Annotated in this window: 48 protein-coding genes (1 of these 48 cut by a window edge); 31 read left to right on the top strand and 17 right to left on the bottom strand. The window is 66.2% G+C overall.

What is annotated here, in order from left to right:
* Nucleotides 1-312: 312 nt before the first annotated feature.
* The 3 genes from NO347_RS04255 to NO347_RS04245 all read right to left on the bottom strand — a co-directional run bounded on the left by NO347_RS04255 (nt 313) and on the right by NO347_RS04245 (nt 3628).
* Nucleotides 313-1155, bottom strand: coding sequence for a helical membrane plugin domain-containing protein (locus tag NO347_RS04255; RefSeq protein ID WP_256288403.1), 843 nt, complete (start codon nt 1153-1155; stop codon nt 313-315).
* Nucleotides 1156-1157: 2 nt separating this feature from the next.
* Nucleotides 1158-2336, bottom strand: coding sequence for an NAD(P)/FAD-dependent oxidoreductase (locus tag NO347_RS04250; RefSeq protein ID WP_121568411.1), 1179 nt, complete (start codon nt 2334-2336; stop codon nt 1158-1160).
* 296 nt (nt 2337-2632) lie between these two features.
* Entirely contained in the window at nt 2633-3628 is a 996-nt protein-coding gene (locus NO347_RS04245; protein WP_256288402.1) for a sulfurtransferase, read from the bottom strand.
* Nucleotides 3629-3937: 309 nt separating this feature from the next.
* On the opposite strand from NO347_RS04245, the gene NO347_RS04240 reads away from it, so the two are divergent.
* On the top strand, nt 3938-5113 hold the full coding sequence (locus tag NO347_RS04240) for an MBL fold metallo-hydrolase (protein WP_256288401.1): 1176 nt from the start codon (nt 3938-3940) through the stop codon (nt 5111-5113).
* Nucleotides 5114-5414: 301 nt separating this feature from the next.
* Nucleotides 5415-6329 carry a DUF7547 family protein gene (locus tag NO347_RS04235; RefSeq protein ID WP_256288400.1) on the top strand — a complete coding sequence of 305 codons (915 nt, stop codon included), beginning with the start codon at nt 5415-5417 and terminating at the stop codon, nt 6327-6329.
* 21 nt (nt 6330-6350) lie between these two features.
* Here NO347_RS04235 and NO347_RS04230 read toward each other — a convergent pair whose 3' ends face one another.
* Complete coding sequence (locus tag NO347_RS04230) at nt 6351-7787, bottom strand: PQQ-dependent sugar dehydrogenase (protein ID WP_256288399.1); 1437 nt, start codon at nt 7785-7787, stop codon at nt 6351-6353.
* 276 nt (nt 7788-8063) lie between these two features.
* Between NO347_RS04230 and NO347_RS04225 the strand changes: the two genes are divergently transcribed.
* The 3 genes from NO347_RS04225 to NO347_RS04215 all read left to right on the top strand — a co-directional run bounded on the left by NO347_RS04225 (nt 8064) and on the right by NO347_RS04215 (nt 10517).
* Nucleotides 8064-8972, top strand: coding sequence for an ABC transporter ATP-binding protein (locus NO347_RS04225; RefSeq protein ID WP_256288398.1), 909 nt, complete (start codon nt 8064-8066; stop codon nt 8970-8972).
* Nucleotides 8969-9730 carry an ABC transporter permease gene (locus NO347_RS04220; protein WP_256288397.1) on the top strand — a complete coding sequence of 254 codons (762 nt, stop codon included), beginning with the start codon at nt 8969-8971 and terminating at the stop codon, nt 9728-9730. Before NO347_RS04225 ends, NO347_RS04220 begins: the two co-directional genes overlap by 4 nt.
* Before the next feature lie 127 nt (nt 9731-9857).
* Nucleotides 9858-10517 carry a bifunctional 4-hydroxy-2-oxoglutarate aldolase/2-dehydro-3-deoxy-phosphogluconate aldolase gene (locus NO347_RS04215; RefSeq protein ID WP_256288396.1) on the top strand — a complete coding sequence of 220 codons (660 nt, stop codon included), beginning with the start codon at nt 9858-9860 and terminating at the stop codon, nt 10515-10517.
* A 61-nt stretch (nt 10518-10578) separates the two neighbouring features.
* Here the strand turns inward: NO347_RS04215 and NO347_RS04210 are convergent, their stop codons facing one another.
* The 5 genes from NO347_RS04210 to NO347_RS04190 form a co-directional block, all read right to left on the bottom strand.
* Nucleotides 10579-12207 (bottom strand): PH domain-containing protein, encoded by a 1629-nt coding sequence (locus tag NO347_RS04210; RefSeq protein ID WP_256288395.1) that lies wholly within the window; start codon nt 12205-12207, stop codon nt 10579-10581.
* Nucleotide 12208: 1 nt separating this feature from the next.
* Nucleotides 12209-12676 (bottom strand): PH domain-containing protein, encoded by a 468-nt coding sequence (locus NO347_RS04205; RefSeq protein ID WP_256288394.1) that lies wholly within the window; start codon nt 12674-12676, stop codon nt 12209-12211.
* Between the two features lie 8 nt (nt 12677-12684).
* Complete coding sequence (locus NO347_RS04200) at nt 12685-13143, bottom strand: CopD family protein (protein ID WP_256288393.1); 459 nt, start codon at nt 13141-13143, stop codon at nt 12685-12687.
* Between the two features lie 221 nt (nt 13144-13364).
* The gene (locus NO347_RS04195) at nt 13365-14045 is read right to left on the bottom strand and encodes a YqjF family protein (protein ID WP_256288392.1); all 681 of its coding nucleotides are present in this window, start codon (nt 14043-14045) and stop codon (nt 13365-13367) included.
* Nucleotides 14046-14115: 70 nt separating this feature from the next.
* Nucleotides 14116-14982, bottom strand: a complete 867-nt coding sequence (locus tag NO347_RS04190; RefSeq protein ID WP_256288391.1) for an inositol monophosphatase family protein — start codon at nt 14980-14982, stop codon at nt 14116-14118.
* Between the two features lie 154 nt (nt 14983-15136).
* On the opposite strand from NO347_RS04190, the gene NO347_RS04185 reads away from it, so the two are divergent.
* From NO347_RS04185 to NO347_RS04145, 9 genes are all read left to right on the top strand, one after another.
* Nucleotides 15137-15652 carry a macro domain-containing protein gene (locus tag NO347_RS04185; RefSeq protein ID WP_256288390.1) on the top strand — a complete coding sequence of 172 codons (516 nt, stop codon included), beginning with the start codon at nt 15137-15139 and terminating at the stop codon, nt 15650-15652.
* Nucleotides 15653-15663: 11 nt separating this feature from the next.
* Entirely contained in the window at nt 15664-15906 is a 243-nt protein-coding gene (locus NO347_RS04180) for a DUF8145 family protein (RefSeq protein WP_256288389.1), read from the top strand.
* Between the two features lie 193 nt (nt 15907-16099).
* On the top strand, nt 16100-17632 hold the full coding sequence (gene glpK / locus NO347_RS04175) for a glycerol kinase GlpK (protein WP_256288388.1): 1533 nt from the start codon (nt 16100-16102) through the stop codon (nt 17630-17632).
* 6 nt (nt 17633-17638) lie between these two features.
* Entirely contained in the window at nt 17639-18712 is a 1074-nt protein-coding gene (locus NO347_RS04170; protein ID WP_256288387.1) for a DUF7973 family transport facilitator, read from the top strand.
* 130 nt (nt 18713-18842) lie between these two features.
* Nucleotides 18843-19217, top strand: a complete 375-nt coding sequence (locus tag NO347_RS04165) for a helix-turn-helix domain-containing protein (RefSeq protein ID WP_121568394.1) — start codon at nt 18843-18845, stop codon at nt 19215-19217.
* A complete protein-coding gene (locus NO347_RS04160; RefSeq protein WP_256288386.1) occupies nt 19217-19510 on the top strand; it encodes a DUF7521 family protein in 294 nt (97 codons plus the stop codon). Before NO347_RS04165 ends, NO347_RS04160 begins: the two co-directional genes overlap by 1 nt.
* A gap of 81 nt (nt 19511-19591) precedes the next feature.
* Nucleotides 19592-20029 (top strand): thioredoxin, encoded by a 438-nt coding sequence (gene trxA, locus NO347_RS04155; protein WP_256288385.1) that lies wholly within the window; start codon nt 19592-19594, stop codon nt 20027-20029.
* 310 nt (nt 20030-20339) lie between these two features.
* Nucleotides 20340-21308: a ribose 1,5-bisphosphate isomerase gene (locus tag NO347_RS04150; RefSeq protein ID WP_256288384.1), complete on the top strand. Its 969-nt coding sequence runs from the start codon at nt 20340-20342 to the stop codon at nt 21306-21308.
* 61 nt (nt 21309-21369) lie between these two features.
* Nucleotides 21370-21963, top strand: coding sequence for a DUF2238 domain-containing protein (locus tag NO347_RS04145; RefSeq protein WP_256288383.1), 594 nt, complete (start codon nt 21370-21372; stop codon nt 21961-21963).
* Nucleotides 21964-21991: 28 nt separating this feature from the next.
* On the opposite strand, the gene rbcL is transcribed toward NO347_RS04145, so the two are convergent.
* From rbcL to ribH, 4 genes are all read right to left on the bottom strand, one after another.
* Entirely contained in the window at nt 21992-23251 is a 1260-nt protein-coding gene (rbcL, locus tag NO347_RS04140) for a type III ribulose-bisphosphate carboxylase (protein ID WP_256288382.1), read from the bottom strand.
* A 120-nt stretch (nt 23252-23371) separates the two neighbouring features.
* Entirely contained in the window at nt 23372-25414 is a 2043-nt protein-coding gene (locus tag NO347_RS04135; RefSeq protein WP_256288381.1) for a DEAD/DEAH box helicase, read from the bottom strand.
* Between the two features lie 103 nt (nt 25415-25517).
* A complete protein-coding gene (locus NO347_RS04130; RefSeq protein WP_121568387.1) occupies nt 25518-26666 on the bottom strand; it encodes a pyridoxal phosphate-dependent aminotransferase in 1149 nt (382 codons plus the stop codon).
* Nucleotides 26663-27067, bottom strand: coding sequence for a 6,7-dimethyl-8-ribityllumazine synthase (gene ribH / locus NO347_RS04125; RefSeq protein ID WP_256288380.1), 405 nt, complete (start codon nt 27065-27067; stop codon nt 26663-26665). Before ribH ends, NO347_RS04130 begins: the two co-directional genes overlap by 4 nt.
* Before the next feature lie 113 nt (nt 27068-27180).
* On the opposite strand from ribH, the gene NO347_RS04120 reads away from it, so the two are divergent.
* The 16 genes from NO347_RS04120 to NO347_RS04045 all read left to right on the top strand — a co-directional run bounded on the left by NO347_RS04120 (nt 27181) and on the right by NO347_RS04045 (nt 43941).
* The gene (locus NO347_RS04120) at nt 27181-29070 is read left to right on the top strand and encodes a flippase activity-associated protein Agl23 (RefSeq protein WP_256288379.1); all 1890 of its coding nucleotides are present in this window, start codon (nt 27181-27183) and stop codon (nt 29068-29070) included.
* A 68-nt stretch (nt 29071-29138) separates the two neighbouring features.
* A complete protein-coding gene (locus NO347_RS04115) occupies nt 29139-30308 on the top strand; it encodes a 5-(carboxyamino)imidazole ribonucleotide synthase (RefSeq protein ID WP_256288378.1) in 1170 nt (389 codons plus the stop codon).
* A 29-nt stretch (nt 30309-30337) separates the two neighbouring features.
* The gene (gene purE, locus NO347_RS04110) at nt 30338-30982 is read left to right on the top strand and encodes a 5-(carboxyamino)imidazole ribonucleotide mutase (protein WP_256288377.1); all 645 of its coding nucleotides are present in this window, start codon (nt 30338-30340) and stop codon (nt 30980-30982) included.
* 164 nt (nt 30983-31146) lie between these two features.
* Nucleotides 31147-31560 carry an NADH-quinone oxidoreductase subunit A gene (locus NO347_RS04105; protein ID WP_256288376.1) on the top strand — a complete coding sequence of 138 codons (414 nt, stop codon included), beginning with the start codon at nt 31147-31149 and terminating at the stop codon, nt 31558-31560.
* Entirely contained in the window at nt 31557-32267 is a 711-nt protein-coding gene (locus NO347_RS04100) for an NADH-quinone oxidoreductase subunit B (protein ID WP_121568381.1), read from the top strand. Before NO347_RS04105 ends, NO347_RS04100 begins: the two co-directional genes overlap by 4 nt.
* Nucleotides 32264-33934, top strand: a complete 1671-nt coding sequence (locus NO347_RS04095; protein WP_256288375.1) for an NADH-quinone oxidoreductase subunit D — start codon at nt 32264-32266, stop codon at nt 33932-33934. Before NO347_RS04100 ends, NO347_RS04095 begins: the two co-directional genes overlap by 4 nt.
* Complete coding sequence (locus NO347_RS04090) at nt 33934-34992, top strand: complex I subunit 1/NuoH family protein (protein ID WP_256288374.1); 1059 nt, start codon at nt 33934-33936, stop codon at nt 34990-34992. The genes NO347_RS04095 and NO347_RS04090 overlap by 1 nt, the downstream gene beginning before the upstream one ends.
* The gene (locus NO347_RS04085; protein WP_121568378.1) at nt 34989-35450 is read left to right on the top strand and encodes a NuoI/complex I 23 kDa subunit family protein; all 462 of its coding nucleotides are present in this window, start codon (nt 34989-34991) and stop codon (nt 35448-35450) included. Before NO347_RS04090 ends, NO347_RS04085 begins: the two co-directional genes overlap by 4 nt.
* Before the next feature lie 113 nt (nt 35451-35563).
* Nucleotides 35564-35824: an NADH-quinone oxidoreductase subunit J gene (locus tag NO347_RS04080; RefSeq protein ID WP_089768442.1), complete on the top strand. Its 261-nt coding sequence runs from the start codon at nt 35564-35566 to the stop codon at nt 35822-35824.
* Nucleotides 35821-36180, top strand: coding sequence for a proton-conducting membrane transporter (locus tag NO347_RS04075; RefSeq protein ID WP_256288373.1), 360 nt, complete (start codon nt 35821-35823; stop codon nt 36178-36180). The genes NO347_RS04080 and NO347_RS04075 overlap by 4 nt, the downstream gene beginning before the upstream one ends.
* A complete protein-coding gene (gene nuoK, locus NO347_RS04070; protein WP_121568376.1) occupies nt 36180-36482 on the top strand; it encodes an NADH-quinone oxidoreductase subunit NuoK in 303 nt (100 codons plus the stop codon). The genes NO347_RS04075 and nuoK overlap by 1 nt, the downstream gene beginning before the upstream one ends.
* Before the next feature lies 1 nt (nt 36483).
* Nucleotides 36484-38502 carry an NADH-quinone oxidoreductase subunit L gene (gene nuoL / locus NO347_RS04065; protein WP_256288372.1) on the top strand — a complete coding sequence of 673 codons (2019 nt, stop codon included), beginning with the start codon at nt 36484-36486 and terminating at the stop codon, nt 38500-38502.
* The gene (locus tag NO347_RS04060; protein ID WP_121568374.1) at nt 38499-40025 is read left to right on the top strand and encodes a complex I subunit 4 family protein; all 1527 of its coding nucleotides are present in this window, start codon (nt 38499-38501) and stop codon (nt 40023-40025) included. The genes nuoL and NO347_RS04060 overlap by 4 nt, the downstream gene beginning before the upstream one ends.
* A complete protein-coding gene (locus tag NO347_RS04055) occupies nt 40025-41536 on the top strand; it encodes an NADH-quinone oxidoreductase subunit N (protein ID WP_256288371.1) in 1512 nt (503 codons plus the stop codon). The genes NO347_RS04060 and NO347_RS04055 overlap by 1 nt, the downstream gene beginning before the upstream one ends.
* 102 nt (nt 41537-41638) lie before the next feature.
* Nucleotides 41639-43114 (top strand): DHH family phosphoesterase, encoded by a 1476-nt coding sequence (locus NO347_RS04050; RefSeq protein WP_256288370.1) that lies wholly within the window; start codon nt 41639-41641, stop codon nt 43112-43114.
* Nucleotides 43115-43155: 41 nt separating this feature from the next.
* Nucleotides 43156-43941 (top strand): CBS pair associated ParBc domain-containing protein, encoded by a 786-nt coding sequence (locus tag NO347_RS04045; RefSeq protein WP_256288369.1) that lies wholly within the window; start codon nt 43156-43158, stop codon nt 43939-43941.
* Nucleotides 43942-43965: 24 nt separating this feature from the next.
* Here NO347_RS04045 and NO347_RS04040 read toward each other — a convergent pair whose 3' ends face one another.
* Nucleotides 43966-44199, bottom strand: coding sequence for a DUF7543 family protein (locus NO347_RS04040; protein ID WP_256288368.1), 234 nt, complete (start codon nt 44197-44199; stop codon nt 43966-43968).
* 62 nt (nt 44200-44261) lie between these two features.
* Nucleotides 44262-44438 (bottom strand): hypothetical protein, encoded by a 177-nt coding sequence (locus NO347_RS04035; protein WP_199722988.1) that lies wholly within the window; start codon nt 44436-44438, stop codon nt 44262-44264.
* 128 nt (nt 44439-44566) lie between these two features.
* Here NO347_RS04035 and NO347_RS04030 point away from each other — a divergent pair, with 128 nt between their 5' ends.
* Nucleotides 44567-45676, top strand: coding sequence for a M24 family metallopeptidase (locus NO347_RS04030; protein WP_256288367.1), 1110 nt, complete (start codon nt 44567-44569; stop codon nt 45674-45676).
* A gap of 38 nt (nt 45677-45714) precedes the next feature.
* On the opposite strand, the gene NO347_RS04025 is transcribed toward NO347_RS04030, so the two are convergent.
* A complete protein-coding gene (locus tag NO347_RS04025; protein ID WP_256288366.1) occupies nt 45715-46875 on the bottom strand; it encodes a phosphotransacetylase family protein in 1161 nt (386 codons plus the stop codon).
* Between the two features lie 12 nt (nt 46876-46887).
* Nucleotides 46888-47985, bottom strand: partial view of an acetate--CoA ligase family protein gene (locus NO347_RS04020; RefSeq protein WP_256288365.1) — the 3' portion only. Its footprint extends 996 nt past the window's final position; the window shows 1098 of its 2094 coding nt (coding positions 997-2094); the start codon falls outside the window, past its right edge; its stop codon occupies nt 46888-46890.

The following is a 47985-nucleotide window of genomic DNA, read 5'->3' as shown; positions in this document are numbered from 1 at the left end:
TGAACAGGACGAGCCACTTGCCCTCGTAGTCGTCGGGGATGGTCAGTTCGCCGTGGCTCGTCTCCACGGTGAGCTGGGGGAACTGATCGCCGATTCCGGGGGCGCCGGCCGATTCGTCGGGGTCTGCCGTAGGCTCAGTCATTGCAGTTCGGCCTTAGGACGTTGTGTATTAAGCCGGCGCTATAGAACCTATTTTTTCGCTATCTGCTGGCGGATCTTCGAAGAATAGAACAAAACTTCCGCAGAAGCGAAATTCTGTTTTCGTAGTACCGAATTATAACGACCCAAGGAATAAAAACCGATCGGTTTCCGTTATTCGGAGTCGTCGAAGTCGACGCTCCCGAGACCCCGAGCTGCGGCGAGCAGCCGTCCGAGCGCACGTCGCACGTCGGCGTCGAACAGCGCGCCGATGAGCCCGAAGAACCCGACCGGCTTGGGATCGTCCTGTGCGAGCCCTTCTACTGTCTCGTCGAGCGCCTTGGTGACCTTCGGGTCGCCGAGCGTCTCGACGAGTGCGACCATATTGCCCGCGTTCCGCCCCAGCTCGTACATCTCGACGTCGCTTTCGGCGTGGGCGTCTGCGAACCCGGCGGCCGCCATCCGGAAGTCGCGGATGACGTCGCGGTTGTCCTGGGCGACGTCGCGAAGCTCCGGCGTGAGCTCCATCGCGAGGTCGTGGGTCGCATCGAGCAGATCGAGCATCTCGATCAGCGTGTCCGCGTTCTCGCCCAGGCGTTCGAGCAGGATAATCGTCTCTTCTTTCTCTAGAGAGAGCCGGAGCCGTTCGAGGACATCCCGGTTCTCTTGGACGACGATACGAAGCTCCGGAATGAGGTCGTCGGCGAGTCCCTTCGACGCCGCGAGGACGTCGAGGAGTTCCAAGAGCGTGTCCGATTCCTCACCGACCTTCGTCAGCAGCGTGAGGGTCTCCTCGCGCTCGAACGCCACGCGCAGCTCGCGGATCGGTTCGCGGTTCTCGCGAACCGTCTCGCGGAGTTCGGGGACGAGGTCCTCGGCGAGGTCCTCCGTCTGTGCGAGCATCCGGAGGAGCTCTGCGAGTTCGTCCGCGTTCTCGTCGATCGTCCGGAGTAGTTCTTCCCGGTTCTCGATCTCCATCTCGCTGTCGGCGTCGAGGGATCGATTTTCGCTCGCCATAGTCAGGGGAGTGGGTCGTACCCGTGGAGCCAGGCGTTCCAGTAGAAACTGGGTAGGATGTTGATGTCCATAATCCAGTTCATCCGGCTCTCGACGGGTGCGGAGATGCTTTCTTCGTAGTCGAACTCAGCGACCATCGCCTTACCCTTCTTCGTGAGGAGCGGACAGGCAGCGTAGCCCTTGTACTTGGCCGTCTGCGGGCGTCCCTCCATATGCGATTCGAGGTTGTCGACGACGACGTGTGCCTGCTTGCGGGCCGCGGCGGCCGTCTTGGCGTTCGGCGTGTTGCCGGCGTCGCCGAGCGCGAAGACGTCCTCGTACTCGGTGTGCTGGAGCGTGTGCTTGTCGACGGTGACGTACTCGCCGTCGTGCTCGTCGTCGCCCTCCGTCAACGGCGAGTTGTCGGTGAGCGCCGGCTGGCCGTACTGCGGCGGGACGGGCGCGTAGAAGTCGTACTCCTGGGTTTCGCCGTCCTCGGAGTGGATGACCTGTTCGTCGGGGTCGACTTCGCTGACGGTGAAGCCGCCGCGGAACTCGATGTCGCGGTCGCTCCAGATCTCTTCGAGTTTCTCGCGGTACGGCGAGACGCCGAAGACGGCGTCGCCGCCCTTCGTCATCACCACGTCGACGTCGTCGCGGATGCCCTGTCGCTGGAAGTAGTCTTCCGCGAGCATAGTCATCTTCAGCGGCGCGCCGCCGCACTTGATCGGCGTGTCGGGAACGGAGACGACGAACGTGCCGCCGTCGAAATCCTGGAGTGCCTCGCGCATCTCCATCGCCGCGTCGAAGTAGTAGAACGGGAACACCGAGTCGGTGTCTTCCCATCCTTCCATCATTCCGGGCGTCGCCTCGGCCGCGAGGCGGTGTCCCAGCGAGACGACGAGGTAGTCGTACGACAGTTCGTCGTCGGCGAGTTGGACTGTCTTGGCGTCCGGATCGACGCCTGTTACCTCACCTTGCAGGAACTCGACGCCGCTCTGCATTACCTCGCTGACGTCGCGGAACTGGTCTTCCGGCTCCATATAGCCGAACGGCAGCAGGTAGTACGATGGCTGATAGGCGTGTTGGGTACTCTTGTCGACGATAGTGATCTCCGCGTCACTACTATCCAGTCGACGCCGGAGCATATTGGCGGACATCGCGCCACCGACCCCAGCACCGAGAACTACTATCTGATCCATAGCCATCCGTTCTTAGTTTGAGATCCACCTGAATGGTGACATACACCACGTATTTTGCATAATCTATCCCACATTACGGAGTTTTTGGGAAATAATTGCTGCATTCCGGCGGCGGGTCGCAGCAATCTGTCTGGTGACAATCTATTCATACGTATACTAAATCATCGATTACTACAAACATCTAGTAGAATTATTGCAGATAGTACAGCGTGACAGGACACGGTGGGCAAAAAGAGGGAGAACACTGCTGATCGGTCAGTCGCCGACACACGAGACGGCGAAGGGGCTTGGGGGCGTTACTCTTCGTCCGGAGTTTCGACGGGTGCGTCGACGAGGTTGCCCCACTCGGACCACGAGCCGTCGTAGTTCGAGACGTCGGGGTAGCCGAGCAGTTCCGAGAGGGCGAACCACACGAGCGCCGAGCGTTCACCGATGTTGCAGTAGACGATGATGTCGTCTGTCGGATCGATGTCGGCCTCGGCGAAGGGTCGTTCGAGGGCCCGAGCGTGCTCGAAACGGCCGCACTCGCGGACGACGCTCGTCCACTCTATGTTGACGGTGTGCGGGATGTGGCCGCTCGCACGCGCCGGGTCGTCGGCTTCGCCGCGGTACTCCTCGGGCGAGCGGACGTCGACGATAGCGACGTCGTCCGAGAGCGCATCGCGGACGTCCCGGCGGTGGGCGCGGATCCGGTCGTTCGGGGGATACGCCTCGTACTCGACGGGCGTGACCGTCGGCTCCGACGTCGTCGTCGGGTAGTCGTTCTCCGTCCAGTAGCGTTTGCCGCCGTTGAGGAGACGGACGTCCCGGTGCTGGTAGTACTTGAGCGTCCAGTAGACGAACGCGGCGAACTCGTTGTAACCGTCGCTGTAGAGGACGACCGTCGAATCCGGTGTGATACCGCGCTCGCCCAGTACGCTTTCGAGGCGATCGGCGTCCGGGATGACGCGACGCCCCGACGCCGAGAAGTCGCGGCGGGGGTCGAGTTCGATCGCGCCGGGGATGTGCCCCTCGTCGTACTTCGTCGAGACCTCGACTAAGCGGAGATCCGGATCGTCTTCCTCGAAGTCCGGGATCTCTCGTGCAAGGAAGTCGGGTTTGACCAGTACCGACTCCGAGTAGCCGGTCCTGTCGTCCCCGATCGACCGCTGCTGAATGCTGTAGCAGGTCTGTCGACCGTCGTGGAGGGCGGGTGCCGACTGGATGAGGTCGGCGTCTTCCAGTTCGTTGAGCCCGTATCTGGCCGTCCGCGAGGACAGGAGCGTCTCTTCTGTGATCTGTTTCAACGTCATCGACCCTTCGTGTGAGAGGACGTGATAGATAAACTTCGAGCTGGGCGGCAGCTCTGACAGTGATTCCTCAGCCCCATTATATTGCATTTTCAGTACAATACGAATTTGGGAGTACGGATACAAGACGTTATTGGTGCTTCCCACGGTCTTAAACCACTATCTCGAACGTCCCGCGACGCACACGATGAAAATAATATACACAATAATTTCTGGTTCTTTGCCGCAATCGGCCCGCCTGAGCCGGTTTTGCACAAAATATTCTCCCTGCTGGAAATGGTTTAGGTACACGCCTACAATATCGCACCGACGATGGTCGAGACAATCACCGCCGAAGAACTGCGAGATATGATCGACGCCGACGAGGACTTCATCCTCTATGACTCGCGTGATCCGGAGTCCTTCGAGGACTGGCACATCGCCGAAGCCGAGAACGTCGAGTACTCCGGCTCGAACGACGAACTCGTCGGCGAGTTCGACGAGGACGACATCGGCGCCGGCGACACCGTCGTGACGATCTGTGCGACGGGGAACTCCGCCGAAAGCTTCGCGGAGTACCTCGAGCGCGAGGGCTACGCCCACGACGTCAAGACCGTCGAGGGCGGAATGGAGGCCTGGAGTATGGTCTACGACGTGGCACCGATCGCCACGTCCAACGACGACCTGGTCATCCTGCAGCTCCAGCGGCGCTCGAAGGGCTGTCTGGGCTACGTGGTCGGCTCGAAGTCCGCCGGTGAGGCGGCGCTCATCGACGTCACCCGCGCGAGCGACGAGTTCGTCGCAGCGGCCAACGAGCGCGGTCTGAAGGTCACGCACGTCTTCGACACGCACATCCACGCCGACCACATCTCCGGTGGTCGAAAGCTCGCGAACAAGCTCGACGTGCCGTACCACCTGGGTGCGCCCGCCGAGACGCGCGACCCGCAGTTCGAGTTCGACGCCATCGAGCCGAACGACGCCGTCGAACTCGGCGACGTAGAGATCAAGGCCGTCCACACGCCCGGGCACACGACCGGGATGACGTCGTACCTCGTCGACGACGAGGCCCTGATGACGGGCGACACGCTGTTCGTCGAGTCCATCGGCCGGACGGAGCTCCAGTTCGCCGACAAGGACGCCCGCGACGGCGCCCGCGTCCAGTACAACACGCTCCAGAACGTCATCATGACCGAGCCGAACGACGTGAAGATCCTGCCGGGTCACTTCTCGGTCACCAACGACGGCGAGTACGTCGACGTCACGCCCGGCCAGCCGATGTTCTCCACGGTCGGCTACATCTGGGAGAACAACACGCTCATCCGGCAGTCCGAAGACGAGTTCGTCGAGCATATGTTCGAGAACCTCCCGTCGAAGCCGCCGAACTACGAGCAGGTCATCGCGACGAACGCCGGCGAGTACGAGCCCGAAGACGAGAGCGAAGAGACCGAGCTCGAACTGGGCCCGAACCGCTGTGCGGCGACCGAGGAGAGCACCGTCGCCGACGACTAATCGGCGCGACCTTCCCGTAGTCCCCATTTAGCAGGTATCGTCTGCGAGTCTCCCGATCGGCCGCACGCCACGTGCGATCGACCAGGGGAAAGTCGCACTCGATGCCGCACCTCGACCACCTCTCTCCCTGGTGCGTCGAGCCGTCGTTCCACACGAGCGTCAGTCCCGGCTCGGAACGGCTGTCCTTTTGTGCGCTGCCCGTGCGGCAGTCAAGACCCGTCTACCCGTGAGCGCTCGTCTCCTCGTGAACTGATCCGCGAGCGGCGCACACGCTTTTCAGCGCCCGAGACGTAGATCGAATATGGCCTCAAGAGACCCCGCAGGCGAGGACCTTCCGGCGCTCCTCGACGATCTTGACCGGACGCTCGCAGCGCTTCGTGACGAACTTCGCGAGGCCGACGATCCCTCCCGACAGCGCGCCGAGACGGCCGACGACAGCCGCCTCGGAGGCGAGAGGGGGCGACGGAGAGGCACTCGTCCGCGCCCGCCGTCGCTCTCGGAACTGTTCCGGTTCACCGAGCAGTACACCCTCCCGACGCTCATCGCCACGCTGGAGACGGCGATCCAGTCGCTCGAACTGCTCCGCGGAATGCTCCGGCTCGCGGACCCCGAGCGGTCGGCGTTCGAGCGGAGCGACCGAGCGCGCGGGTCGTCGACGGTGCGCCTGAGCGACGGCGTCGCGGGCGTGGGCCGGGGCGCTGTCTCGGGCGTCGAGCGAGCGCTCTCGGAGCTTCAGACCGCGCTCTCGGAGTCCGACCTGCCGGAAGAGTCCTCGCGGGAACTGCTCGAAGACGCCCGTCGGCTCTCCGCGGAGGTGTCGACGCGCCTCGCAGAGACGTCCCGCAAGAGCGACGCCGAGCGGTATGGGTACCGCCGCGATGAGAGTCCACAGGAGAGAGATGACTCTCTCGATCAGGACATCTCCGAATCCGGAGGGGTCGAAATCGACGTTATAGACGAGTGTGACCGTCGCGAGCGCGGAAGTCACGAACGCGAAAGTGTAGCCGACGGCGAGGAAGAGGCCGGTAACGGAGAGCGGGCCGACGAGACGTCTGCTGACGCGCCCGAAGTCGACGTCGAAGCCGAACTCGCCTCGATCAAAGAGGACGTCGAACCGCGCGAGGAGCGATCGGAGGAGAGCGACGACGACACGCCGGCGACGTCGGATTCAGCGGAAACAGCGGGCGACGACGAAGACGAGGTCTCCGAGTCCTGAATCTGGCGGCAGCCGCCCACGCTATGGCGCGACGAGACGAGCGACGCGACCGCTGTCGCCCTCGCCGCCGGTTCGCCCGGTCGTGAGGACGTAGAGGTCGCCGTCCTGGTCGCGGCCGAACCCGAGCACGTACTGTCCGAGATCAGTATCGCCGACCACCGAGACGGGCGCGATATCCCACGGCGGCCGTGCACCCGTATCGACGGCAAAGAGTCGACCGCGCGCGAGGTAATCCGCGAAGACGTACGCGCCGCGCAGGTCGTGGAGCGTCTCGGTGTTCACGACGAAGCCGCCGATGATCGAGACGCCCGAAATTCCGCCCTCGTCGTGTGAATATTCGGCGACTGGGTCGACTAGGGGCGTGCCATCGGGCGTCGTCGTCGGGCAGGAGTCCCGGCGGAAGCAGTGTGCGCCCTCGCGCACGTTCCAGCCGTAGTTGCCGCCGCGTTCGACGAGGTTCAGTTCCTCCCAGGCGCCTTGGCCGACGTCGGCGACGTAGAGGTCCTCGCCGAAAAAGGAGAGCCGCCAGGGGTTCCGAAACCCCCAGGCGTACTGCTCGTCGAGTCCCTCGCGACCGACGAGCGGGTTGTCCGACGGGACCGCGTAGGGTTTGTCACCGTCGGCGCCGTCGACGCCGCCGCGCCCGTCGACGTCGATCCGGAGGACGCTCCCCAGCAGATTCTCCGTGACGTCCTGGCCGTTCCCGCCGTCGACCGCGTCGTACCAGTCTCCGACGTGACCCGTCCCGACGTCGTTGGCCGCGCCGCCGTCGCCGAACGGCACGTAGAGGTAGCCATCCGGGCCGAACGCGACCGCGCCGGCGTTGTGGTTGCCCTGGGGTTGGGGGACTTCGAGTACAGTGCGCTCTCGGTCGGCGGCGGCAGTGCGTGCGTCCGGGTCGACGGTGAACTCCGCCAGAACTGCTGTGTGGCTGTAGTTGCCGGGCGTTCCCGCTCGCGGCGCTGCGCTGTAGCGAACGTACAGCCGACCGTTGTCGGCGAAGTCCGGATGCGCGGCGACGCCGAGGAGGCCGCGTTCGCTCCCGAGCACGACGCGATCGGAGATGTCGAGAAACGGCGTCTCACGCCGCCCCTCGTCGGTGAGCTCCCAGATCCGGCCGTCGCGGTCGACGACGAATCGACGGTCGGTGCCCGCGGGCGCGACGAAATCCAGCGGCGCTGCGAAGCCCGACGCCACGGGGTCGAGCGCGACCCGCGCGTCGGCGAGTTCGGGTCGCGGCCCGTCCGTCTCCGTCGGTTTCGGGACTCGCGTCCCTGCCCCACCCGTCTCGTCGGTCGTCGACCCATCCATCGCCGTCCCGCCCTCGTCAGTTCCCGCGCCCGGCCCATCTGTCTCGGTTGCCTCGTCAGATCCGCTCGGAGCGCTACAGCCAGCGAACGACGCGAATCCGGCGGCGACGCCCGCGCGAAGGAATCGGCGTCTGCGGAGTCGATCCATACGGCGACGGAAGGGCCGAACCTACAAGGGTAGTTCGTCCGGGCCGTAATAGGGATTCTCGTAACTGTTCGGAGACTCTCGCCGTATCGTCCGGCGAGACATCTATGGAGACTCACGATAACCCCTATAAGCACTCGTCCGTCGGAAGGTACTCATCCGTCGGAGAGGGCTCGTCCGTTCGGAGCCAACTCGTCCGTCCGGGCTCCGGTCCCGATCAACCGTCGCTCGGAGAGCGAATCCGAACCCCTTACCACCCGACGGACCCGACGCAGAAGTATGACAGCGGCACTCGTCGCCGAGGACGTTCGGAAGTCCTACGGCGACGTGACGGCCCTCGACGGCGTTTCGCTGGAGATCGACCCCGGGGAGGTGTTCGGCCTCGTCGGCCCCAACGGGGCCGGAAAGACGACGCTGGTCCGGGCGTTGACCGGGACCACCGAAGTCGAAGGAGAGATATCCGTGCTGGGGAGTGCCCCCGACCGAGTCGAGGAGTCACAGATCGGACTTCTCCCGCAGTCGTTCTCGCCGGCGGGCCGACTCACGGCGCGCGAACTGGCCCGGCAGTACGCCGGCCTCTACGACGAGGCACGCGATCCCGACGCCGTCCTCGCCGACGTCGGTATCGACGGCGAGACGGCCGAGCAGTGGTACGAGACGCTCTCGGGCGGGCAACAGCGTCGCGTCTGCGTCGCCATCGCGCTCGTGAACGACCCCGACGTGCTGTTTCTCGATGAACCGACCACCGGGATCGACCCCGCGGGGCGGCGCGCGCTGTGGGGGCTACTCGAAGACCTCGCGTCCGGGGGGACGACGGTGCTTCTCACGAGCCACTCGATGGCGGAGGTCGAGCGGCTTTCGGACCGCGTCGGCTTCTTGAGCGACGGTCGCCTCGTCGCGCGCGGACCCCCGCGTGAACTGGTCGAGGCGCACGGCGGACGGAGCCGGCTCCTCTTCGAGACTGACGCGTCGCCGGCGACTCTCGACGCGTCCGGCGTCGGCTACGACGTGTCGGCGCGGAACGGCCACCTCGTCGTCGAGGACGTCGGCCCGCGCGAGATCGGTGACGTCGTCGCCGCCTTCGAGAGCCAGGGCGTCGAATTCGAATCGCTGACGTGGAAACAGCCCGATCTCGAAGACGTGTATCTCGAACTCACCGGAACGTCGTTCGAGGAGGCGGAACGATGACTCGGCTCGGTCGGATCCGCGCGGAGTTCACCGCCTCCTGGCACGCCTTCCTCCGGCGCCGGACTGCGGTGTTCTTCACGTTCTTCTTCCCGGCGATCATCGTCGTGATCTTCGGCGCGCTGGTACAGACCCAGCCGACCGGGGGCGGCCTGTTCGCCGAGCCGAAGGGCTACTACATCGCGGGCTATCTCGCGGTCGTCGTGCTGTTCACGCCGCTGTCGCGCGTCGGGAGCACGGTCGCTCGCTATCGAGAGGGTCGCCGCTTCGAGAAACTGGCGACGACGCCGCTTTCTCGCGTCGAGTGGCTGCTCGCGCAGGCGCTCGTGAACGTCGTGGTGATCGGCGTCGCGGCGCTGCTGCTGCTCGCGCTCTCGATCCTCGTCACCGGGACGGCCATTCCGGCGACGCCGGCGACGCTGCTCGTGGTCCCGTTCGTCGCGCTCGGCGTCGTCCTGTTCTGCGGGCTCGGGGCGATCATCGGCCGCGTCGCGGACTCACAGGACGGCGTCATCGCGGCCTCGAACGCGATCGCGCTGCCGCTTTTGTTCCTCTCGGAGACGTTCGTCACGCCCGATCTCCTGCCCGCGTGGTTCCGCCCGGCTCTCGGCTTCTCGCCGCTGACGTACGTCGCCCGCGGCATCCGCGCAGTGACGTACGCCGACGCGACGACGGTCGCGCTCCCGAACCTCGCCGCCGTCGTCGTGCTCGCGATCGCGTTCTTCGTCGCCGGCGCATTCGCGGTGCCGCGGACAGACTGACGCGTCGGCTGACGCGTGCGGTGCCGCGGACGGGCCGGAAACGACGCACGCCGGACCGCGCGCACGCTGGACCGCGGCCATCGCGCCGCCGGGATTTATTCTCGCAGACGCCGAGTCCGTAGACGAGATGGTCACTCCCGACACGAACGAGGATGTACAACGACTGGTGGACAGCGGCGTCGTCGCAGTGATGCGGGGGGCCGACGCGGACACGATCATCGACGTCGCGTCGGCGCTGGCTGACGGGGGCGTGACCGCCTTCGAGATCACGGCCGATAACCCGGACGCGATGGACCTCATCGCGGAGGTGTCGGCGTCGTTCTCGGCCGAGGAGGCGATCGTCGGCGCGGGGACGGTCCTCGATGCCGCGACGGCGCGCGCGGCCATCGCCAACGGTGCCGAGTTCGTGGTTGGCCCGACGTTCGACGCAGGGGTCGTCGAGACGTGCAACCGCTACGGGACGGTGGTCGCGCCGGGCGCTCTCACACCGACCGAGGCGCTCGACGCCTACGAGGCGGGCGCCGACCTCGTCAAAGTCTTTCCCGCGTCGTCGATGGGGCCGGACCACCTGTCGAGCATCGCCGGCCCGCTGCCGCAGATTCCACTGATGCCGACCGGCGGTATCGACGTCGACAACGCCGCCGACTACATCGACGCCGGCGCGGTGGTCGTCGGCGCGGGCAGCGCACTGATGGACGACGAGGCGATCGCTGCGGGCGATTTCGAATCGATCACCGAGACCGCACGGGAGTTCACACGCGTCATCGACGCGGCACGTGAGAACTGACACACCGGAGGTGTGGAATCCGTTCGGACAGCGCTGTCTCCGCTTGCCGCCGGTTCCGCCGTCACGCGTCTGTGGAGCCGGACTCGTCCGGAGCGCCTGAATCGTCCGGTCCGCCCTCCGCGGACGAGCCTGAGACCGAGCCGTTCGACGTCGCGTCTGCGGCTTCGTCGACGCCGATACCCGCCCGTCCCGCCCGATAGGCGTCGACGGCGCGGCCGAGGCGGGCTTCGAGTTCTGCGCGCAGTTCGTCGGCGCGCTCGCCCGAGACGTCGACCGCGGCGGCGTCTTGTCCTCCGAGCGAGAGTGACCCTGCGGTATCGACGGTAACCGTCGCGAGACCGAGTCGCCGCTGGAAGACCGTCCGGGAGTCGATCACGGTCTGGATCCGGTAGTAGGGGACGATCTTGGTCTCCCGCTGGAGCACGCCGTTCCGGGTGACGACGTGCTGGTCGCCGAGCCAGTGGCCCCGATGCTTCCAGGTCGCGTGCGCGAACCCGGCCGCGGCCGGAACCAACAGCAGCAGCGGCCACAGCGGGAACGAGACTGGGAGTAGCGATCGAGCGGCGTAGAGCACGGCCGCGAAGACGCCGACGACAAGCAGATATCGGACCAGATAGCGACGCCGCGCCCGCGTTGGCGGCCGCTGGAAGTCGACATCGCCGAGGGGTTCGAGTTCTTCGACGAGAGTCAGGACGTGCTGGCGCTTGGCGAGCGGGATCGCCGCTTCCGAGCCGCGTGACCCGCCGCCAGAGCTTCCGCCGGGGGCGTATCCGGCCGTCTCGATGTACAGCGTCGCGTAGCCGAAGTGCCGCTTGAGGGGGTTGTCGGCGATCGTCAGCGTCTGGATCTTGTCGAACGGGATCGACCCGTCGTAGCGCTGGAGGAGACCCCGCTCGTACTGTAACTCGTCGCCCGAGCGAACGAGGCGGAAGTCGTAGTACTCCACGATGGCCGCGACGGCCCCGACGATCCAGGAGACGACCGCGACGCCGACGAGCACGGCCGCGGCGACGCCAACGAGCGTCGTCCCGCGGACCGTCGTGAGATACGCCGGGACGATCGTGGACCCGACGGTCGAGACGAGCACGAAGAGGACACCCGGAACGCGGGGATCGACCGAGAGCGCGCCGAGGATGGCGAGTTCGCTCCGATCGAGCGCGAACAGTTCCTCGAGTTCCGGTTCGACGGCGCCACGTTCGGCCGCTTCGGTCGCCTCGCCCTCCTCGCCAGTGCGCTCTGCCTGCCGTTTCAGCCGCGGGAGCTCCCGCTGGAGGCGCTTTGCCTCCTCGAAGGACACGAACCGCAGTTGGGCTTCGGTGTCGCCTCCTCCGGCCGTCTCGAAGGAGACGACGGCGATCCCGAGGACGCGCTGTATGACGTTCCGCGAGATGTCGACGTTCTGAATCCGGCGAAGCGGAATCTCGCGGCTGCGCCGGGAGAACACACCGGAGTCGATATCGAGCGTGTCGGCGGTGAGTTCGTAGCTGAACCGCCGGACATAGGCCGTCTCGTAGGCGATGAGGCCGAGGGCGGCGAGGCCGGCGACCAGCAAGAGGACGATCGGGCCGGCCGGGCCGAGGCCCGGGATCTCGAAGCCGCCGCCGAGGCCGAACGCGAGCGCGACGGCGATGCCGCTTCCCCGCTGCAGCACGCGATAGGGAACCGACAGCGGTGAGAGCGACTGCGGCATCTCAGACGGCGTCCTCGCCCTCCGAGCGGATCGCCAGTCGTTTCAGCCGCTCGCGGAGGTCGTCTGCATCGTCCGGTGCGAGGCCCGGAATCGACACGTCGGCCCCGCGAGAGCCGGCCGTGTAGACCACGGTGCTCGCGAGACCGACCACGCGCTCGATCGGCGACCGGGCGGTGTCGACGTGCTGGACGCGGACGAACGGCACGACCGTCCGAACTCGCGTGAGCACCCCGCGTTCGAGATACAGCGAGTCCTCTCGGACCTCGTAGCGCCAGACGCGGTAGCGGGCGAGCGCGACGACGACGCCGAGCGCACCGAAGCCGACGAAGACGCCGATCGGAGTCCACCCGGGGAGCCACGGCGGCGCGAGGATCCGCTGGACGGCGAGGGCGACGCCACCCAGGATGGCTGCGGTCAGGACGGCCCGCGCGACCCAGAGAAGTCGGACGCGGGGATGCAGACGGTTCATTGTTGTGTTCAGTACGGGACGAGGCCAGCCGAAAGCAGGCCGGCGTCGACGAGCAGGAGGATGCCGACTACTGCAGCGGCCCGGAAGATCGTCGTCACCGACTTGGCGGGCGTGCGGACGCGCTTCTCCTGTAGGCCGCCGACGAGTCGGCTCCGGCCGATCTCGACGAGCGCGGTGAACACAAGCCACAGCGCGAGCATCGCGAGCACGAGGTGACCGCGTCCGGTGCCGGTGAGCGATTCGATCGTGTAGCCCGTCCCGGCGAGGTGACCGCCGGTCAGGAACATCACGACCGAGGCCCCACGCGACAGATAGACCAGCCGATCGGCGATCTTCTCTAAGGGCGCCGCGTCCAGCGCACCTTCGACTGCGGCCGGAAGAATCGCTCCGGCGACGAAGACGACGCTGCCGACCCACAACGCCCCCACGAGGACGTGCAGGGTCGTCATAACCGTGTCAATTACCATACTGGCGCAAAAGGATCGACGGCGCTTGAAACCCGGCGGTTCGTGTCGGCGTCGATGTCCACGTCTGGTCGGCGCCGCGTGTCGTGTGCCGACGCCGCGTGCAACACCCGCACCTGGAGAAACTCATACTGTCGGACAGAAGGATGTGAAAATTATCAGCACCCCGTGGGTGCCAAAATGATTCGCGAACTGCTGTCCGACAGCATCAGACACCGAAAGACTCAGACCGTCCGGATTCGCTCGGCCGTCACTTCCGTGCCCGGCGAGTAGTGGACGAGTGGGTCGCCGGCGGGCCGCTCGAATCCGTCGGCCTCGAACAGCGTGTTCGTCTCGATCTCGACGGTTCCCTCGACGAGCGGCCACGGCGGGTGGGCGATGTCGCCGTAGTAGAGGCTCGCGCCGTCCGTATAGAAGCGGTAGTTCTCAGTCAGGAAGTGTTCCAGCGTCCCCGCCTCTGGCGTAAACTGCTCACCGGTCGGGCGATACGTAGCCTCGAAGTGCGCCGGCCGAGCGCCGGACTGCGTGCGGCGACTACGGAGGGTCACGGCGTCGTCTTCCCGCGAAACACGCATCTCGGCACTGAAATACGGGAGCCGAAAGAGCCCCCGGGCGACGAGCACGCCGAGGCGGTCGTCCGCGTCGAGGCTGAAGAAGTAGACGCTGTGGTCGTCGCGTCCGGGGCGCGTGACGTACGTTCGGAGGTTCAACTCCGGAAACGAGAGGCCGAGCGGGGCCCCTCGCGGCCGAATGTCCTCCATCACGAAGCCGACGACGCCCAGCCACGCGTCGCCGTCGTACGTCGCCACCTGGAGACCCTCTGGTAGCCGAGCCGACACGACGGCGGGGTCGACCGGCCAGTGTGCGAACAGCGCGTCGCGCCACCGCATCTGGAGGAGGTCCATACCGAGCGTAGGCACCCCGGACACTTGCGGCTTCCCTGTGTGTGAGTCCCTTTCGCACTCTCCTGTCGCCTCACTCGATCGCTCCGGACGCTGCGTCGACGAGCTGATCCAGTTTCGTCCGGTCGGTCGCGGCGACGTAGAGCCCGCCGACGCCGGTCTCCGTGGTGCCGTGTTCCGTTGCAGCGTCCGTTGACTCGTCGGCGTCGTCCAGTGCGGCGACGTCGACATCGAGCACCCGGCTCTCGACGCCGCTCTCCGCCGCGAGGAGTTCGCCCGCGTACTGCTCGTAGACGTCCGGCAGGAAGGCGACGAGGCCCTCGATCCCGCCGCGGGCGAGGAGACCCCAGTCGACGCAGGGCGACCACGTGTTGATGACGCGCTTGCAGCGCGCGTCGACCGCCGCTTCGACGCGCTCGGCAGCCGCACGGCGCTCGTCGTCGCGGACGGCCGGCAGCCCGACGACGAATGAGACGGTCGACTGCGAGAGCGAGAGATCGCTCTCGGTGCTGAGGAGTTTGCCGTCGGCAGTCGCCCCGCCGTCGCGTCGGGCGAGATACAGCGAGTCCGGGAGGGGTTCGTAGATCGCCGAGACGAGCGGCTGGCCGTCGCACAGCACGCAGGCGGCCGTGGCGAACGAGGGGATCCCGGCCGCGAAGTTGTTCGTCCCGTCGAGCGGGTCGACGACCCACTCGTAGCGGTGCTCGCCCGCGCGGCCGGACTCCTCGCCGTGGACGGCGTGGTCGGGGTACGCGTCGTGGATCACGTCGAGCGCGCGGTCCTCGGCTTCCCGGTCTGCGGCCGACTTCACGTCGTCGGTGCCGTACTCGGCCTCGATCGAGAGGTCGCGGAAGGCGTCCGCCAGATAGTCGCCGCCGGCGCGGACCGCCCGCGCGGCGACGGCCTCCAGCAACGCCAGGTCCGACGATCGACCGTTCATACCCGCGACACGGAGCGAACGCGACAAGAACTGTTCGGTTTGTGAACGTGTTTGGATCCTACGCTTCGTCGTCCGTTCCCGGGACAGAACCCCGCTGTCGGGCGCGTCCGCTGCTGGCACCGACGCTTTTCACGACGCCGGCGTAAGAGAGCGTATGGAGTTCACAGTCGTTCAAGGCGACATCGCGGCGGAGTCCGCGGACGCCCTCGTCAACGCGGCGGGAACGAGCCTCCAGATGGGATCCGGCGTCGCTGGCGCGCTCCGTCGAGGCGGTGGTGAGGCGCTCAATCACGCCGCAGTTGCGAAGGGGCCCATCGACCTCGGCGAAGTCGCCGTCACCGACGCGTACGACCTCGACGCCGACTACGTGATCCACGCCGCCGCGATGCCGCACTACGGCGACGGGCAGGCGACGGCCGAGAGCATCCGCGAGGCGACGCGTCACGCGCTGGAACGCGCCGACGAACTCGGCTGTGAGTCGCTCGTGATCCCGGCGCTCGGCTGTGGCGTCGCCGGCTTCGCACTGGAAGATGGAGCGCGAATTATCGCCGAGACGATCCGGGCGTTCGACCCCCGGTCGCTCACCGACGTGCGGTTCATCACGTACGGCGACGACGAATACGGGACAGTCTCCCGCGTCGCCAGCGAACTCCGCGAGGAGCACGCCTGACTGCCGGGGCCGTGCACGTTCCAGACGACGCCCCCGCGCGCTGTCCGGTGTGTGAGGTCGAGTACGATTCGGTGTCGGAACACGACGCCGGCCTCCTGGTGAACCTCCTCGACAACGAACGGTTCCGACGGGTCTGTTTCGATCCGGTTCTCGTCGATGGCGAAGCCCGTGTTCGGTTTTATCATCACACACACGAACAGACAGCGCCTACCGACACCCAGGAGACGACGCCGGTCGACGGCCACCTCGAATAGCAAGGGCCTCGAAATTACGACCTCGGATATACAACACAGTTAATTATATTATATTTAATAGGATTGAGTCGTACAAACATTCAGATTAAACAGTAATAACATAGTTTGTAAGTAAAATTTATTACTCGGTGCCGTGTTCTTCTTTCTCAGACCGGGGGCAGACGCAGAACGCGTTCCGTCCCGAGAGCACACAATGGCAGACACGTATATCGGTTCGATCGACCAGGGAACGACAGGAACGCGATTTATTATCTTCGACCACGACGGGAACGTGGTCGCCAACGCCTACGAGAAACACGAACAACACTACCCGAACCCCGGATGGGTCGAACACGACCCGATGGAAATCTGGGAGAACACGCAGGACGTCGTCGTCCGCGCGGTCGAGGAGGCAGGCATCGAGGCGACGCAACTCGAGGCACTCGGCATCACGAACCAACGGGAGACGACGGTCGTCTGGGACGCCAACAGCGGTCGACCGGTCTGTAACGCGTTAGTTTGGCAGGACCGCCGGACGACCGAGCGGATCGAGGAGTTGGAGGCGGCCGAAAAAATCGAGTGGATCAGAGAGAAGACGGGCCTCGAAGCCGACGCGTACTTTTCGGCGACCAAGACCGAGTGGATCCTCGACAACGCCGACCCGCTGAAGATGCAGCACTCGCGCAGTGACGACCTCCGCGAGCGCGCCGAGGCAGGCGAGCTGATGATGGGGACGATCGACACCTGGCTCATCTACAACCTCACCGGCAACCACATCACGGACGTCACGAACGCCTCGCGAACGATGCTGTACAACATCTGGGATATGGAGTGGGACGAGGACCTCCTCGCGGAGTTCGACGTACCTGCCGCGATGCTCCCGGAAGTCCGTCCGTCGTCTGACGAACGCCTGTATGGACACACGGACCCGGACGGGTTCTTGGATGCATCCGTTCCCGTGGCTGCCGCACTGGGTGACCAACAGGCCGCGCTGTTCGGGCAGACCTGTTTCGACGAAGGGGACGCGAAGAACACCTACGGCACCGGCTCGTTCTACCTGATGAACACTGGGACGGAGGCTGTCAAGTCCGATCACGGCCTCCTGACGACGGTTGGGTTCCAGCTCTCCGGCGAACCCGTTCAGTATGCTCTCGAGGGCTCGATCTTCATCACGGGGGCCGCGATCGAGTGGCTCGAAGACGTCGACCTGATCAACAACGCGGCACAGACCGCAGAGCTCGCTCGGTCGGTCGATTCGACGGACGGCGTGTACCTCGTACCGGCGTTCACAGGTCTCGGGGCTCCACACTGGGACGGCCGAGCCCGCGGGACCATCGTCGGAATGACGCGGGGGACGCGTCGGGAGCACCTCGTCCGTGCGACGCTGGAATCGATCACGTACCAGACCCGTGACGTCGCCGAAGCGATGGAGGCCGACTCGGGCATCGAGACCAACTCGCTCCGGGTCGACGGCGGCGCGGTGAAGAACACGTTCCTCTGTCAGTTGCAGTCGGACGTCCTCCAGACCGAAATCGTCCGCCCCGAAGTCGACGAGACGACTGCGCTGGGTTCGGCGTACGCTGCCGGGCTTGCGGTCGGCTACTGGGACACGAAAGAAGAACTCAGAGCGAACTGGCAGATCGACCGCGAGTTCACACCGCAAGAGGGCCCCGAGACGATCGACCAGCGGTACGAGCGCTGGGGCGAGGCCGTGCAGCGCTCACTGGACTGGGCCCGGGACGAGTGAGGAGCGATGACGGATTTCCTCCTTCAGATACCAGTCTTGGGGCTGGAGTTCGACCGGCTCGTAGTGTTACTGATCGCGGCCTTCGCGGGGGGCGCGTTCGGTGCGGCGATCGGTGCCCTGCCGGCGTTCATCTTCACTGGCTTCGTCGTCTTCCTCGGGGAGGGACTCGCCATCCTGCAGCGCGAAGTCTCGGGGCTGGACCTCGTCCCCCAGGGTGAGCTGGCGACGGGCGTGACCGGCGTCATCGGATTCGGGGCGGTGACTGGTCCGCACATCAGCTTCGCGGGTGGCGTCGCTGCGGCGGCGTATGCGGCAAAGCGGTATCCCGAGATGGAACCGGACGGCTGGGCCTATCACTTCGGAAAGAACATCGGATTCGCGCTCGGCCCGAAATCGGACATCTTGGCTGTCGGGGGCCTCTTCGGTGTCCTCGGGCTCTTGGTGACGCGACTCGTGGGTGGCCTCGGTCTCCCGACGGACGGAATTGCGGTATCGGTCTTCGTGACGGCCATCATCGCGCGCGTCGCCTTCGGGTACTCGATCCTCGGCCAGGTCGGTGGCACGAGTCTGTTCGATATGTCGCCCTTCGAACGGGAAGAACCACGTGTTGCACCCGACGGGGGGACGATCGAGAGCCGTTTGGCGACGGAGCCGTGGCTTCCACACCAGTACGAGTGGAGCGGCGTTGCTGCACTCGGCGTGGTCGCCGGGGTCCTCAGCGGGTACATCTGGCTCGAAACCGGGAGCGTGTTTATGGGCTATGCGATCTCCGCGATCAGCCTGCTGTTCCTCAACCTCGGCGTCGATCGGATTCCCGTCACGCACCATATGACGCTTCTTGGGTCCGTCGGGGCGATTCTCGTGATGCCCGCACTCGGGAGCGAACCGGCGGCGTTGCTCGCTGCGGGCGCGCTCGGTGGGGTCACCGGAGTCGTCGCGGAAGTGAGCCAGCGGGTGTTCTACTCCCACGGCGAAACGCACGTCGACCCGCCGGCGATTTCGATCGCCGTCGTGATGCTGGCCGTGGGCGTCCTGTATCTCCTCGGGCTGCTTCCCAACGCCGGCTACCTCGGCCTGTAGCTACTATCGAAACCGTCGGTTTCGGCGCTGCTTTTTCAGGTTTGCGGCCGAAGCCGCGCCCGCCGTCGTGCGTGTTGCCGGCGTCGCGGATCCCAGGGCATTAATAACGTCGCTTGCCGAGGGTTCGATAATGGCGCGCGAGCCGTCCGCAGAGGAGCCAGCGGACCTTCAGTCAGTACTCGATGCGCTCGACGACGTTGACGCCAGAGCCATCATCAAGGCGCTGGACGAACCGCGGACGGCGAGTGAACTCTCCGAGGACTGTGACATTCCGCTGTCGACGACGTATCGAAAGCTCGACTTACTGACGGAGGCGGAACTCCTCGAAGAGGGCACCGAGATACGGTCGGACGGACACCACACGACCACGTACGCCGTCGCGTTCGACGAGGTCCGCATCGCTCTCACGGAGTCACGAGAACTCGACGTCCAGATCGCCTACTCCGAGCAGGGCCCCGAAGAACGACTCGCGGATATCTGGACCGCAGTACGGGAGGAAACATAATGGCACACACGACCGCATCGACAAGCATCGCAACGGGAATCGTCGTCGTGAAGACGGGCATCCTCATCCTCGGCGGGCTCATCACGTACTTTTCGCTGAAGGCCTACCGAAAGACGGGCGCGCGACCGCTCCGGGCGTTCTCGCTCGGATTCGGAGTCATCACCCTCGGTTCGCTGCTGGGTGGGACCTTCGACTTCATCCTCGGCGTCGACCTCGCGACCGGCATCCTCATCGACGCGACGTTGACGTTCGTCGGCTTCGCCGTCATCACGTATTCGTTGTACGCCGACTGACCGTCGGACGCTGAGTGACGCGGTGTGTATTGTCTTTCGCTTGCAAAACTGTTTTATTTTAGGCCTCCCTACGGAAGGTCGATGAGCGAGTCACAAGGAACAGACGACGAACTCGACGAGATCCGCGCCCAGAAGCGCGAAGAACTGGCCTCGAAAGTAAACGACGACGAGCCGGCTGAGGACGACGAGAGCGCGACGGTCCCGTCCGAGCCGGTCCACGTACACGGGTCCTCGGAGCTTCAGGACGCTGTCTCGAAGTACGACGTCGTCCTCGTCGACTTCTACGCGGACTGGTGCGGACCGTGCAAGATGCTCGAACCGACGGTCAAATCGCTGGCACAGTCCACAGACGCCGCTGTCGCGAAGGTCGACATCGACCAGAACCAACAGCTCGCACAGCAGTATCAGGTCCGAGGCGTCCCCACGCTGATGCTGTTCAGCGACGGCGAGGCCGTCGAACAGGTCGTCGGCGTCCGCGACGAGTCGACGCTCCGTTCGCTGATCGAGCAGTACCAGTAAGGGTTAGTCGCGCCCGGTAGCGCTCCCCCAACCCCCGACCACCGTAGTCTTCCCCCGTCATTTCCGCTCGCCCCGAACGACGCTGCGGCGAGGCCCACGTCGCCGACGTTGCCGGCCCTGGCACCCCGCCGGTGAGTCGACGATCAGGCGCTCCCACCCCCCGTTCCCAGGCCCCACCGCAACGCGAGTACGCCGTTGTCAGAGCAGGCTCGCCCGCGGTCGGGGACGCCGTCGACACCGGCCACCGCGTCTTCGGTGAGAGTGCTGGGGTCGGGAGCGCGCTTTTCACGCGCCCCTGCGAAGAGCCTGTATGAGCGATCCCGCACCAGATGTCGAGGTCGCGGAGGCGGTCCACCGGACGGCCGAGGACATCGGCTCAATGGAGATCCGCGGTGCGGCCACGATCGCTGCCGCCGCCGCCGAAGCACTCGGCGCGCAGGCAGACGCGAGCGACGCGGACTCGCCGGCAGCGTTCCGCGCCGAACTCCGCGCGGCCGCTCGAATCCTCTACGACACCCGGCCGACGGCGGTGAGCCTCCCGAACGCCCTCCGGTACGTCTTTCGCGACGTCGACGGGCGAACGGTCGAGGATCTCCGCGAGAGCGTTCACACGAGCGTCGCCGAGTTCTGCGACCGCCTGGACACGGCCCAGAGCGACCTCGGTCGAATGGGGGCGAACCGCCTCCGCGACGGCGACACGGTTATGACGCACTGTCACTCCACGGACGTCCTCGCCTGTGTCGAGACCGCGGTCGAACAGGGCAAGTCGCTGTCGGCGTACGTCAAGGAGACGCGGCCGCGGAACCAGGGCCACATCACGGCGGAGGCACTCTCCGAGATGGGCGTCGACGTGACGCTCATCGTCGACTCCGCGGCACGCCGCTACCTCAACGACGTCGATCACGTCCTCGTCGGCGCAGACAGCATCGCGGCCGACGGCTCCGTCATCAACAAGATCGGGACGAGCGGGCTCGCCGTCAACGCCCGCGACCGGGGAACACCAATCGTCTGTGCGGCTCAGACGATCAAACTGCACCCCGAAACGCTCACCGGCCACACCGTCGACATCGAGATGCGGGCCGAAGAGGAAGTCGTCGACGAGGAGACGGCCGCCGACATCGGCGATCCGACGGTGCTGAATCCGGCCTTCGACGTGACGCCGCCGCGGTACGTCGACGCGATCGTGACCGAGCGCGGGCAGTACCCACCCGAGAGCATCGTCACGCTGATGCGCGAACTGTTCGGCGAGAGCACTAGCGACCCCTGGGCGGAACCGTAACGCTACCGCACCGCCACCAGCCACAGAAGAGTTTTACCGGCGCACCGGCCATCTCGCGTCGATGGCGACTCCCCCGCATCTCTCTCCAAAGCTCGTCGTCGGAGTCGGTTCCGTGGCCCTCGCGCTCGTCGCGGCGTGGGCGACGATGGCGACGTCGGGCTACCCCACGAATCACGCCCTCCGATCGTGGCCGGCCGTCCTGGTCGGACGCCTGCGACGAGAACTCCCCCGCGGCGATCACCTGACCGCCGCGTGGGCCGCGATCGCGATCTGGTCGGTCCTCGTTTCGGGGCTGCACTTCGGCGGCGTCTATTACAACGTCTACACGGTACTGCCGTGGTGGGACCTGCTCACGCACGCGATGGGTGGACTCGGCGTCGCCGCGCTGCTCGGCGTCACCTTCCGCGGGCCGACGCTCCGCTCGCCGTTCTGGGTCGTCCCCGCCGTCCTCGCGATCGGAGCCGGATTCGAGGTCTACGAGTTCGTCTTCAAGACGTTCTGGCACCACTGGACGCTCGGCTTCTACGTGGTCGATACGATCATCGACCTCGTCGTAAACACGAGCGGCGCCGGTCTGTTCGCGGTCGCCGCGACGCTGTATCGTCGTCGCAGCGCGGTCGACGAGCGCGGATCGGTCGGCGCGCGGTCGGATTGAACGCGTTTCTCGGCTCGGACGCGGGTGACTATCGCGGCGTCTCGGTACCCCACTTTTCGATCGCCGTCCGGAGCGCGGGGCTCTCGTCGGCTTTCGACTCCAGCGAGCGGTCCTCGGCGTAGGCGTCGACGGCCGCGCGGAGCGCCTTCGCGCCCTCGTGGGTGCCGTCGGGATGACCGTGGATGCCGCCGCCGGCCTGCACGCAGACGTTCGTCCCCGTCGCGTCCAGCAGATCCGGGACCAGTCCGGGGTGGAGGCCGCCCGAGGCGACCGGCAACACGTCGTTGAGGCCGTAGAGATCGTCGCGGAGCCACGCGTTGATGCCGACGGTGTCCTCGTTCGCGAGTTTCCCGAGGCCGGCGGTGCCGGTGTGGAGCTGGTCGACGCCGACGAGGCGAGCGATCTGTGCGAGGACGCGCATCGAGACGCCGTGGTTCGGCAGGCGGTCGAACGCGGCGTGCATCGCCCGGTGGGCGTGGATAGCGAGCCCGAGTTCCTCACAGCGCTCGCGCACGGACTGGACGGCCGCCCAACCGGTGGTGATCACGTCGACCATCACGTACTCACAGCCCTCCGCGGCGACCTGGTCGACGCGTTCGAGCATCTCGTTCGTGTCGGCGGTGACGTTGATGAGGTAGGACTTCTTCTCGCCGGTTTCGTCTTCGGCGCGGTCCCGCTGGGCGAGACTCTCGACGAGGCGGTCGTGGAAGGGATTGAACGCCTGGTCGGTGAGGTTCTCGTCGTCTTTCAGGAGGTCGACGCCGCCCGTCCACGCCTCGTAGCCGACCTCGGCGTGCTTCTCCGTCGAGAGCCCGACCTTCGGCTTGGGGACCGTCGCGAGGATCGGCCGGTCGTCGACGCCGAAGATATCCTGGCGCACTGACGAGCCGAACTGCGGTCCCGCAAACGACGTCGCGAGGCCTTCGGGCCACTCGCAGTCGAGGAGGCGGATCGTCTCTACCGCCTTCATCCCCATAATGTTGCCCGCGATGCACGAGAGGATCTGCGGCATACTCCCGGGCTCGAAGAGCCCCTCGGGGTAGGCCACCTTGATCTCGGCGTCGCCGTCCCCAGTCTCGATGTCGAACGCGGTCGCGCCCATATCGGTGAAGCCCTCGCCCGTCGGGAGCGCCGCCCACGTTCCGTTGGAGGACTCCGAGGCGACGCGGGAGGCGGCGTCTTCGACGGACATCCCCTCGGCGGGGTCGATCCGGAACGTACAGACCAGATCCGCGTCGGCGGGGTCGTACGACAGGTCGATGAAATCCTCGTAGGTGATTCCGGCCATAGGGGACCGATTCACGCCCTGGACTGATAAATTTCGTCGCCGAACCGTATGCGGGCAGGCGAATCCGGCGGACTGCGTGGGGTTCACAGTCTGGACTCCGAGCCGACCACCCGGCCCTCGTTACGGTCGGCTTCGGTCGGGGTTCTCGGCGTCGTCTCCGGACTCTCCGAGCTCGTGTCGCACGCGCTCGAAGACGTCGACATCCGCTTCGAGCGTCCGCGCCACGGCGTCGGCGGCCCCGAGGAGCCACGTCGCGCGTTCGACGTGGGACTCGACGTCGCCCGGTCCGATCCGGTACCGCTCGACGAGCGTCTCGATCGTCGCGCCTTCGCTCCACTCCAAGAGGATACGCGCCAGTTTGACCGCACAGAGCCACGCCTCGAAGTCGTCGGCCTCGTCGGGCGCGGTCGTGAACTCCGCGGCGTGCCGCGTCGCGTACCGATAGATGTCGGCGCGTTCGCGGTTCCCGAGGTACGTCCCGCGCATATCAGGCGTCGCGCAGACGGCCCCGAGCGCGGTGCGGGCGGTGACGTCGGCGGCGGCCATCGACTCGATCGCCCGCACGGCCGCGACGAGTCTCGCGCCGGTTTCGGGGCGGACGTACTGGCGCGACACCGTCGCACCGAGGTCGGTCGCAGCGAGGGCGTCGCCGTCGCGCTCGCTGGATGGGCTGGCATCCGCGGCGCCGACGTCGAGCAGGTCCATCGCGGCCAACTCGTCGGCGACGTCGTCGAGAAGGCCGGAGAGGTCGACGTCGGGCGACTGGTGGGCGAAGAACGTCGCATCGAGTAAGTCGAGCACGCCGGGCTTCGAGTCGGCGAACCCCGAGGCGACCACCGAGAGGACGTGGGTGCGGAGCGCCTCGCGCGCGGTCAGTTGGGACTCGACCGCTTCGGGGCCGGCGTCGACGTAGCGGTCCCAGAGCCGGTCCGCCGTGCGCTCGTCGCCGACGAGGACCGCTTCACCGTACGGATCCAGGTGCGGGCGGCCGGCGCGGCCGCACATCTGGTGGACTTCGAGGACCGGCAGCGGACTCATCTCCTCGCCGGTGTAACGTTCGAGGTCGCGGACGACGACGCGGCGCGCGGGGACGTTCACGCCCGCCGCCAGCGTCGGCGTCGCACAGATCACACCGAGCGTCCGATCTCGGAACGCGGACTCGACCAGCGCGCGGTGCTCGCTCACGAGCCCCGCGTGGTGGAATCCCACGCCGGATTCGACCGCCGCAGCCAGTCGCCGGCCCGTCTCGGTGGCGCCGCTGTCGCGGATGTCGTCCGCGAGATCCGCTGCCGACGTAGCTCCCGACGCGGCACCGTCCAACGTCGTCTGGGCTGATCCGGGCGCGACGAGGTCTTCCTGCGCCAATCGCGTCGCGAGCGCCTCCGCTTCCCGGCGTGAGCGAACGAACGCGAGACACTGGCCGCCGCCGTCGATCGCGTCGGCGACGAGTGCCGCCGTCACTTCGGTGTCGTGATCGTCGCGTTCGTCGTCGGCGTCGACGTCGACCGTGAGCGTGCTGTCGTCGTCGAAGGCGACCGAGCCGTCGGCGTAGACGCCCGTGCGGAGGGAGACGGGCCGCCACGTCGACTCGACGAGTTCGGCGTCGAGCCAGTCCGCCACGTCGTCGGGGTTGTCGATGGTCGCCGAGAGCGCGACGATCTGGACGCCCGGCGCGCGCCGCTGCAGCGTCGCGAGCGTGACTTCGAGCGTCGGGCCGCGGCGCGGGCGACCCAGGAGGTGGACCTCGTCGACGACGACGCAAGCGAGGTCTTCAACCCACGACGCGCCGTTGCGGATCGCGGAGTCGACCTTCTCGGCGGTCGCGACGACGATGTCCTCGTCGCCGAGTTCCTCGGCCGGCGAGTCGAAGTCGCCCGTGGAGATACCGACGCTGACGCCGGGGAGTTCCGCGAACGACTCGTACTTCTCGCGGGCGAGCGCGCGCAATGGGACGACGTACAGCGCCGGTCCGTCGGCGGTCAGCATCGCCAACTCCGCGATCAGCGTCTTTCCCGACGCCGTCGGGATCGCGGCGACGACGTTCGCGCCCTCGGTGATGCCGGCGTCGACAGCCGCGGCTTGCGGCGGATACAGTTCGTCGATCCCCGAGTCGCGGTAGTGCCCGCGGACGGCCGCGGAGACGGGGAGATCCCGGACGTGCACGTCTACGAGTGGCGTCGGTATCGTATAAAAATTCGCGGGCGGAGCGAAGCGGCTACCCGCTCACAATGCGCGTCGTGGCGGGCAGATTGCCAGCGTTCGCCGCTCAGATGTAGTCGTGCTCGGCGAGTCGCTCGACGGCCTCGCGGAGTCGCTCCTCGCTTGCGGCGTAGGAGATCCGGGCGTAGCCGGGCGAGCCGAACGCCGAGCCGGGGACGGTCGCCACGTGGGCGTCCTCGATCGCGCCGGCGCACCACTCCTGGTCGTCGTCGTCGACGGGCAGCATCATATAGAACGCGCCGTCGCCGATCGGGACGTCGACGCCGTGCTCCTCGAAGAGGTCGGCGAGCATATCGCGGCGCTCGCGGAAGGCGTCGCGCATCTCCACGACGGCCTCGTCGGTGTTCTCGATGGCTTCCAGTCCGGCGTGCTGGACGAAGTTGACCGCACACGACACCGAGTGCGAGTGCAGTTTCGCCGCCTGCGAGATGAGCGATTCGGGCGCGTGAACGTAGCCGAGCCGCCAGCCGGTCATCGAGTACGCCTTCGAGAAGCCGTTGATAGTGACCGTCCGGTCGCTCATTCCGTCGAGCGAGCCGAGGCTCGTGGGCTCGACACCGTAGGTGATCTCCTGGTAGATCTCGTCGGAGATGACGGTGACGTCGTGCTCGACCGCGAGGTCGCGGACGCCTTCGAGCGCCGCGTCGGAGTAGACCGCGCCGGTCGGGTTCGACGGGGAGTTGACGACGAGCAGTTCGGTGTCGTCGGAAACCGCTTCCGAGAGGTCGTCGAGCGCGGGTTCGAGCTGGAAGTCGTAGGGCGCGAGGTCGACGCGGCTGAGCGAGCCGCCCGAGAGCTTCGCCATCGCCTCGTAGGAGACCCACGCGGGGTCGAGGAGGACGACCTCGTCTCCGTCGTCGATGAGGGTCTGGAACGTCTCATAGAGCGCTTGTTTGCCGCCGGGCGTGACGATTACCTCCTCCGATACGGCGTCGATGCCGTCGTTCCGGAGTTTTTCGGCGATCGCCGCACGGAGGTCCGGGATGCCGTTCGAGGGCGTGTATCCGGTGTGTCCGGCGTCCATCGCGTCCTTGCCGGCCTCGACGATGTTCTCCGGCGTGGGGAAATCGGGTTCGCCGACCGAGAGGTCGACGACGTCGACGCCGTCTGCTTCCAGTTCGCTCGCCTTGTTGCTGATTGCCAGCGTCGCGCTCGGTTCGACCCGTTCGACGCGGGCTGCGAAGTCGAAACTCATACCAACGTCTCCACCATATCGACCGCGGCGTTTACCGCTTCCGCACCTTTGTCGACGCGCTCCCGCGCTTCGGCCCCGCTTTGGCCCGGACCGGAGACGCCGAACGTGACCGGCACGTCCCGATCGAGACTGACGTCAGTCAGCGACTGGGCTGCCGCGTCGGCGATCACCTGATCGTGGTCCGTGTCTCCCGTGACGATCGCGCCGACGACGGCCACCGCGTCGATGTCGTCACGCCGCGCGAGCCGATCGGCTGCCAGCGGCGAGTCGTACACTCCGGGAATCTGGAGCGTCTCCGCGATCGTCGCGTCCCGTTCGTCGGCCGCCTCGCGCGCGGCCGCCGCCATCTGTTTGGTGACCGAGGAGTTGAACTCGGTCACCACCAATCCCAGCGTTGTCATACTCTTTCGGATCCACGGTGGCGTCAAAGAGGTATCGGCACGGTCGCGCGCGGCGGTCCTCAAGAAAGCGGCAAACACAAGAGTTGTAACCGCGTGGGAGTCAGGAAGTGACAATGAGTCCCGACGAGGTGTCGGGCGGGACCGCCGACGCGACGATCGGTGGAGAGCCGACGGGCGAGGCTCCCACGGACGTCTCCTCGCAGTCCCGCGCGGACCATCAGTTCGATCGTCGCCGCGCCCTCCTCGGTGTCGTCGGATTCACCGCCGTCGCGCTCGTCCTCCGTCTGGTCGCTCTCGGCGGCCGGATCTTCCACTGGGACGAGGGCCGCGTCGGCTACTGGATCCTCCGGTACCACGAGACGGGCGTCCACACGTACCGTCCCATCGTTCACGGCCCGTTCCTCCCGGTCGTCAACGACTGGCTGTTCGCCCTGTTGCCGGTCTCGGACTTCCTCGCGCGGTTTCCCGTCGCCGTCGTCGGCGGTCTGCTCCCGCTGGCCGCGTGGCTGTTCCGCGAGCGACTCCGGAACGTCGAACTCGTCGCGTTCGCCGCGCTGCTCGCGCTGAATCCGCTCGCCGTCTACTACTCGCGGTTTATGCGCAACGATGTCCTCGTGGCGGCGTTCGCCGTCTTCGCGCTCGGGTTCGTAGTCCGCGGGTTCGATACCGGGCGACTCCGCTATGCGTTCCCGGCGGCCGCGTCGCTCGGCCTCGCGTTCACGACGAAGGAGAACGCTATCCTCTACGTCCTCTGTTTCCTCGGAGCGGGGGCGCTGCTGGCGGATCACCGACTGCTCGCGGCGCGCGCACGAGAGGAACCCACCCGAGCGGTCTTCGCCCGCTGGCGAGCGGCGACGGTCGATCGGCTCCTCGCGCACGGACCGAACTCGCGAGCGTCGCTCGCCCGCGTTCTCGGTACGACAGTCGTCGCCCTCGTCATCTTCCTCGGGGTCGTGCTGTTCTTCTACGCGCCGCGCCCGGATCTGTGGCAGGCGTTCGGGGATCCGGCGCGGATTCCGAGCGTCGCCGACGCCGGCACGGTCGGCGCGGCCGAGAAGTTCGTCGACACGTGGGCTTCGGGGAGCCACCAGGATCACGCGTACCTGCCGTTCCTCTACGATCTGGTCGAGACGCTCGTCTACGGGGCGCCGGCGCTGCTCGCGTTCGGCCTCCTCGGAATCGTCGTCGATCGGTACGGGATTCGTGGTGAGGGCCCACGCGAGTTCGTCACGTTCGCGACGTACTGGGCCGCCGCGTCGCTGTTCGGCTACCCGATCGCGACCGACATCCAGGCACCGTGGGCGGCGGTCCACGTCCTCGTCCCGCTCGCCGTCCCCGCTGCCGTCGGACTCGGATTCATCGTCGACTCCGCACGCGAGGCGCTCGCCGCTCGCGACGCCGTGAGTGTCGGCCTCGCGGCACTCGTCGTGCTCGCGGCCTTCAGCGGTGCCGCCGCGGCCAACGCCGAGTACTTCAACTCCGCCTCCGAGGAGGACAAGAAAGTCCTCCAGTGGGCACAGCCCGAGAACTCGCTGAAGCCCACAATGGAGATCGTCGACGACGTTTCGGCCGCGAACGACGGCACTGACGTCCTGTTCGTCGGATCGCGACCGCCGGGTAACGACGGCGAGGTGTTCTACGTCCGCAACGAGTCCTCGCTCGCGACGGCGCCGCCGGGCGGCCCCGCGTGGCACGACCGCCTGCCGCTGCCGTGGTATCTGGAACGGTACGGCGCGAACGTCACGAGTTCGCCGCCCGACGCAGACGTCGCGACGGCGCTCTCGGACGCCCCGCCGGTCGTCATCGCGAAGGGCTACGACCGCGACGAGGTCGCCACAGAACTACCCGGCTACACCGCCTTCGAGCACAAATTCCGACTCTGGAACGACGACGTCGTCGTGTTCATCGAAGACGAGTCGCTGCAGCGTGTCGCCCCGGAGCGCATCGAGGAGACGAGTGAGGACGGCGCGGACAACGCAGACAGCGTGGGCAGCGGCGAATAACCACGTCCGTGCACATATCGTCGTGAGATTCGGCAAGGTTTATTCAGTATCCTCCAGTACCGTCGCCCGTGAACGTCACCGTACCCGGCCCCACGCTCGGCGTCGTCGGCGGCGGCCAACTCGGACGGATGCTCGCCGAGGCGGCCGCCCCGCTCGGCGTCGAGGTGATCGTCCTCGACCCGACGCCGGACTGCCCCGCAGCGCCGGTCGCCCGCGAACAGATCGTCGGTGACTTCGACGACCCCGAAGCGTTCCGCGAACTCGCCTCGCGTGTCGACGCGCTGACGTTCGAGATCGAACTCGCCGACGCGGCGTTACTCGACCGCGTCGCCGACGAGTTCGACCTCTCGGTTCACCCCGCACCGGAGACGCTGGAGACGATCGAGGACAAACTCGTCCAAAAGCGCGCGCTCGAAGACGCCGGCGTCCCGGTCCCGCCGTTCCGGCAGATCGACGACGCCGAGGACCTTCGCGCGGCGCTCGATGAGTTCGGCGCGGTGATGCTGAAAGCCCGCACCGGCGGCTACGACGGCCGCGGCAACGTCCCCGTCACCGACCCGGCAGACGCAGAAGAAGCGATGGACGCCGTCGGCGGCCCCGCGATGGCCGAGACGTTCGTCGACTTCGCGCGCGAACTCTCGGTCATCGCCGTCCAGGGCGACGACGAGGTCCGCACGTTCCCCGCGGGCGAGAACGTCCACGAGGAGGAGATCCTCCGGGAGACGATCCTCCCAGCCAGGACGACCGACGAGGTGCTCGAACGTGCCGAGGCAGTCGCCCGCGACGTCCTCGACACGCTCTCGGGGCGCGGCGTCTTCGGCATCGAACTGTTCGAGACCGAGGACGGAGAGGTCCTCGTCAACGAGATCGCCCCGCGGCCGCACAACTCCGGGCACTGGACGATCGAGGGCGCGCGCACCTCCCAGTTCGAACAGCACGTCCGCGCCGTTCTTGGCTGGCCGCTCGGTTCGACCCGCCTGCGATGCCCGACCGTGATGGCGAACGTCCTCGGCACCGCCGAGGAGTCCCAGCCAGCGCGACTCGGCAACGTCGAAGCCGTCCTGGGCGATCCCGACGCGTCGCTGCACTGGTACGGCAAAGACGAGGTGCGCCCGCTGCGGAAGATGGGCCACGTCACGCTGACTGGAGGGGGCGAACTCGATGCGGCCGCAGAATCGGACGCCGACGAACTCCTCGCGCACGCGAGAGACGTGCGCGACGCGCTGACGTTCGAGTGACGAACTGACCACCGCAGAACTCGAAGACAATGACCGACTACACGCCCGACGACGACTCCGACGTGACCGTACAGGACCTGATCGACCGCCTCCACGAGGAGGCCGACGCCGATCCCGCCACCACCCCCGACGTCGGGATCATTATGGGGTCGGATTCGGATCTCGACACGATGCGCGGCGCGCACGAGGCGCTCTCGGAACTCGGGTTCGCCGAGCAGACCGACTTCGGCGACGCGCCCGACGCGCGCTTCACCTACGAGACGTACGTCGTCTCCGCGCACCGGACCCCGGAGCTGATGTACGCCTACGGGGAGACGGCTGCCGACCGCGGTCTCGACGTCATCATCGCGGGCGCGGGCGGGAAGTCCGCCGACCTGCCGAATATGACCGCGTCCATCGCGTATCCGATCCCCGTCGTCGGCGTTCCCGTCCAGGAGAAGTCCGTCGACTCCGTCATCGGGATGCCGACCGGCGCGCCCATCGTCGCAGTCGACGCGGGGAAGTCGTTCAACGCCGCGCTGTCGGCCGCGCAGATTCTCGCGCGCGAGCACGACGAACTCGAATCCCGGCTGGTCGAGTACCACGAGGGGCTCGTCGGCGCGGTCGCCCGCGACTCGCGGGACCTGCACGACCTCGGGGTCGAAGGCTACGTGGCGAGCCGCGACGAGTCCTAACGAAAGCCGATTTCCGAGCCGTTCTGCGATTCCGTCTGTCCAGCCCGATGTAACGTTCGTCGGGTCCGCAGCCAGCGAAGTTCAGTAGTAGCACCTCAGTCGAGGTATAAATCAACGCTTATGGGGGGGGCCTGCTAACTGCCGGATGTTAGGGAGACTACGGAATGAGTGAATGGATCGCAATCGGTGCCCTTGGGCTCGTCGCCGTCGGCATCCCACTCGGGATGATGGCTGTGTCGGCGATACTCCGCCCATCGGTGCCAGAACAAGGTAAACGCGCCACCTACGAGAGCGGTGAAGTACCGACAGGAACGGCACGCGTCCAGATCAACATCCAGTACTACATGGTCGCACTGCTGTTTCTCGTATTCGACGTCGAAACCGTTCTCATCTTCCCGTGGGCCGTCATCTACCGGTCCGCGCTGGAGCAGGGCGCAGACCTCACGGCGGTGTTGCTGCCGATGCTGATTTTCATCGGTGTGCTCGTCGTCGGGCTGGTCTGGGCGTGGCGCAACGGCGCCGTCGAGTGGGTCAAAAGCCCGCTGGCGAACCGCCAAAAGACGGAGAGAAACGTATGAGTAGCGAACGAGACAAACCATTCGTCACGGACGACACGCAGGTACAGACCGCGACGCGAGACGCCCGGATGACGGGCTCGGGCGCGGACAACCGGTTCAACTCGAAACTTCGGGAGGCGTTCGGCTCCTCGCCGTTCATCCTCACGAAGTTCGACCAGTTCATGAACTGGGTCCGCGGCTCGTCGATGTTTATGCTGCAGTTCGGGATCGCCTGCTGCAGCATCGAGATGATGCACACCTACTCGGTGAAGCACGACCTCGACCGGTTCGCGGCCGGGGTCCCGCGTGCGTCGCCGCGACAGGCGGACGTCATCATCGTCCCGGGGACGATCGTCTCGAAGTTCGCCCCGCGGATGAAGCGCGTCTACGATCAGATGCCCGAACCGAAGTTCGTCGTCGGGATGGGTTCCTGTACGATCTCGGGCGGCCCCTTCCAGGAGGGCTACAACGTCATCAAGGGCGCAGAGGAGGTCATCCCCGTGGACATCCACGTCCCCGGATGCCCCCCGCGCCCCGAGGCGCTCATCTACGGCGTAGCGAAACTCCAGCAGCGCATCGCCGAGGGCGAGTCGAGTCCGGTGACGGTGAAACCGTACGAACTCGAACAGTTCGACGACCTCGAACGCGACGAAGTCGTCGACAAACTCGCCGAACAGATCGACGAAGAGGACCTGGTTATGCGGTACAACTGGGCTGATTCGCCATGAGCTTAGAAGAACCCGAACCCGAAGACGGAGCCGTCGAAGTGCTCCCGACCGCGGGCGACGAGATCGCCGAGTTGCTCGGTGACCTGGTCGTCGACCGCGAAGAACACGTCAACGCACCCGGCTTCGTGATTCGCCCGGACGCGGTACAGGAGACCCTGACGCGACTCCGCGACGAGGCCGGCTTCGATCACCTCTCGTGTGTCACCGCCGAAGAACGCGAGGATCGGTACGAGTCCATCTACCACCTCACGAGCTTCGACGACCGGCAGCGGGAGGTCAGCGTCGTCGTGCCTGCACCGAAGGACGACCCCGTCAGCGAGTCCGCCGAGCCGGTCTTCCGGACGGCCGACTGGCACGAGCGGGAGGCCTACGACCTGATCGGCGTCGAGTACGACGACCATCCGGACCTGCGTCGCATTCTCTTGCCCGACACGTGGCAGGGACACCCGCTCTCGGAGAACTACGACCAGGACCGACCGCAGATCGTCACGCTCTCGGAGTGGGAGAACCCGCTCGCCGAGGACCACCGCGAGGAGGAGGGCGACACGATGTACGTCAACATCGGGCCGCACCACCCCGCCACACACGGCGTCCTGCACGTGAAGACGGTACTAGACGGCGAGCAGGTCGCAGACGTCGATCCCGACATCGGCTACCTCCACCGCTGTGAGGAGCAGATGTGTCAGACGAAGACCTACCGTCACCAGATTATGCCCTACCCCGACCGCTGGGACTACGCGTCCTCGGGGCTGTTGAACGAGTGGGCGTACGCGCGCGCGGCGGAGGACCTCAACGACATCGACGTGCCGGAGTACGCACAGATCATCCGGACGATGGGCGCGGAGTTCTGCCGCATCGCCTCGCATATGCTCGCAGTGGGGACGTTCGCGCTGGACGTCTACGGCGACTTCACAGCGATCTTTATGTACGCGATGCGGGACCGCGAGAAGGTCCAGAAGGTCCTCGAAGACCTCACCGGCCAGCGGATGATGTTCAACTACTTCCGCTTGGGCGGCGTCGTCTGGGACCTTCCGGAACCGCGCGAGGAGTTCTTCGAGACGATTCGGGACTTCCTCGACGACCTCCCGGAGGCGCTCGAGGAGTACCACGACCTCATCACCTCCAACGAGATCCTGCAGGCCCGGACGATCGACACGGGCGTGCTGCCGCCGGAGGTCGCGAAGTCCTACGGCGCGACGGGGCCCGTCGCACGCGGGTCCGGAATCGACTACGACCTGCGCCGCGACGACCCCTACGGCTACTACGACGAACTCGAGTGGGACGTCATCACCGAGGACGGCTGTGACAACTTCAGCCGACTGCTCGTCCGCCTTCGCGAGGTCGAAGAGTCCGCGAAGATCATCGAGCAGTGCGTCGACCTCCTCGAAGACTGGCCCGAAGAAGAGCGGACGATCCAGTCTAACGTTCCCCGGACCCTGCGCCCGGAGGACGACACGGAGATCTACCGCGCCGTCGAAGCCGCGAAGGGCGAACTCGGGATCTACATCCGCGCTGACGGGACCGAGAAGCCGGGGCGGTTCAAGATCCGCAGTCCGTGCTTCTCGAACCTCCAGACGCTGCCGGAGATGTCCGCCGGCGAGTACATCCCGGATATGGTCGCATCGCTCGGTAGCCTCGACATCGTGCTGGGCGAGGTGGATCGTTGATGGTACCGCTGCAGTCACAGGTGCTCCTCCCCGAGCGGATCGCCGGTCTGCTGGGGCTCTCCGGCACGGTCGGACAGATCGTCGGCGGACTCCTCGGCGCCTTCCTCATCGCCAACTTGCTGTTGGTGCAGACGGCCATCGCCGGCCCGTGGGCAAAGCGGAAAATCACCGCCGCGTTCACCGACCGGATCGCCGTCAACCGGATCGGACCGTTCGGACTGCTCACCATCGTCACCGACGCCGTCCGACTGCTCTCGAAGGAACTCATCATTCCCGAAGACGTCGACCGGCCGTCGTACGACCTCGGCCCGCTTCTGGTGCCGTTCTCCGCGCTCCTCGGGTTCGCCGTGATCCCGATGGGCAACGGCATCCACCTCGCGGACCCCGAGACGGGGCTGGTCTTCGCGTTTGCCGCGTCCTCGATCGCCTCGCTCGGGATTGTGATGATGGGCTACGGATCGAACAACAAGTACTCGTTGCTCGGTGGACTGCGCGCGATCGCCTCGAACATCGCCTACGAGATCCCGCTCGTCGTCACCGCGGCGTCGGTGGTCGTCTTCACCGGGACGCTGCAGATGAGCGAGGTCGTCGCACAGCAGGCCGAGCCGCTTCTCACCGTCGCCGGCGTCACGATCCCGCAGTGGTTCGCGTTCGTCAATCCGTTCGCGTTCGTGCTGTTCGTGATCGCGAACCTCGCGGAAGTCGGCCGGAACCCCTTCGACGTGCCGGAGGCGCCGACCGAGATCGTCGCCGGTTTCCAGACGGAGTACTCCTCTGTGTACTTCGTCCTCATCTACCTCGGTGAGTTCATCCACATCTTCCTCGGCGGCGCGCTCGCCGCGACGCTGTTCCTGGGTGGACCGGCCGGACCGATCCTTCCGGGCTTCATCTGGTTCACGATCAAGATCTGGGCGTTCTACCTGTTCACCCAGTGGGCGCGCTCGGCGATTCCCCGCCTCCGCGTCGATCAGTTCCTCGACGTCGGCTGGAAGGGGATGCTCGTGCTCTCGTTCGCGAACCTGGCACTCACGGCCATCATCGTGGGAGTGATAGCATGATTGGCGTACTCAAATCGATGGCAACGACGATGAAACACGCACTGGACGGGCAGACGTTCACGGTCGAGTACCCCGACGTCGCGCCCGAAGTGAGCCCCCGATTCCGCGGGGTCCACAAGTTCAGCCAGGAGCGCTGCATCTGGTGTCGACAGTGCGAGAACGTCTGTCCGAACGACACCATCCAGATCGTGCAGGACGACCAGCGCAACGGCGAACAGTACAACCTCCACATCGGGCAGTGCATCTACTGCCGGCTGTGTGAGGAGGTCTGCCCCGTCGACGCCATCCTGCTCACGCAGAACTTCGAGTTCACTGCCGACACGAAGGACGACTTCGTGTACAACAAAGAGCAGTTGAAGAACGTCCCGTGGTACAAGGATATCGACCCGCTCAACTCCCGGGAACCCGACCGCGACGCGTGGATCGGCGAGGGCGAGGGCGAGGTGGATTACCAGTGAGTTGAGACGTTCCACAGCGGGACAGATCGCCGATCAAAGTCCGTCTGAGGCGGTATGCGCCGCCCGCGGACTTCTCGAAATGTTCAAAGGGATACCTCAAGGAGACAAACACAATGGTTTATGAAACCATCGCGTTCGCGCTGTTCGCCCTCGTGACCGTGGGCTGCAGCCTGGGCGTCGTCCTCGTGCGGGACATCTGGCACTCCGCACTCCTGCTCGGGGGCGCGCTCTTGAGCGTCGCGGTGCACTACGTGATGTTACAGGCGGAGTTCCTCGCCGCGATGCAGATCCTCGTCTACGTCGGCGGGGTTCTCATCCTCATCACGTTCGCCGTGATGCTGACGCGTACACAACCGGAGGTGAGTAGCACATGACCACGAAACCGGAACTGAATCTGGGTTCGCATCTCGTTCCCGGCCTCGCTGCTGTCGCACTGTTCGTCGTGATGGCCGCGACGATACTCTCGGCGTCGTTCCCCGATCCGCAAGGATTCGCGGGCGATGCGAGCATCGTCGCGAGCATCGGCTACGCGATGTTCAACCTCGAATTCGGGGATATCGCCGGTGAGAGCTTCCTCGCCGCGCTCATCATCATCGCCATCACCCTCGACGTTGCGCTCGACGGGTCGATCCACCTCGCACGCCGCGAGGGCGACCAGGGCGGATCGTCACTGCTGGCCGACGGCGGCCGGGAACTCAAGCAAAGCCTGTTCGAGGAGGACGACGACTGATGGTCCCCCCACAGTACTATCTGCTCCTCTCGGCCGCGCTGTTCTGTATCGGGCTGTTCGGCATCCTGACGCGGCGCAACGCGCTGCTGTTCCTGATGTCGGTCGAGCTAATGTTGAACGCCGCGAACATCAACCTCGTCGCGTTCTCCAACGTCTGGGGGAACGTGACGGGACAGACGTTCGGGCTGTTTATGATGGCGCTCGCCGCCGCCGAGGTCGCGATCGGGATCGGGATCATCCTGGTGCTGTATCGCAACTTCGACGACGTCGACGTCACCAAGGCGACAACGATGAGGTGGTAAGATGGTAGGGATATTCGACTTCGCACCCGCGATCGTGCTGTTGCCGTTCGTTTCGTTCCTCGTCGCGCTCGCGGTAGGCGACCGCTTGCCGAAAGGCGGTGCGCTGGCCGGGATCGCCGCGACGGCGGGATCACTGCTTTTGGCGGCCGCGACGTTCCTCACCGTCGCCGGTGGGCGGACGTACGACGCGACGATCTACACCTGGGCCGAAGGGATCGAAGCGGTCGATCTGACGTTCGGCATCCTGATCGATCCACTGTCGGCGATGATGCTTCTCATCGTGACGCTCATCGCCTTCCTCGTCCACGTCTTCAGTCTCGGATATATGAACGACGAGGGCGAGGTCGGCCTGCCGCGCTACTACGCCGGACTCGGACTGTTCACCGCGTCGATGCTCGGATTCGTCGTGGCGGACAACCTCCTGATGGCGTTTATGTTCTTCGAGCTGGTCGGGCTCTGCTCGTATCTGCTCATCGGCTTTTGGTTCCGCGAACCGGGTCCGCCGAGCGCGGCCAAGAAGGCGTTCCTCGTCACCCGCTTCGGGGACTACTTCTTCCTCGTCGGCGTCGTCGCCGTCTTCGCGACGTTCGGCACGGCTGCGTTCTCCGGATCGGAATCGTTCCCCGTACTCGCGGAGGCCGCACTCCACGGTGAGGCGACCGTGAACACGTTCGGCTTCGCGCCGCAGACGTGGTTCACGATCGTCGGTCTCCTCGTGCTCGGCGGCGTCGTCGGCAAGTCCGCGCAGTTCCCGCTGCACACGTGGCTGCCCGACGCGATGGAAGGTCCGACGCCCGTCTCCGCGCTCATCCACGCAGCGACGATGGTCGCGGCCGGCGTCTACCTCGTCGCGCGGATGTACGGCTTCTACGCGCTCTCGCCGGACGCGCTCGCGATCATCGCCCTGATCGGCGGTTTCACCGCGCTGTTCGCGGCGACGATGGGCGTCGTCAAGCGCGAGATCAAGCAGGTGCTCGCGTACTCGACGATCTCGCAGTACGGCTATATGATGCTCGCTCTCGGCGGTGGCGGCTACGTCGCCGCGACCTTCCACCTGATGACGCACGCCTTCTTCAAGGCGTTGCTGTTCCTCGGGGCCGGGTCGGTCATCATCGCGATGCACCACAACGAAGATATGTGGGATATGGGCGGACTGAAAGAGAAGATGCCCGTCACCTACTACGCCTTCCTCTCTGGCTCGCTCGCGCTTGCGGGTATCTTCCCGTTCTCTGGCTTCTGGTCGAAAGACGAAGTGCTGTATGAGACGCTCATCCACGGCCTCGGCGGGAGCCCCGTGCTCCTCGCCGCGTACGCGATGGGTCTCCTCGCCGTCTTCTTCACCGGGTTCTACACCTTCCGGATGGTGTTCCTCACCTTCCACGGTGAACCCCGCACCCAGACCGCGAGCGACCCGCACAGCGTTCGCTGGAACGTGAAGGGTCCGCTCGCCGTCCTCGGCGTTCTCGCGGCGACGACGGGCCTCGTGAATATGGTGCCGGTCGAGAAACTGCTGGGAATCGGCGGTATCGACTTCCTGCACCAGTGGCTCGATATGAGTACGGAGTCGCTGAACGCCCACCACTACGGCGAACTCATCCCGTACAGTTCCGCGTACATCGGCGGTGAGGCGACGACAGTGGCCATCGGTGCCGGCGTCTCGCTGGGCCTCGCGCTTGCGGGCGCGGGCCTCGCGCACCTGCTGTACAACGTCCCCGAACCGGTCGAACACACCGACCGTCTCGGCGGTATCAAGACACTGCTGTACAACAACTACTACCAGGACGAGTACCAGGTTTGGCTGGCGAACGGCGTCACGCGCCCGGTCGCACGCGTCGCGAACAAGTTCGATCAGGGCGTCGTCGACGGCGTCGTCAACGGCGTCTCCAGCGTCAGTCTGTTCTCCGGCAGTCGCGTTCGCCGGATCCAGACCGGCGTGGTGAGTAACTACGCGGTGCTGCTGACGCTCGGCCTGACGGCGTTGCTTCTGGCCTTCGGTCTTCTCGGAGGGTGGTTCGTATGATAATTGAAGCGCTCATCGGAGTCACGTTCCTCGCCGCGCTGGTCGTGTTCGTCGCTCCCGACGAGTACGCCGGCAAACTCGCGGCGGCACTCAGCGCGCTCCCGGTTCTCGGGAGCCTCTGGATGTGGGCACAGTACGACGCGAGCGGGAACGCCCTGCTGGGCGGGTCGATCGCGTTCGAGACAGACGTCGTCTGGCTGACGCTCGGCGGCCTCGACCTGCACTGGTTCGTCGGCGTCGACGGCATCAGCCTGCCGCTTGTCGTCCTCACGACGATCCTCACGACGCTCGCGATCGTCAGCGCGTGGACGCCGATCTCGAATCGAGAATCGCAGTTCTACGGGCTGATGCTCTTCATGGAGGCGAACCTGCTCGGCGTCTTCACGGCGCTCGACTTCTTCGCGTGGTTCGTCTTCTGGGAGGCCGTCCTCGTCCCGATGTACTTCCTTATCGGCGTCTGGGGCGGTCCGAACCGCCGCTACGCAGCGATCAAGTTCTTCGTGTACACGAACGTCGCGTCGCTCGTGATGTTCATCGGCTTCATCGCGCTCGTGTTCGGCCTCGGCGACTCGGTGTCGTCGATGCGGCTGCCCGAGATCGCACAGGCGCTCCGCGCCGGTGCACTCGGCGGCTTCGCCGGTCTCGACGCCGCGACGCTGAAGACGGTCGCCTTCGTGGCGACGTTCCTCGGCTTCGCGGTGAAGGTGCCGGTCGCCCCGCTGCACACGTGGCTGCCGGACGCTCACGTCGAAGCCCCGACGCCGGTGTCGGTGATGCTGGCCGGCGTCCTCCTGAAGATGGGGACCTACGCGCTGCTGCGGTTCAACTTCACGATGATGCCCGACGTGGCGACGGCGCTCGTCGTCCCCATCGCTGGCATCGCCGTCATCAGCGTCATCTACGGCGCGATGCTGGCGCTCGCACAGCAGGACCTCAAGCGCATCGTCGCGTACTCGTCAGTGTCCTCGATGGGGTACGTCATCCTCGGTCTCGTCGCGTACACGACCTACGGGGTCGGCGGCGCGACGTTCCAGATGATCGCCCACGGGCTGATCTCCGGACTGATGTTCATGGCGGTCGGCGTCATCTACAACACGACCCACACGCGGATGGTGGGCGATATGTCCGGCATCGCAGACCGGATGCCCCTCACCGCCGGCATCTTCGTCGCCGGCGCGTTCGGGTATATGGGCCTGCCGCTGATGGCCGGCTTCGCGGGCGAGTTCTTCATCTTCAAGGGCTCGTTCGCCTCCACCGTCCACTCGGCAATGCCGCTTTTCACGGCGGCCGCGATGTTCGGCATCGTCATCGTCGCCGGATACCTGCTGTTCGCGATGCAGCGGACGCTGTTCGGTCCCTTCAGCTTCGATGGCGAGTACGAGATCACGAACGCACCGACGCACGACGTCGCACCGCTGGCGGTGCTGTTGCTGTTGGTCATCGTGCTCGGCGTCGCGCCTGACCTGTTCTTCGGAATGATCCAAGACGCTGTGAACCCGATCCTCTCGGGAGGTGGGCTGTGATGTTCGACCTCGCACTGCAGGCAGAACCGGCAGCGACGTGGACGGCACTCGCCCCAGCGATCCTGCTCGGCCTGACCGGCCTGGTGCTGCTCGGGATCGATACGATTCGCACGGACGAAGCGAGCAACGCGCTCTTGGCTAGCGTGTCGGCTGGCGGGTCGCTCCTCGCCTTCGGTACCGCGGCGTGGTTCCTCGTCGCCGGCACCGGACAGGAGCGAACCGGCGGCGCGATCACGCTGTACGGCGACGCGCTCGTCGTCGACGGGATGAGCCTCTTTTTCACGCTCATCTTCACGATCGTCACCGCGATGGTGGTGGTCGCCTCCTACGACTACCTGCGCGATCACGAGCACCGCGCGGTGTTCTACTCGCTCGTGCTGTTCGCGGCGACGGGGATGACGCTCCTGTCGATGGCGAACTCGCTGGCGACGGTCTTCGTCAGCCTCGAACTCGCGTCGCTGCCCTCCTACGCGCTCGTCGCGTTCCTCAAGAACGACAAGGGGAGCGTCGAAGCGGGGCTGAAGTACTTCCTCATCGGCGCTGTCTCCTCTGCGGTGTTCGCGTTCGGCATCAGCCTCGTGTACGCCGTCACGGGATCGCTCGTGCTCGGTGACGTCGCCGCCGCGGTCAACGCGCCGGAGATGGCCGGCGTCCTCGGCATCGGCGTGCTGATGATGATCGGTGGGTTCGCGTTCAAGACCGCTTCCGTGCCGTTCCACTTCTGGGCGCCGGAGGCCTACGAGGGCGCGCCCGCACCGATCTCGGCGTTCCTCTCGTCGGCGTCGAAGGCAGCCGGCTTCGCGGTCGCGTTCCGCGTCTTCGTCGAGGCGTTCCCGCTGGGCGCACTGCCTGCGGGCGTCGACTGGGTGATCGCGTTCCAGGTGCTCGCCGTCGTCACGATGACGCTCGGTAACTTCGCGGCAGCGACCCAAGAGAAGGTCAAGCGGATGCTCGCGTACTCCTCTATCGGGCACGCGGGTTACGCGCTCATCGGCCTCGCCGCGCTGACCGCCGGCGGACCCAACGGGGACGTCCTCGGGGCGTCGATGGCGCACCTGCTCGTCTACGGCTTCATGAACACCGGCGCGTTCCTGTTCATCGCCTTAGTCGAACACTGGGGCGTCGGACGGACGTTCGAGGACTACAACGGCCTCGCGTCGACGGCACCGATCGCCGCCGTCGCGATGACCGTGTTCATGTTCAGCCTCGCGGGACTGCCGCCGTTCGGCGGCTTCCTCTCGAAGTACGCCCTGTTCTACTCGGCGATCGAAGCCGGGTTCTGGTGGCTCGCCGCCGTCGGCGCGATCAACAGCGCGCTGTCGCTGTTCTACTACAGCCGCGTCGTCAAGGCGATGTGGATCGAGTCGCCCAGCGGTGACTTCGAGATCCAGAGCCGCCCGGTCGGGCTGTACGCCGCCGTCATCTTCGCCGGCCTCGGGACGCTGCTGTTGCTCCCGGCGTTCGGCCCGGTCATCGAGACCGCACAGACCGTCGCGGCGACGCTGTTCTGATCGGCGTCTCCGGGCGTTCTTGTTTTCTTTCTAACTGGTATACCGAACTTCGGCCGACCAGATGACGGTAGGGTTTTGGCCGGCGCGTTCGGATGCCCGCGTATGCAACGGCGGTTGGTTCTCGGGTGCGGTTCGGCCGTGCGCGGAACCATCGAGCGCCTCGCCGAGTGGCCCGGCGAATTAGTCATCCTCTCACAGCGCGGCGACGTCGTCGACGCTATCGGCGCCGACGGAGTCACGACGAAGCGGCGCGCCCCGGCAGACGCCGAAGCGTTCCCGGACCGGGCAGAACTGGTGTTCGTCGCGAGCGACGACGCCGCGGCGAACGCCGAGGCGGCCGCTGAAGCCCGCGAGCAGTTTCCGGACGCACAGCTCGTGGTGTATCTGAGTGCTGGAGCGACCGCACAGGTACGCGAACGAATACTAGAGACCGCAGATCGCGTTATCGATGCCGAGCAGATCCTCCTCGACCGCGTCCGAGAGTTGACGACCGCTCCCGGCGCGGAACGGATCCATCGACTCTTCGCGACGCTCCGTCGCATCGACGGGCGGCTGGCCGTGGTGATGCACGACAACCCCGACCCGGACGCGATCGCGAGCGCGCTCGCACTCGCCCGAATCGCCGCGTCCGTCGACGTCCCCGCGGACGCGTGCTACTTCGGCGACATCTCTCACCAGGAGAACCGCGCCTTAGTGAACCTGCTCGACCTGGCGCTCGTCGAACTCGACGACGGCACAGACCTCGCGGAGTACGACGGCGTCGCTCTCGTCGACCACTCCCGTCCGGGCGTCAACGACGGGTTGCCCGGCGACACCGAGATCGACATCGTCGTCGACCACCACCCGCCGCGCGCGCCGGTCGAGGCGCACTTCGTCGATCTCCGGCGCGACATCGGCGCCACCAGTACGCTCTTGGCGGAGTATCTTCGCCGGGCAGGCATCGAGCCCGAGGAGTCGCTTGCGACGTCGCTGCTCTTCGGGATCCGCGTCGACACGAACGACTTCGCTCGGGAAGTCTCCCCCGCCGACTTCGAGGCGGCGGCGTGGCTGCTCACCTACGCGGACCTCTCGATGCTCGATCGGGTCGAATCGCCCAGTATGACGTCGGCGGTGTTGGAAACGCTGGGGCGAGCGATCCACAACCGCGACGTCCGCGGCGACGCCTTGGCCTCGAACGTCGGGGCGATCAGCGACCGCGACGCCCTCGCGCAGGCAGCCGATCGGCTGCTGAATATGGAAGGGATCCGCATCGCGATCGTCTACGGGTTCCGCGACGGGACCGTCTACGTCTCCGGGCGCGCACGCGGTACCGACGTAGATCTCGGGGAGACACTCCGCGACGCGCTCGGCGCGATCGGAAGCGCCGGCGGACACGCGGATATGGCCGGCGCGCAGGTGCCGCTCGGGATCCTCGCCGACGCCGACGACGAATCGATCGAGGAACTATCCGAGGTCGTCACCGAAGTCATCGCCAGTCGGGTCTTCGAGACGCTCGAAGACGCGACCACGCTCCTCGACGTCGGCGCAGACGACACCGAGTGGGCCTTCGAGTTCCCGTTCGAGGTGGACGAAGAGTGACGAGAGGCACCCTTTTCCACGGGGACCGCGTAGGCTCGAAAATGAGCGGGAGACCGAAGGTCAAAGAGTACATGACGCGTGAGGTGCAGACCGTCTCGCCGACCGACACCGTCGCCGACGTCGCACGCCGGATCAAAGAGAGCGAAGGACACAACGGATTTCCCGTCTCCGACGGCCGAAAGGTCGAGGGGTTCGTCACGGCCAGCGATCTGCTCTTAGTCGACGACGAGGACCCGATCTTCACCGTGATGACCGAGGACATCATCGTCGCCCACCCCGAGATGGACGTGATCGACGCCGCGCGCGTGATCCTCCGGTCAGGCATCCAAAAGCTCCCGGTCGTCGACGACGCCGACAACCTCGTCGGCATCATCTCGAATACGGACGTCGTCCGCTCACAGATCGAGCGGGCGACGCCGGAGAAGGTGGGCAAACTGATGCGCACGCTCGAACAGATCCACGACGTCAGTCTCCACGAGGAATCTCGCGTCGTCGAGTTGGACAATCTCACGCCGACGCAGGCGCGTGTCTACGCCGACGAACTCGAGGGGCGGCAGTACGAACTCGAACGCGGACTCGCCGAACCGCTCGTGGTCATCGATAACAGCGGCGAATTCCTGCTGGCGGACGGCCACCACCGCGTGATGGCGGCGTTCCAACTCGGAATCGAGGAGATGGACGCCACGGTGATCGTCTTAGACGAACGCGTCGATCTGGGAATGCAACGGACGGCCGAAAAGGAGGGGCTCTCGTCGATCGAAGACATCGAAATCGCCGACTACGGCCGGCACCCGCTGATCGAAGCGACCCAGCGGTTACAGGAGTAGTCCCCGCCCGGCTGCGGCCGCTCTCTATTCTCCCCGGGAGGCCGCGTCCGCTTTCCACTCTTCGATCAAGGCCTTCGCTGCCTCGACGTCGGCCACGCGCTCGCGACGGTAGTCTCTGCCACCGGGCGCTTGATGCAGGCGGTCGAGTCTGACGACCCACTCGCCGTCGGGTCGGCGGCGACGACGTAGCGTGACGTACCCGTCCTGGCGCGTCCACTCGACGAGCCGTTCCTCCTCACGAGTCCGTGTCCACTCCATACCGATGGCTCGCACGTCGCGAGCCTGTATCTTCCGAATAGGGTCGCACGACCGCGTCGCGATCAGTCGGCGAGGCCTTTGGACGCGGACTCGACGGCTTCGAGGCTGGCGAGCGGTCCGGTGCGCGCGCCGCATTCGGGGCACTCGGGATAGCCCAGATCGTCATACCGGACTGCATCCGCGGGTAGTTCGGCTCCGCAGGCGGCACACTCGAAGTACGTGGGCCAGTCGAAGTCCATACTCCAAGTGTCACGGGGATATGTAATAGTTAATGAGTGGTTACGACCGGTATCTGGCCGGATTTTCGCCCGCCGGGACCCCACAACGCGACCGTACCTTCTTGTACGTTTGCGCGGAAGCCCCCGGTGTGACGCCTCTCGAACGACGAACCGACGCGGCACAGACGACGCTCGCCAACGTGGGCGCGGACGCGCTCGTCTGTGTCCCCGGACGGAACCTCCAGTATCTCACCGGCCTCGTCGAATCCCAGCGCGAGAGACACTTCCTCTTCGTCGTGCCCGCCGAGGGCGAACCGACGTTCTTCGTCCCGGCGCTTGCGGCCTCGCAGGTCCGAGCAGAGTCGTGGGTGCCGGACGTGCGGGCGTGGGACGACGAGACGGATCCCGTGAGGGCGCTCTCGGAGCTGTTCGACGATCTCGGGATCCCGGCGGCGTCGCACCTTCTCGTCGACGACACGATGTGGGCGACGTTCACTCGAGACGTGCGCGAGATTCGTCCGGACGCCACGCTCGGCCTCGCCAGCGAGGTGCTCGCAGACCTGCGAATCAGAAAGGACGATACCGAACTCGATGCGCTTCGACGGGCCGCAGGGGCCGCAGACGACGCGATGAAGCGCGTTCGCGGCCTCGGCAGCGACGCCGTCGGGCTGACAGAATCCGAACTCGCAGCCCGGATCGAGTCGTTTCTCGCCGACGCCGGCGGCGACGGCGTCTCCTTCGAGACGATCGTCGGCTCCGGACCCAACGGCGCGATGCCGCATCACACGCACGGCGAGCGAACGATCGGGGCCGGCGACCCGGTCGTCGTGGATTTCGGAACGCGCGTCGACGGCTACCCCAGCGACCAGACTCGAACCGTCGTCTTCGACGGCACCCCTGGCGAGCGCTTTCGCGAGGTCCACGAGGTGGTCAGACGCGCGCAGGAGGCGGCCGTCGACGCAGTCGAACCAGGGGTGGCTGCTGGCGCGGTCGACGCTACCGCGCGCTCGGTCATCGAGGACGCGGGCTACGGCGAGCGGTTCATTCACCGGACGGGCCACGGCGTCGGCCTCGACGTCCACGAAGAGCCATACATCGTCGCCGACAGTACGCGAGAACTGGAGCCGGGGATGGTCTTCAGCGTCGAGCCCGGTGTCTACCTCGACGGCGCGTTCGGCGTCCGCATCGAGGACCTCGTCGTCGTCACCGACGACGGCTGTGAACGCTTGAACACGACGGATCGCGGGTGGAAGTGCTGAGGAGCGCCAGCAGTAGTCGCACCTGACGGATACGAGGATTACGCCTCGTCAGCGTCCGTTGGGTTGTCGGAGTTGCCAGCGTCCTCCGGGTCCGCCGAGTCCTCCGCTGCGTCCGCTGCGTCCACACTGTCGTCCTCCGGACCGAGCAGCGCGTCCACGTCGGCGTGATCGTAGAGGAGTTCGCTCATCCGGGTGATCGTCTCCTCGTCGCGGGCGCGGCCGGTGTTGACGACCGCCTCCGCGCGGTCGACGACTGAGAGGGTGTCTCCGGTGACGAGCAGGACGGGCACGCCCTTCTGTTCGGCCTTGCCGAGCACGGCCGGCGACGGGCGGTGTCCGCCGGTGAGGATGATGGCGTTGACGCCCGGGGCCTCCAACGCTGCGGTGATGATCTCCGCGCGGTCGCCGCCGGTGATGACTGCGGCGTTCTTGGTGCGGCGGAAGTACCGGAGAGCGGCGTCTCCGCCCATCGCGCCGACGAGGAAGCGCTCCACGTAGGCCCCGCTGTCGCCGTCGACGGCGACGTCGGCGCCGAGTTCGGCGGCGAGGTCCTCGACGGTCACGCCCGCGAGGTCACGCTCGCGCGGGACGACGCCGAGAACGGGGATCCCGCGTCCTTCGAGGAACGGCACGCCCTGCTGTTCGAGGTCGTCGAAGGCGGCGTCGCTCACGCCGTTGAACAACACGCCCACGAGGCGGTCGCCGAAGGCCTCCGCAGCGGCGACGACGTCGTCGAGGTCGCCCGGGTTCTCGTAGTTCGCCACGAGGAGCACGTCGGCGTCGAGCCGCGACGCGATGTCCACGTCGGTCAGATCGACGATCCCACCGGTGGTCCACGAGCCGCCGCCCTCGACGAGCATCAGCCCGCAGTTGGCCGCGAGCTGTTCGAAGTACTCCTCGATGAGGGCGCCGAGTTCTTCGGGGTCCTCCTGCCCGCGGATCGCGCCGTCGACGAACGTCGGCGAGTAGACGATCGGCTCCATCTGGTGCATCTCACAGTCCAAATCGAGGAGTTCTCGCGCCAACATCGGATCCTCATCGAGCGTCTTGCCGACGTTCGACTGGAGCCGCGTGCCTTTGGGCTTCATATAGCCGACGTCGAGGCCGCGCTCCTGTGCGAGTCGGCCGAGCGCGAGGGTGACTGCCGTCTTGCCGGTGCTTTCCTGGATCGAAGCGACGAGTAGGGTGTTCGTGTGCATCTGTGGGGCTCCTCAGAGTTGATCGGGGTCGACGGTGAGTCGCACGTCGACGGCTTCGACGCCATCGGGGGTGGCGACGAGTGGGTTGATGTCCAATTCGAGAATCGCCGGGAAGTCGGTCACGAGCTGTGAGAGGCGCTGGATCGTCTCGACGACGCCCGCGACGTCTGCGGGCTCGCGTCCGCGCGCCCCGCGCAACAACGGCGCGGCGTCGATCTCCCGGGTCATCGCCTCGGCCTCCGGTTCAGAGACCGGCGCGACGCGGAACGTCGTGTCTTCGAGCGTCTCGACGAAGATTCCGCCGAGGCCGAAGAGCAAGAGCGGGCCGAACTGCGGATCGCGGTTCATCCCGACGATCGTCTCCACACCGTCGTCGAGGTCGACCATCTCTTGGACCTGCACGCCGATGATCGTCGCATCGGGCTGGTAGTTTCGCGCGCGAGAGATCAGGTCTTCGTAGGCGTCGTAGACCTCCTCGTTCGGGACGCCGACCTTGACGCCCCCGATGTCAGATTTGTGCAGGATATCCGGGCTGACGATCTTCATCACCACGTCGCCGTCGATGGACTCTGCGACTTCGAGCGCGTCCGCGGGTGCGTCGACGATGTCGCCGGCGGGCGTCTCGATCCCGTAGGCGTCTAAGAGGCCCATCGCTTCGACGCCCAACCGCGTGTCCGCGCGGCCCTCGACCGACGTGAGGATCTCGCGGGCGCGCTCGCGGTCGACGTCGAACGTCGTCGGCGCCTGGTACTCCCGTTCGGTGATATCGCGGAAGCGCGAGAGCGCGTCGAGGCCCTGCACCGCCCGGGCCGGATCGAAGTAGTTCGGGATCCCGGCGTCTGCGAGCGTCTCTGCGGCGGGTTCGACCCGCTCGCCGCCCATAAAGCAGGCGGCGACGGGCTTGTCGTGTTTCGCCTGTAGCTCGACGGTATCGGTGGCCAATTGCTGGTAGTCGAGGACAGCCGTCGGACACGAGAGGACGATGACGCTACCGACGTTTGCGTCACCGAGCGCGACGTCCAGCGCGTCGCGGAAGCGCTCGTTGTCGGCGTCGCCGACGATGTCGACCGGGTTGTAGATGTTACCTTCCGCCGGCAACGCCTCCGAGAA

Source organism: Halobellus inordinatus (assembly GCF_024464655.1).
GTDB lineage: Archaea > Halobacteriota > Halobacteria > Halobacteriales > Haloferacaceae > Haloquadratum > Haloquadratum inordinatus.
Note: the sequence above shows the minus strand (reverse complement) of the source record. Positions and strands in the feature narration are given on the sequence as shown.

Coding starts and splice junctions, on each gene's coding strand:
- NO347_RS04240 (WP_256288401.1), top strand. CDS start 3,938: ATGGTCGAGACAATCACCGCCGAAGAACTGCGAGATATGATCGACGCC.
- NO347_RS04085 (WP_121568378.1), top strand. CDS start 34,989: ATGATTGGCGTACTCAAATCGATGGCAACGACGATGAAACACGCACTG.
- NO347_RS04035 (WP_199722988.1), bottom strand. CDS start 44,438: ATGGACTTCGACTGGCCCACGTACTTCGAGTGTGCCGCCTGCGGAGCC.
- ribH (WP_256288380.1), bottom strand. CDS start 27,067: ATGACAACGCTGGGATTGGTGGTGACCGAGTTCAACTCCTCGGTCACC.
- NO347_RS04150 (WP_256288384.1), top strand. CDS start 20,340: ATGAGCGATCCCGCACCAGATGTCGAGGTCGCGGAGGCGGTCCACCGG.
- NO347_RS04040 (WP_256288368.1), bottom strand. CDS start 44,199: ATGGAGTGGACACGGACTCGTGAGGAGGAACGGCTCGTCGAGTGGACG.
- nuoL (WP_256288372.1), top strand. CDS start 36,484: ATGGTAGGGATATTCGACTTCGCACCCGCGATCGTGCTGTTGCCGTTC.
- NO347_RS04255 (WP_256288403.1), bottom strand. CDS start 1,155: ATGGCGAGCGAAAATCGATCCCTCGACGCCGACAGCGAGATGGAGATC.
- NO347_RS04045 (WP_256288369.1), top strand. CDS start 43,156: ATGAGCGGGAGACCGAAGGTCAAAGAGTACATGACGCGTGAGGTGCAG.
- NO347_RS04025 (WP_256288366.1), bottom strand. CDS start 46,875: ATGCACACGAACACCCTACTCGTCGCTTCGATCCAGGAAAGCACCGGC.
- NO347_RS04250 (WP_121568411.1), bottom strand. CDS start 2,336: ATGGATCAGATAGTAGTTCTCGGTGCTGGGGTCGGTGGCGCGATGTCC.
- NO347_RS04050 (WP_256288370.1), top strand. CDS start 41,639: ATGCAACGGCGGTTGGTTCTCGGGTGCGGTTCGGCCGTGCGCGGAACC.
- NO347_RS04230 (WP_256288399.1), bottom strand. CDS start 7,787: ATGGATCGACTCCGCAGACGCCGATTCCTTCGCGCGGGCGTCGCCGCC.
- NO347_RS04210 (WP_256288395.1), bottom strand. CDS start 12,207: ATGCCGCAGTCGCTCTCACCGCTGTCGGTTCCCTATCGCGTGCTGCAG.
- NO347_RS04105 (WP_256288376.1), top strand. CDS start 31,147: ATGAGTGAATGGATCGCAATCGGTGCCCTTGGGCTCGTCGCCGTCGGC.
- NO347_RS04090 (WP_256288374.1), top strand. CDS start 33,934: ATGGTACCGCTGCAGTCACAGGTGCTCCTCCCCGAGCGGATCGCCGGT.
- purE (WP_256288377.1), top strand. CDS start 30,338: ATGACCGACTACACGCCCGACGACGACTCCGACGTGACCGTACAGGAC.
- NO347_RS04130 (WP_121568387.1), bottom strand. CDS start 26,666: ATGAGTTTCGACTTCGCAGCCCGCGTCGAACGGGTCGAACCGAGCGCG.
- NO347_RS04055 (WP_256288371.1), top strand. CDS start 40,025: ATGTTCGACCTCGCACTGCAGGCAGAACCGGCAGCGACGTGGACGGCA.
- NO347_RS04245 (WP_256288402.1), bottom strand. CDS start 3,628: ATGACGTTGAAACAGATCACAGAAGAGACGCTCCTGTCCTCGCGGACG.
- nuoK (WP_121568376.1), top strand. CDS start 36,180: ATGGTCCCCCCACAGTACTATCTGCTCCTCTCGGCCGCGCTGTTCTGT.
- NO347_RS04080 (WP_089768442.1), top strand. CDS start 35,564: ATGGTTTATGAAACCATCGCGTTCGCGCTGTTCGCCCTCGTGACCGTG.
- NO347_RS04225 (WP_256288398.1), top strand. CDS start 8,064: ATGACAGCGGCACTCGTCGCCGAGGACGTTCGGAAGTCCTACGGCGAC.
- NO347_RS04190 (WP_256288391.1), bottom strand. CDS start 14,982: ATGAACGGTCGATCGTCGGACCTGGCGTTGCTGGAGGCCGTCGCCGCG.
- NO347_RS04160 (WP_256288386.1), top strand. CDS start 19,217: ATGGCACACACGACCGCATCGACAAGCATCGCAACGGGAATCGTCGTC.
- NO347_RS04075 (WP_256288373.1), top strand. CDS start 35,821: ATGACCACGAAACCGGAACTGAATCTGGGTTCGCATCTCGTTCCCGGC.
- rbcL (WP_256288382.1), bottom strand. CDS start 23,251: ATGGCCGGAATCACCTACGAGGATTTCATCGACCTGTCGTACGACCCC.
- NO347_RS04100 (WP_121568381.1), top strand. CDS start 31,557: ATGAGTAGCGAACGAGACAAACCATTCGTCACGGACGACACGCAGGTA.
- NO347_RS04060 (WP_121568374.1), top strand. CDS start 38,499: ATGATAATTGAAGCGCTCATCGGAGTCACGTTCCTCGCCGCGCTGGTC.
- NO347_RS04120 (WP_256288379.1), top strand. CDS start 27,181: ATGAGTCCCGACGAGGTGTCGGGCGGGACCGCCGACGCGACGATCGGT.
- NO347_RS04165 (WP_121568394.1), top strand. CDS start 18,843: ATGGCGCGCGAGCCGTCCGCAGAGGAGCCAGCGGACCTTCAGTCAGTA.
- NO347_RS04170 (WP_256288387.1), top strand. CDS start 17,639: ATGACGGATTTCCTCCTTCAGATACCAGTCTTGGGGCTGGAGTTCGAC.
- NO347_RS04220 (WP_256288397.1), top strand. CDS start 8,969: ATGACTCGGCTCGGTCGGATCCGCGCGGAGTTCACCGCCTCCTGGCAC.
- NO347_RS04200 (WP_256288393.1), bottom strand. CDS start 13,143: ATGGTAATTGACACGGTTATGACGACCCTGCACGTCCTCGTGGGGGCG.
- NO347_RS04145 (WP_256288383.1), top strand. CDS start 21,370: ATGGCGACTCCCCCGCATCTCTCTCCAAAGCTCGTCGTCGGAGTCGGT.
- glpK (WP_256288388.1), top strand. CDS start 16,100: ATGGCAGACACGTATATCGGTTCGATCGACCAGGGAACGACAGGAACG.
- trxA (WP_256288385.1), top strand. CDS start 19,592: ATGAGCGAGTCACAAGGAACAGACGACGAACTCGACGAGATCCGCGCC.
- NO347_RS04195 (WP_256288392.1), bottom strand. CDS start 14,045: ATGGACCTCCTCCAGATGCGGTGGCGCGACGCGCTGTTCGCACACTGG.
- NO347_RS04185 (WP_256288390.1), top strand. CDS start 15,137: ATGGAGTTCACAGTCGTTCAAGGCGACATCGCGGCGGAGTCCGCGGAC.
- NO347_RS04205 (WP_256288394.1), bottom strand. CDS start 12,676: ATGAACCGTCTGCATCCCCGCGTCCGACTTCTCTGGGTCGCGCGGGCC.
- NO347_RS04095 (WP_256288375.1), top strand. CDS start 32,264: ATGAGCTTAGAAGAACCCGAACCCGAAGACGGAGCCGTCGAAGTGCTC.
- NO347_RS04235 (WP_256288400.1), top strand. CDS start 5,415: ATGGCCTCAAGAGACCCCGCAGGCGAGGACCTTCCGGCGCTCCTCGAC.
- NO347_RS04215 (WP_256288396.1), top strand. CDS start 9,858: ATGGTCACTCCCGACACGAACGAGGATGTACAACGACTGGTGGACAGC.